52 protein-coding genes, 2 tRNA genes and 1 pseudogene (1 of these 55 cut by a window edge) are annotated in these 55,612 nt (G+C 70.4%); 36 read left to right on the top strand and 19 right to left on the bottom strand.

Going from position 1 to position 55,612, the window contains the following annotated elements:
• The 5 genes from Q0D75_RS09820 to Q0D75_RS09800 form a co-directional block, all read left to right on the top strand.
• A protein-coding gene (locus tag Q0D75_RS09820; protein ID WP_291052538.1) for a metal-dependent transcriptional regulator crosses the window boundary here: on the top strand, nucleotides 1-25 show its 3' end. 668 nt of this gene lie to the left of the window's left edge; the window shows 25 of its 693 coding nt (coding positions 669-693); the start codon falls outside the window, past its left edge; the stop codon is at nucleotides 23-25.
• A 447-nt stretch (nucleotides 26-472) separates the two neighbouring features.
• A complete protein-coding gene (locus Q0D75_RS09815) occupies nucleotides 473-1,231 on the top strand; it encodes an NlpC/P60 family protein (RefSeq protein WP_291052535.1) in 759 nt (252 codons plus the stop codon).
• Nucleotides 1,232-1,569: 338 nt separating this feature from the next.
• A complete protein-coding gene (locus Q0D75_RS09810) occupies nucleotides 1,570-2,070 on the top strand; it encodes an HNH endonuclease (RefSeq protein ID WP_291052531.1) in 501 nt (166 codons plus the stop codon).
• A 48-nt stretch (nucleotides 2,071-2,118) separates the two neighbouring features.
• A tRNA-Arg gene (locus Q0D75_RS09805) sits at nucleotides 2,119-2,190 on the top strand.
• Between the two features lie 330 nt (nucleotides 2,191-2,520).
• Nucleotides 2,521-2,757 (top strand): hypothetical protein, encoded by a 237-nt coding sequence (locus tag Q0D75_RS09800; RefSeq protein ID WP_291052528.1) that lies wholly within the window; start codon nucleotides 2,521-2,523, stop codon nucleotides 2,755-2,757.
• A 12-nt stretch (nucleotides 2,758-2,769) separates the two neighbouring features.
• Here the strand turns inward: Q0D75_RS09800 and Q0D75_RS09795 are convergent, their stop codons facing one another.
• On the bottom strand, nucleotides 2,770-3,978 hold the full coding sequence (locus Q0D75_RS09795; protein ID WP_291052525.1) for an FAD-dependent oxidoreductase: 1,209 nt from the start codon (nucleotides 3,976-3,978) through the stop codon (nucleotides 2,770-2,772).
• 182 nt (nucleotides 3,979-4,160) lie between these two features.
• On the opposite strand from Q0D75_RS09795, the gene Q0D75_RS09790 reads away from it, so the two are divergent.
• Entirely contained in the window at nucleotides 4,161-4,445 is a 285-nt protein-coding gene (locus Q0D75_RS09790) for a GNAT family N-acetyltransferase (protein ID WP_291052523.1), read from the top strand.
• A 96-nt stretch (nucleotides 4,446-4,541) separates the two neighbouring features.
• On the opposite strand, the gene Q0D75_RS09785 is transcribed toward Q0D75_RS09790, so the two are convergent.
• Both Q0D75_RS09785 and Q0D75_RS09780 read right to left on the bottom strand, forming a co-directional pair.
• Entirely contained in the window at nucleotides 4,542-4,985 is a 444-nt protein-coding gene (locus tag Q0D75_RS09785; RefSeq protein ID WP_291052520.1) for a nitroreductase/quinone reductase family protein, read from the bottom strand.
• 33 nt (nucleotides 4,986-5,018) lie between these two features.
• The gene (locus Q0D75_RS09780) at nucleotides 5,019-6,059 is read right to left on the bottom strand and encodes a right-handed parallel beta-helix repeat-containing protein (protein ID WP_291052517.1); all 1,041 of its coding nucleotides are present in this window, start codon (nucleotides 6,057-6,059) and stop codon (nucleotides 5,019-5,021) included.
• Nucleotides 6,060-6,243: 184 nt separating this feature from the next.
• Between Q0D75_RS09780 and Q0D75_RS09775 the strand changes: the two genes are divergently transcribed.
• The 3 genes from Q0D75_RS09775 to Q0D75_RS09765 all read left to right on the top strand — a co-directional run bounded on the left by Q0D75_RS09775 (nucleotide 6,244) and on the right by Q0D75_RS09765 (nucleotide 11,379).
• The gene (locus Q0D75_RS09775; protein ID WP_291052514.1) at nucleotides 6,244-7,566 is read left to right on the top strand and encodes a glycosyltransferase; all 1,323 of its coding nucleotides are present in this window, start codon (nucleotides 6,244-6,246) and stop codon (nucleotides 7,564-7,566) included.
• Nucleotides 7,566-9,944 (top strand): right-handed parallel beta-helix repeat-containing protein, encoded by a 2,379-nt coding sequence (locus tag Q0D75_RS09770; RefSeq protein WP_291052512.1) that lies wholly within the window; start codon nucleotides 7,566-7,568, stop codon nucleotides 9,942-9,944. The genes Q0D75_RS09775 and Q0D75_RS09770 overlap by 1 nt, the downstream gene beginning before the upstream one ends.
• 121 nt (nucleotides 9,945-10,065) lie before the next feature.
• The gene (locus Q0D75_RS09765) at nucleotides 10,066-11,379 is read left to right on the top strand and encodes a GNAT family N-acetyltransferase (protein ID WP_291052509.1); all 1,314 of its coding nucleotides are present in this window, start codon (nucleotides 10,066-10,068) and stop codon (nucleotides 11,377-11,379) included.
• A 27-nt stretch (nucleotides 11,380-11,406) separates the two neighbouring features.
• Here the strand turns inward: Q0D75_RS09765 and Q0D75_RS09760 are convergent, their stop codons facing one another.
• Nucleotides 11,407-11,997 (bottom strand): helix-turn-helix domain-containing protein, encoded by a 591-nt coding sequence (locus tag Q0D75_RS09760; RefSeq protein ID WP_291052507.1) that lies wholly within the window; start codon nucleotides 11,995-11,997, stop codon nucleotides 11,407-11,409.
• Nucleotides 11,998-12,106: 109 nt separating this feature from the next.
• Between Q0D75_RS09760 and Q0D75_RS09755 the strand changes: the two genes are divergently transcribed.
• Nucleotides 12,107-14,041: a cell wall-binding repeat-containing protein gene (locus Q0D75_RS09755; RefSeq protein WP_291052480.1), complete on the top strand. Its 1,935-nt coding sequence runs from the start codon at nucleotides 12,107-12,109 to the stop codon at nucleotides 14,039-14,041.
• A 228-nt stretch (nucleotides 14,042-14,269) separates the two neighbouring features.
• Here Q0D75_RS09755 and Q0D75_RS09750 read toward each other — a convergent pair whose 3' ends face one another.
• Nucleotides 14,270-15,370, bottom strand: coding sequence for an LLM class flavin-dependent oxidoreductase (locus Q0D75_RS09750; protein ID WP_291052477.1), 1,101 nt, complete (start codon nucleotides 15,368-15,370; stop codon nucleotides 14,270-14,272).
• 103 nt (nucleotides 15,371-15,473) lie between these two features.
• Between Q0D75_RS09750 and Q0D75_RS09745 the strand changes: the two genes are divergently transcribed.
• Together Q0D75_RS09745 and Q0D75_RS09740 are read left to right on the top strand one after the other, a co-directional pair.
• Complete coding sequence (locus Q0D75_RS09745) at nucleotides 15,474-19,241, top strand: AAA family ATPase (protein WP_291052474.1); 3,768 nt, start codon at nucleotides 15,474-15,476, stop codon at nucleotides 19,239-19,241.
• Nucleotides 19,242-19,272: 31 nt separating this feature from the next.
• A complete protein-coding gene (locus tag Q0D75_RS09740; protein ID WP_291052471.1) occupies nucleotides 19,273-19,476 on the top strand; it encodes a hypothetical protein in 204 nt (67 codons plus the stop codon).
• Here the strand turns inward: Q0D75_RS09740 and mscL are convergent, their stop codons facing one another.
• From mscL to Q0D75_RS09725, 3 genes are read right to left on the bottom strand one after another with little or no spacing between them, the layout of a single operon-like run.
• On the bottom strand, nucleotides 19,477-19,938 hold the full coding sequence (gene mscL / locus Q0D75_RS09735) for a large conductance mechanosensitive channel protein MscL (protein ID WP_291052468.1): 462 nt from the start codon (nucleotides 19,936-19,938) through the stop codon (nucleotides 19,477-19,479). It abuts the gene before it with no gap.
• Nucleotides 19,939-19,948: 10 nt separating this feature from the next.
• Nucleotides 19,949-20,272, bottom strand: a complete 324-nt coding sequence (locus tag Q0D75_RS09730) for an FmdB family zinc ribbon protein (protein ID WP_291052465.1) — start codon at nucleotides 20,270-20,272, stop codon at nucleotides 19,949-19,951.
• Between the two features lie 58 nt (nucleotides 20,273-20,330).
• Nucleotides 20,331-20,909 carry a 5-formyltetrahydrofolate cyclo-ligase gene (locus Q0D75_RS09725; protein ID WP_291052463.1) on the bottom strand — a complete coding sequence of 193 codons (579 nt, stop codon included), beginning with the start codon at nucleotides 20,907-20,909 and terminating at the stop codon, nucleotides 20,331-20,333.
• An 85-nt stretch (nucleotides 20,910-20,994) separates the two neighbouring features.
• Between Q0D75_RS09725 and galU the strand changes: the two genes are divergently transcribed.
• From galU to Q0D75_RS09670, 11 genes and pseudogenes are all read left to right on the top strand, one after another.
• A complete protein-coding gene (gene galU, locus Q0D75_RS09720; RefSeq protein ID WP_291052461.1) occupies nucleotides 20,995-21,885 on the top strand; it encodes a UTP--glucose-1-phosphate uridylyltransferase GalU in 891 nt (296 codons plus the stop codon).
• Nucleotides 21,886-21,971: 86 nt separating this feature from the next.
• Nucleotides 21,972-22,619: a GNAT family protein gene (locus Q0D75_RS09715; protein ID WP_291052458.1), complete on the top strand. Its 648-nt coding sequence runs from the start codon at nucleotides 21,972-21,974 to the stop codon at nucleotides 22,617-22,619.
• 54 nt (nucleotides 22,620-22,673) lie between these two features.
• Nucleotides 22,674-24,206, top strand: coding sequence for a cell wall-binding repeat-containing protein (locus Q0D75_RS09710; protein ID WP_291052454.1), 1,533 nt, complete (start codon nucleotides 22,674-22,676; stop codon nucleotides 24,204-24,206).
• A 108-nt stretch (nucleotides 24,207-24,314) separates the two neighbouring features.
• Nucleotides 24,315-25,331: a hypothetical protein gene (locus tag Q0D75_RS09705; RefSeq protein ID WP_291052452.1), complete on the top strand. Its 1,017-nt coding sequence runs from the start codon at nucleotides 24,315-24,317 to the stop codon at nucleotides 25,329-25,331.
• A 109-nt stretch (nucleotides 25,332-25,440) separates the two neighbouring features.
• Nucleotides 25,441-26,754 (top strand): acyltransferase, encoded by a 1,314-nt coding sequence (locus tag Q0D75_RS09700; protein ID WP_291052450.1) that lies wholly within the window; start codon nucleotides 25,441-25,443, stop codon nucleotides 26,752-26,754.
• 79 nt (nucleotides 26,755-26,833) lie between these two features.
• Complete coding sequence (locus Q0D75_RS09695; protein ID WP_291052448.1) at nucleotides 26,834-27,910, top strand: cell wall-binding repeat-containing protein; 1,077 nt, start codon at nucleotides 26,834-26,836, stop codon at nucleotides 27,908-27,910.
• A gap of 66 nt (nucleotides 27,911-27,976) precedes the next feature.
• Nucleotides 27,977-28,052 (top strand) — tRNA-Ala (locus Q0D75_RS09690).
• A gap of 155 nt (nucleotides 28,053-28,207) precedes the next feature.
• Nucleotides 28,208-28,546 (top strand): annotated as a pseudogene (gene rhuM, locus Q0D75_RS09685) (RhuM family protein); the annotation flags it as partial.
• A 121-nt stretch (nucleotides 28,547-28,667) separates the two neighbouring features.
• Nucleotides 28,668-29,093, top strand: coding sequence for a Fic family protein (locus Q0D75_RS09680; protein ID WP_291052445.1), 426 nt, complete (start codon nucleotides 28,668-28,670; stop codon nucleotides 29,091-29,093).
• Between the two features lie 133 nt (nucleotides 29,094-29,226).
• Nucleotides 29,227-30,957 (top strand): Ig-like domain-containing protein, encoded by a 1,731-nt coding sequence (locus Q0D75_RS09675; protein WP_291052443.1) that lies wholly within the window; start codon nucleotides 29,227-29,229, stop codon nucleotides 30,955-30,957.
• 11 nt (nucleotides 30,958-30,968) lie between these two features.
• Nucleotides 30,969-31,307: a hypothetical protein gene (locus Q0D75_RS09670; protein WP_291052440.1), complete on the top strand. Its 339-nt coding sequence runs from the start codon at nucleotides 30,969-30,971 to the stop codon at nucleotides 31,305-31,307.
• A 60-nt stretch (nucleotides 31,308-31,367) separates the two neighbouring features.
• Here Q0D75_RS09670 and Q0D75_RS09665 read toward each other — a convergent pair whose 3' ends face one another.
• The 3 genes from Q0D75_RS09665 to Q0D75_RS09655 all read right to left on the bottom strand — a co-directional run bounded on the left by Q0D75_RS09665 (nucleotide 31,368) and on the right by Q0D75_RS09655 (nucleotide 32,511).
• Nucleotides 31,368-31,712, bottom strand: a complete 345-nt coding sequence (locus tag Q0D75_RS09665) for a hypothetical protein (RefSeq protein WP_291052438.1) — start codon at nucleotides 31,710-31,712, stop codon at nucleotides 31,368-31,370.
• Between the two features lie 116 nt (nucleotides 31,713-31,828).
• A complete protein-coding gene (locus Q0D75_RS09660; protein WP_291052435.1) occupies nucleotides 31,829-32,131 on the bottom strand; it encodes a hypothetical protein in 303 nt (100 codons plus the stop codon).
• Between the two features lie 8 nt (nucleotides 32,132-32,139).
• On the bottom strand, nucleotides 32,140-32,511 hold the full coding sequence (locus tag Q0D75_RS09655; protein WP_291052434.1) for a hypothetical protein: 372 nt from the start codon (nucleotides 32,509-32,511) through the stop codon (nucleotides 32,140-32,142).
• Between the two features lie 166 nt (nucleotides 32,512-32,677).
• Between Q0D75_RS09655 and Q0D75_RS09650 the strand changes: the two genes are divergently transcribed.
• From Q0D75_RS09650 to Q0D75_RS09640, 3 genes are all read left to right on the top strand, one after another.
• Nucleotides 32,678-33,526 carry a hypothetical protein gene (locus tag Q0D75_RS09650; RefSeq protein ID WP_291052431.1) on the top strand — a complete coding sequence of 283 codons (849 nt, stop codon included), beginning with the start codon at nucleotides 32,678-32,680 and terminating at the stop codon, nucleotides 33,524-33,526.
• 120 nt (nucleotides 33,527-33,646) lie between these two features.
• A complete protein-coding gene (locus Q0D75_RS09645; protein WP_291052429.1) occupies nucleotides 33,647-34,432 on the top strand; it encodes a hypothetical protein in 786 nt (261 codons plus the stop codon).
• A gap of 24 nt (nucleotides 34,433-34,456) precedes the next feature.
• Nucleotides 34,457-35,509: a LacI family DNA-binding transcriptional regulator gene (locus Q0D75_RS09640; RefSeq protein WP_291052425.1), complete on the top strand. Its 1,053-nt coding sequence runs from the start codon at nucleotides 34,457-34,459 to the stop codon at nucleotides 35,507-35,509.
• On the opposite strand, the gene Q0D75_RS09635 is transcribed toward Q0D75_RS09640, so the two are convergent.
• Nucleotides 35,506-36,816, bottom strand: a complete 1,311-nt coding sequence (locus tag Q0D75_RS09635; protein WP_291052422.1) for an NtaA/DmoA family FMN-dependent monooxygenase — start codon at nucleotides 36,814-36,816, stop codon at nucleotides 35,506-35,508. The two genes, Q0D75_RS09640 and Q0D75_RS09635, sit on opposite strands and share 4 nt — an antisense overlap.
• A 217-nt stretch (nucleotides 36,817-37,033) precedes the next feature.
• On the opposite strand from Q0D75_RS09635, the gene Q0D75_RS09630 reads away from it, so the two are divergent.
• From Q0D75_RS09630 to pdxY, 7 genes are all read left to right on the top strand, one after another.
• Nucleotides 37,034-37,525 carry a RidA family protein gene (locus Q0D75_RS09630; RefSeq protein ID WP_291052420.1) on the top strand — a complete coding sequence of 164 codons (492 nt, stop codon included), beginning with the start codon at nucleotides 37,034-37,036 and terminating at the stop codon, nucleotides 37,523-37,525.
• 1 nt (nucleotide 37,526) lies between these two features.
• A complete protein-coding gene (locus Q0D75_RS09625) occupies nucleotides 37,527-38,696 on the top strand; it encodes an ABC transporter substrate-binding protein (RefSeq protein ID WP_291052417.1) in 1,170 nt (389 codons plus the stop codon).
• An 84-nt stretch (nucleotides 38,697-38,780) separates the two neighbouring features.
• Nucleotides 38,781-39,689 (top strand): branched-chain amino acid ABC transporter permease, encoded by a 909-nt coding sequence (locus Q0D75_RS09620; protein WP_291052414.1) that lies wholly within the window; start codon nucleotides 38,781-38,783, stop codon nucleotides 39,687-39,689.
• Nucleotides 39,690-39,691: 2 nt separating this feature from the next.
• Nucleotides 39,692-41,551, top strand: coding sequence for a branched-chain amino acid ABC transporter ATP-binding protein/permease (locus Q0D75_RS09615; RefSeq protein ID WP_291052411.1), 1,860 nt, complete (start codon nucleotides 39,692-39,694; stop codon nucleotides 41,549-41,551).
• Nucleotides 41,548-42,267, top strand: coding sequence for an ABC transporter ATP-binding protein (locus Q0D75_RS09610; RefSeq protein ID WP_291052407.1), 720 nt, complete (start codon nucleotides 41,548-41,550; stop codon nucleotides 42,265-42,267). The genes Q0D75_RS09615 and Q0D75_RS09610 overlap by 4 nt, the downstream gene beginning before the upstream one ends.
• A 94-nt stretch (nucleotides 42,268-42,361) precedes the next feature.
• Entirely contained in the window at nucleotides 42,362-44,035 is a 1,674-nt protein-coding gene (locus Q0D75_RS09605) for a gamma-glutamyltransferase (protein WP_291052405.1), read from the top strand.
• A gap of 61 nt (nucleotides 44,036-44,096) precedes the next feature.
• Entirely contained in the window at nucleotides 44,097-44,948 is an 852-nt protein-coding gene (pdxY, locus tag Q0D75_RS09600; protein ID WP_291052402.1) for a pyridoxal kinase PdxY, read from the top strand.
• Nucleotides 44,949-44,980: 32 nt separating this feature from the next.
• Here pdxY and Q0D75_RS09595 read toward each other — a convergent pair whose 3' ends face one another.
• The 6 genes from Q0D75_RS09595 to Q0D75_RS09570 form a co-directional block, all read right to left on the bottom strand.
• The gene (locus tag Q0D75_RS09595; protein WP_291052400.1) at nucleotides 44,981-45,928 is read right to left on the bottom strand and encodes a DNA-formamidopyrimidine glycosylase family protein; all 948 of its coding nucleotides are present in this window, start codon (nucleotides 45,926-45,928) and stop codon (nucleotides 44,981-44,983) included.
• Nucleotides 45,929-45,992: 64 nt separating this feature from the next.
• Entirely contained in the window at nucleotides 45,993-46,472 is a 480-nt protein-coding gene (locus tag Q0D75_RS09590; RefSeq protein WP_291052397.1) for a MarR family transcriptional regulator, read from the bottom strand.
• Nucleotides 46,473-46,557: 85 nt separating this feature from the next.
• Nucleotides 46,558-48,735 carry a glutamine synthetase III gene (locus tag Q0D75_RS09585; protein ID WP_291052394.1) on the bottom strand — a complete coding sequence of 726 codons (2,178 nt, stop codon included), beginning with the start codon at nucleotides 48,733-48,735 and terminating at the stop codon, nucleotides 46,558-46,560.
• Between the two features lie 268 nt (nucleotides 48,736-49,003).
• The gene (locus tag Q0D75_RS09580) at nucleotides 49,004-49,984 is read right to left on the bottom strand and encodes a sucrase ferredoxin (protein WP_291052392.1); all 981 of its coding nucleotides are present in this window, start codon (nucleotides 49,982-49,984) and stop codon (nucleotides 49,004-49,006) included.
• A gap of 193 nt (nucleotides 49,985-50,177) precedes the next feature.
• The gene (locus tag Q0D75_RS09575) at nucleotides 50,178-51,542 is read right to left on the bottom strand and encodes a cupin domain-containing protein (protein WP_291052389.1); all 1,365 of its coding nucleotides are present in this window, start codon (nucleotides 51,540-51,542) and stop codon (nucleotides 50,178-50,180) included.
• Entirely contained in the window at nucleotides 51,539-51,796 is a 258-nt protein-coding gene (locus tag Q0D75_RS09570) for a BatC protein (protein WP_066043706.1), read from the bottom strand. The genes Q0D75_RS09575 and Q0D75_RS09570 overlap by 4 nt, the downstream gene beginning before the upstream one ends.
• A gap of 121 nt (nucleotides 51,797-51,917) precedes the next feature.
• On the opposite strand from Q0D75_RS09570, the gene Q0D75_RS09565 reads away from it, so the two are divergent.
• From Q0D75_RS09565 to Q0D75_RS09555, 3 genes are all read left to right on the top strand, one after another.
• The gene (locus tag Q0D75_RS09565) at nucleotides 51,918-52,397 is read left to right on the top strand and encodes a DUF6153 family protein (RefSeq protein WP_291052383.1); all 480 of its coding nucleotides are present in this window, start codon (nucleotides 51,918-51,920) and stop codon (nucleotides 52,395-52,397) included.
• A gap of 108 nt (nucleotides 52,398-52,505) precedes the next feature.
• The gene (locus tag Q0D75_RS09560) at nucleotides 52,506-53,240 is read left to right on the top strand and encodes a thioredoxin domain-containing protein (protein ID WP_291052381.1); all 735 of its coding nucleotides are present in this window, start codon (nucleotides 52,506-52,508) and stop codon (nucleotides 53,238-53,240) included.
• Between the two features lie 115 nt (nucleotides 53,241-53,355).
• Nucleotides 53,356-55,296, top strand: coding sequence for a sodium:proton antiporter (locus Q0D75_RS09555; RefSeq protein WP_291052378.1), 1,941 nt, complete (start codon nucleotides 53,356-53,358; stop codon nucleotides 55,294-55,296).
• Nucleotides 55,297-55,392: 96 nt separating this feature from the next.
• Here the strand turns inward: Q0D75_RS09555 and Q0D75_RS09550 are convergent.
• A partial coding sequence (locus Q0D75_RS09550; protein ID WP_291052375.1) for a hypothetical protein occupies nucleotides 55,393-55,612 on the bottom strand: 220 nt, incomplete at its 5' end.

Below are 55,612 nucleotides of genomic sequence, written 5' to 3'. Positions count from 1 at the left end.
GAGCCACATATTCGTAGGGATCTGAGCCCTTCCCCTTCGCCTTGCGTTACCGAATTGTTAAAAAGGGTCGGTTTCGAGGTGACAAAGGCGAGGGCCTCACGTATCCTCGAACGAGTCCACCGCCCGCCTAACGGGGGTGGATCCGGGCCAAGACACCTCGTTTCCCGTCTCTTGGACACCGAAAACACACGCCCTTAACGTGTGGACGGGAGCAGTGCCCTAGCTGCGCGAGGTGCCGGAGGATTGCATTTTGGCCCCATATGGAGAGTCGCCCGAAGCCGGGCGAAACCCCGAAGACCCGAACACACCCGAGACACTTCCCACCGCAGCATCCGCTCAACCGGGCAGTCGTCGCGAGCGTCGTGAACTCGAATCGCGTGCTGCCGGCGCGGCTTCGGCGGCTGCCGGTTCCGCAATGGTGGTGCGCCCCGTGGTCGCGCCTCCCGCCGCGAAGCCGACGACGGCTGTCGCTGTGGCCGAGCCCCGCAAGGTGGGCCCGAGCATCCGCCTGCCTCGTTTGAAGAAGCCCACCAAGAAGGGCGCCGTCAGCGTTGTCGTGATGACCTTCGCCGCGGCCCTGATCGCCACCATGGCCCTCCCGGCCTACGCCTTCGGCGGCGGCGGCAACTTCGACAACGGTGTGGCGACGGATGCGGCGCTCAGCGGCAACCAGACCTTGGTGGTTCCGGATGCGTCGGCCGCGCTGGCCGTGAGCCGCGACAACTACGTGGCCCCCACGACCGAGCAGCTCGCCGCGACCCGTGAGGCCGCTGCCGCGGCCGTGCGCGCCACCGAGGCCGCTGCGGCGGCCGAGGCGGCTGCCGCCACCGCCAAGACCACCGGCGCCTCGAACAACGGCGCGTTCACGGTCAACCCTCCGTCGGGCTCCTACAGCGGAGCGGCGCTCGTCGCCTTCGCCGAGCAGTTCGTCGGCGTGGTGCCCTACGGCAGCGGTGCGAGCCCCGACACCAGCTTCGGTTGCGACGGCCTCACCCAGTACGTGTTCGGCGCCTTCGGCATCTACCTTCCGCGCACGGTGAGCAACCAGGCGGCCATGGGCATCCCGATCGCTCCGGAAGACGCGCAGGCCGGCGACCTCATGATCTACCCGATCGGCCACGTGGGCATCTACGCCGGCGACGGCACGATGATCGACTCGCCCGACTGGGGCCGCTTCGTCGAGCACCGCCCGGTGTGGGGGAGCTACTACTTCGTTCGGATCGTGGCGTAGCCACTCGAGGCGTGTAAACACTTCGTTACCGAGACGCGAAAAGGCGTGCCACAGATATGTGGTACGCCTTTTCTGTCGTACTCTGAAGCTCTGATCGTCCTCGAGATCTGGAGAGCCTGATGTCGCACGGTAGGAGCATCCGCCCCACGGGTCGTCTCCTGCTGCTCGTGCGCAGGCACACGAGTGGACTGAGTCAGGACCGCATATCGGTTCTGCTGAGCAAGGCGCTGTCATTGTGACGGCGCCTTTTTTGTTGTCCGCGCGTCTTCGCGTCCCGATGCCGGCTTGTGAAACATCGAACGCCTGGAAGCCGTCCAGGTCTGTCCGAAAGGGAGAGCATGCGAACACTGGTCCTCAACGCAGGATATGAACCGCTCGGAGTCGTCTCGTTCAAGCGGGCGCTCGTGCTGGTGATGAACGAGAAGGCGCGGGTGCTGGCCCGGGATGAAGAGCATCCTGTCTTCGGCACCACGGGCGACGCCTACGATCGCCCGGCGGTCATCCTGCTCACCCGGTACGTGCGGGTGCCGCTGAACCGGATGATGCCGGTGTCGCGCCGGGGCGTGCTGCGCCGCGACAACCAGCGCTGCGGCTACTGCGGCGGATCGGCGACGACGATCGACCACATCCAGCCGCGGTCGCGTGGCGGCCAGGACACCTGGGAGAACCTCGTGGCCTGCTGCCTGCGCTGCAACAACATCAAGAGCGATCGCACGCCCGCCGAGATGGGCTGGTCGCTGCGCACCTCGCCCCGGATGCCGCACCAGGCCGGCTGGAGCATCAAGGGCGCCGAGCGCGCCGAGCCGCAATGGGAGACCTTCCTCGAGGCGGCCGCGTAGCGCGCACCGCGCTGCGCTTGCGGCCGGCCCGCTAAACTGGGCGGGTCAGCCTCTGTAGCTCAATGGAAGAGCGACTCCGTCCTAAGGAGCAGGTTGGGGGTTCGAGTCCCTCCAGGGGCACCGAGGTGTTACCGCGCTCCCGGCGATCTCGTGCCATGATCGGCGCGAGTTCTGTGGGCCGGCGGTTCGGCGTACTGTCGGTGCGTATGGGGGATCAGGTCGGAGTCAACGTGCTGCGGCGCACGAACAAGGATCCCCGGTGAACCGGGGCTCGCGGGTCGCTCTGGGCTGGATCGCGGGGTTGGTGTTCGTTCTCGTGGCCGGGCTGGCTTTGGCGTCGAGGTGGCACCTCTGGGGGTGAGCTGTCTCTCCATCCGTCGTGCGGCTGACCAGGCGAGCTGGGCGGGGTCATGCCAGGACGAGTATGGTTGCTGCCGATTGGGGGATCGGATGGTTGTTCCGCGGGGTGGGTTGAGCTGGAAGGCAGTGGCCTCGATCTCGGTCGGCTTCTTCGTCATGGCGGGGATGAGCGCGGCTCTGATGCTCAGAGACCCGGACGAGGCGGGGTGGCGGTGGCTCCTGCCTTTCGGCTGGGTGTGTCTCGGCATCGCACAAGCGTGGGAGGCTCGGAAGAGGTACAAGGCGCAGAAGCGTGCCGCGGCTGAGGCACAGACCACCGACGAGTAGGGCGGAGGCGGGCTACAGGGGAACGCCTCGGAACTCGGGCTCGCGCAGGGACTGCACTCCCAGGAAGAAGTCGCGGGAGGCCTCGGGGTCTCGCTCGACCCGCTGGTAGAGCTCGAAGGCCTCGTCGATGTCGGCCTGCACGCCGCCGTAGACCAGGTTCTTGAAGCGGGTCGCGGTGGGTGAGGCGTTGTCGAGGAAGGCGGTGCGGCGACGGTCGGCGTAGTCGTCGAGGGCCGCATCGTCGGCCTCTCCGGCGATCACCGCGAGGAGGCGGTCGACCAGCAGTTCCACGTCGAAGACGCCGCTGGTGAGGCCCATCGCCCCGGTGGGGTTGGTGAGGTGCGCGGCATCGCCGGCCAGCAGCACCCGGCCCACGCGATAGCTCTCGGCCGACCGCTGGTGCATGTGGTACGGCGAGAACTGCACCAGTTCGTACTGCTTGTCGCCGGGCAGGAAGGCCTTCATGAAGGCATCGATGCGGTCGGGGATGGCGGCCTCGGGCAGGTCGTCGCTCTCGGCGAAGGTGACGCGCCAGAGGCCCTCCCGGTCGAGCAGGGCCACGATGCAGCCGAGGTCCGCATCCATCACCATGTTCGCCCGGCCGTAGCCGTAGGCCTCGAAATCGAAGCGGATGTTCGTGGCGACGAAGCGGTCGTCCCACGTCAGGCCAGGGAAATCGAGCCCGAGGGCCTTGCGCACGGCGCTGCGACCGCCGTCGGCGCCGATGAGCCAGTCGGCCGCCAGCGTGGCACCGGAATCGAGGGTGACGGTGACGCCGCCGGATGCCCCGTCCTCACCCGGGCCGCCGGCATCCTGACTCACGGCGGCGACGCCGTCGCCCCAGCGCACGGTCGCGTTCGGCAGGCGGGAGAGGTGGTCGAGACAGATCTGGCCGAGCCTGTCCTGCCCGAGGTTGAGGTTGTAGGGGTAGGGCACCACGCCCTCGATGGCGGTCTGGCTGATCTGCACGCTCTCGCCGGTGGAGAGCCGGTGGAAGGTGTTGCCGCGCACGATCACGCCCTCCGCCTCGGCGTCTTCGCGCACCCCGAACTTCTCCAGCACCTCCAGCACACACCAGTGATAGACGGCCGCCCGGGGGGAGTCGTTGAGGCGCGTGTCGCGCTCGAGCACGGTCACCTCGATGCCGTGGCGCGCGAGCGCCAGCGCCGACAGCAGACCGACGGGGCCGGCCCCCACCACGATCACGTGGGCTGAATTCATGTGAACCTCGCTGTTCGAGACATCGCGCCGACCATGCCGTACGGTGATCGGACTGTCTGACAATCAGCTTAGAACGCGCCGGGATCGCCCGCAATGAGGGGTGTGTCTTCTGCCCGGCCGGGGAGGTCGGTTCGCTGGCGCGACGAGGTGCTGGCGGGCTGACGCGGGCGTAGGGTCGGAGCATGGCACGCGAATTCACCCACGACGCGGATGCGCGTCGGTACAGCCTCCGGGTCGACGGCGCTCTCGTGAGTGCGGTCGACTACGTGCAGAACGAGAACGCCATCTCGTTCACGCACACCTTCACCGATCCCAGGCAGCGCGGGCACGGCTACGCGGGCGAGATCGTGGCCTTCGCCGTCGACGACGTGGAGAGCACGACGCCCTACCGGGTCGTGCCGATGTGCTGGTACGTCGGCAAGTGGTTCGACGATCATCCGGAGCGGGCCGGGCTGCTGACGCGCTGATTGGCGCACACGCGCGCGACTTGCTAGGATTCTGCGTGGGGAGGGCTTCGGCCCTCTCCACCAACGTTTAACGGGCGATTCCGTGTCGACGAGCCGTCAGCGGCGGATCAGCTGCACGACCGGGATGACCCGGGAGCCCGCGCGCTCCTGGTAGTCGGCGAAGCCGGGGGCCGCCGAGGTGAACTGCGCCCAGGCCGCATCGCGGGCCGAGCCCTGCAGCGAGACGGCGCGCACCGAGACGGTGTCGACGGCGCCTCCCGGCACGGGTCCGTCTACGGCGGTCGGCACCTCGACGTCGGTCTCCGGATGCGCGAGCAGGTTCGCGTACCAGGCCGGGTTGTCGGGGGCGCCGGCCTTCGACGCGGCGATCAGCCACGATCCGTCGTCTTGCGCCAGGGCCATCAGCGGGCTGATCCGGGCCTGGCCCGACTTGGCACCGATCGAGTGCACGAGGAGCAGGCGCGAGCCGAAGCCGTTCGCCTCGACGTAGCCGCCGTTCGCCCGGAACTGCTCGATGATCATGGTGTTGAAGTCGCTCATGCAGCCGAGGTTAGCGCGCGACGGGAGAGCCTGTCAGCCGGTGCAGCTGATGTTCGTCACGAACGCGGGCTCGGCTGCGCCGTCGACCGTGGCGACGTTGTCGCACGACACCACGTTGCCGGCCGTCCGGGCGTCGCCGGCGAGCTGCACGGCGTAGCCGTCGGCGGCGACCGCGAAGGTGTTGCCGGAGAAGACGTTGGCCGATCCGGAGCCCTCGACGATCACGTGCACCTGGGCGCCGTCGCCGGGCGAAGCCGTGCCGGTGGTGCCGGTGACCTGCCAGCCGGAGCCCTTGACGTCGATCAGCGAGTCGGCCGCCGTGATCGTGGAGCCGTCGAGGGTGTTGCCGGTGAGCTCGCCACCGGTCGTGCCCTCTTTCACGTCGATCGCTTCGGCGGTGGTCGCGGTGATCGTGGCGCCTACGACGCGGTTGCGGTCGCTGGCATCCGGAGCGCACGCGGTGAGATCGCACCAGTTGCCCTCGGCGCTGCCGATGTACACGCCCTCGCCGAAGTCGGGCATGCGGAGGCCGGTGTTCGAGACCGTCAGGCCCGCGAGCAGGTTGTCGCTGCTGCCCGTGCGCAGGTGGATGCCCTCGTCGCCGACCGCGGAGACGGCGAGCCCGGTCAGCTCATTGTGCGAGGAGGCGTCGAGCATCACGCCCTTCTGGCCGCCGGTGACCGAGAAGCCCTCGAGCCTCCAGTTCGACGCGCCGTCGAGGTGCAGGGTGTAGCCGCTGTCGACCGAGCCGCCGTCGAGCACGGCGGCAGCGCCACCGCAGAGGGTGATCGGCGCGTCGGAGGAGCCCTGGGAACGGATCGTGAAGGTGCCCTCGTAGCGTCCGTCGGACAGCACCAGCACGTCTCCCGCGGAGGCCGAGTCGAGGGCGCTCTGCAGGCCGTCGGAGGTGCTCACCGCGGCGCCGGCCGGGCACGAATCCGGCAGGGCCGAGGAGGAGGGGGACTCGAGCGACGGTGCCGAGCATCCGGAGACGGCGAACACCAGGGCGACGGATGCCGCGACGACAGCGAACAGCCTCGCCCCGGGGGCGGTCGATCGCCCGGGCGTCGTCATACCCCCAAGCCTACAAAGCTCCGGCCGCGCCCTGAACGGGGGGTGCGCGGATGCCCCACGGGAGGGGCGGCCGTCTCTATGCTGAAAACGGAATCAGGGCTCACCCGGCCCTGAGCGGTTCCCACCCGCTCCACCCTTCCGCACCGCCCCCGACTCCACTGCTCGAAAGGCAGGCGGCAACCCGATGCCCAGCGACCTTTCGTCGTTCCTCGACGACCTCGGCCGATCCCTCCTCTGGCTGCTGCCCTTCGGCGTGTTCGGGATCGTGTCGTGGAGCTTCTGGCTGGTACGCAAGGTGATCTCGGCATCCACCCGCCCGGTGGTGAACGACTACCGCACCACGACGACCGTGGTCGTGCCCTCCTACCGCGAAGATCCCGAGGTGCTGCTGCGGTGCCTGGAGACCTGGCGGCGGCAGGGCCCCTCGCGCATCGTGATCGTGCTCGACGTGGCCGACACCGAGGCCGAGCGGAAGATCGGCGAGCTGGGGCATCCGGATGTCGACGTGATCATGTTCAAGCACCGGGGGAAGCGCAGCGCACTGGGCGTGGGCATCCGCGCCGCCGACACAGAGCTGGTCATCCTGGTCGACTCCGACACCGCGTGGGAGGACGGGATGCACGACGCCATCCAGATGCCCTTCGTGGATGCCGCCGTGGGAGCCGTGAGCACGCGGCAGAACGTCTACCTGCCGAAGACCAGTGTGTGGCGGCGCGTGGCCGACTGGATCATCGACCAGCGCTACTACGACTACGCGCCGGCGATGGGGCGCTTCGGCGGTGTGATCTGCGCCTCGGGTCGCACGAGCGCGTACCGCCGCGAGATCATCCTGCCGAAGCTGCCCGACCTCGAGCACGAGATCTTCCTCGGCAAGGAGTGCGTGGCGGGCGACGACGGGCGGCTGACCTGGCTGGTGCTCTCGGAGGGGTACCGGGTGACGCACCAGGATTCAGCGCGGGCGCTGTCGATGTTCCCCGAGACGTTCCAGGCGTTCGTGAAGCAGCGGGTGCGCTGGAGCCGCAACTCGTACCGGTGCTATCTGACCGCGATCCGGCGGGGCTGGATCTTCCGGGTGCCGTTCATCTCGCAGATCACGGTGATGCAGATCCTGTTCACGCCGATCAGCATGTTCATCGCCATCGCGTACGTGTTCCACGCGCTGACCGCGCCTTTTCCGCTGCTGGCGTTCGGGGTGGCGCTGCTGTGGGTGCTGGTGGGGCGGGGCATCCGGGGCATCTCGCATCTGTGGCGGCGGCCCGAGGACATCGTGATCCTGCCGCTGGTGGCCGTGATCACCATGCTGGTGGCGCTGCCGATCAAGCTGTTCGCGCTGTTCACCATGAACACGCAGGGGTGGTTGACGCGCTCGGCCGACTCGATCGGCGGCGAGGGGCAGCGGGAGGCGAGCCTGCATGTGGCGTCGGCGTCGGCGTCATCGACGGACTCGGAATCTGACTCGGGCCCGGGCGCGGCGACGGATGCGACGCCCGTGGGGCAGGACGCCTGATGGGCGAGCAGGGCGAGCGGGCTGAACGGGCTGAACGGGCCGGCGGGCTGACGGCGGAGGAGCGCGGCGACACGGTCGGCGGTGGGCGGCGGTGGCTGATCCGTCTCGCGGTGGCCGTGGTGATCGTGGCCGGGCTCGGCGCGACCGTCGCCGTGTCGAACGGAGTGCCCGCGCGGGTGAGCGCGTTCCTCGGCGGGATCGGGTCGGGCATCGGCGGGCTGCTGCCCGACGGGCCCGAGGCCGCTCCGGCAGCCGCTCCGGTCGCGACGGGCGAAGCGGATGCCGTGGTGGCGGCGGGTGCGGATGTGGCGATCCCCACGGCGGCCGTCACGCCCATCTCGGGAGACGATGCCGCCATCCAGGCCGTGCACGCGGCCGAGGCGACGGCGCGGCCCGCCTCGACGCTCGCGCCGTATCCGGTCGACGACGACGAGCTGCACCAGAGCGAACTGGTGCAGGCCAACGACGACCGCTGGGCCCTGCTCGCCCGCGGCGGCGCGCTCGACGCCGGAACGGCCGGCACCGTCGTGGTTCTCGCCGCGAAGCCGGGCGCGTACACGCTCGCCGACCTCGTGTCGCTCGGCGCCGTGACCCGGGTCGACGACCGCACGCTGCTGCTGGGCAAGACCGTGTTCGTGGCCCGCGGAGCCGAACTCGACCTCGACGGTGCCGGCGTGACGCTCCGGATGGCCAGCGGGGCAGGCGGCTTCGCTCCGCTCGTGGTGTGGGGCGGCGTGCTGCACGTGACCGGGGCCGAGGGCGCCCCGATCACCCTCACCTCCTGGGACGAGGCGGCCGGCGCCGCCGACACCGACCTGAGCGACGGGCGCGCCTACATCCGCGTGCACGAGGGCACGGTGGCCACCGATCACGCCGACTTCGCCGACCTCGGTTTCTTCAGCGGGCGCACCGGCGGCTTCGCGCTCACCGGCAGCAGCGTCGTCTCGGCGACCGGCACGATCGCGCACTCCACCTTCTCCGGGCTGCACATCGGCGTCTACCTGGCCGCGGCTCAGGACGTCGCCGTGAGCGACTCCACGATCCGCAACGCGGGCCGGCAGGGCCTCGAGATCGGCGGCGGCACGGTCGGCACCTCGATCACCGGGAGCACGGTGATCGGATCGGGCTCCAGCGGCGTGAACGTGCGCCAGGGCGCGGGCGAGGTGAGCATCGAGGGCTCCACCCTCACCCGCAACAGCGCCTACGGACTGCGCTTCGACGGTTCGCCGCGGGCCGACGGCGAGAACTCCGCCGGGTACCCGGTCGAGAACTCGTGGGGGCTGAGCGTGAAGGACTGCATCCTCTCGGCCAACGCCTCGGGCGGGGCCTGGGTGTCGACGGTCGGCTCCGTGGTGTTCGCCGGCAACGAGATCAGCCAGAAGACGGTCGGCCTCTACCTGCGCGATTCGCAGAGCGAGGTGATCGGCAACACCATCGCGGTCGATCCGGGCGACGGGATCGTCTTCGAGGGGCCGCACACCTCGGCCCGGGCGGAAGGGAACACGCTCACCGGCGGCGGTCCCGCGGCGATCGCCCAGCGCGACGGCGCCGACGACGTGACCGAGGTGTCGAACAGCGACTCGGGCTGGACCGAGCGCTGGGAGGTATTGCTCTGGGTCGAGGCGCATCCGCTCGCCCTGCTCTGGGCGCTGCTGCTGATCATCCCGGTGGTGGGCATCGCGTTCGTGTTCTACCGGGCTCGGCGGCAGCGCCGCATCCGCGACCTGGTGGAGTCGGCCACGATCGCGCTGGCGCAGGCCGAGAAGCAGAATTACGAGCGCGCGCGGGTGGGGGCGGGCGAGGTGGCGAGCGCCGTCGCGGACGTGGACGTGGACGTGGATGCTGACGCGGCGGTGGACGCTGACGTGGCGGTGGATGAGGTCATGGCTGTGGTTCCGGATGCGGCGCCCTCCCGTGCAGCGAGGGTGGCGGCGGTGGAGTCTGCTCCGGCTCCCGCCGTGTCGTCGTCACCGAGGGTGGCGGCCGGTGTGCGGGGGAGACCGGCGTCACCGCCCGCTGCGTCGGCGACCCCATCGGCCCGCGGTTCCGGATCGGCGGCCGGTTCCCCCACTGCACCGCTCGGGCCGCCCCGCGGTGTTCCCCCGAAGCGCGCCCTTCCGGTGCCGGTGGCGCGGGCGGCGGCAGCGGGAGCGGGGGCCGGCACTGCCGCCGTCGATCCGCAGCCTTCCTCGAGCACGGCGTCGTACGGCCGCTTCTCGAGCGTCGAGGAGCTCGCGGTGGCCGCCGTTCTCGACGCGGGCAAGCCGATCGACCGGGTGGCGGGCGCCCTGCGCGTGCCCATCGGCTCGGTGGCGGGCTGGGTCTCGAAGGCGCGCCGCCAGCGCGAGCAGGACGCCCTCCGCGCGCGCGGCGACTGAGCTCCGCTCGGCCGCGCCGCGGACCGCCCCACTACCGCCGGCCCACTACAGATCGCGCCACCGCCCGCCCCGCTACCGGCCGTGCCCCTACCGGGTGCGCGACCTGAGTAGCGTGGGAGGCATGAGCACCACCGACGACTACGAGTTCCGCACCTTCGCCGCCGCCGCCCCGGACGGGGTGGCCGATGACGCCACCCGGGAGTGGTTCGAGGCCGAGAGCATGGGCTTTCTCGAGCCGCGTCCGCTCGGAAAGCGGGTCGACCTCGCCGCGGCCAACATGGCGGCGGACGGGCGGATGCTCACCGGCGTCTTCCGCCGGGATGCCGCCACCGGGGCATCCGGAACCGCATCGCTCGCCGCGCTGCCGGTCGCGACCTTCGCCTCGTTCGAACGAACCGTCAACGTCGGCGGGGACGAGCCGCTGAGGGCGCACCTCATCTCGTCGGTGACCGTGCGACCGACCGACCGCCGTCGCGGCATCCTGCGCGAGATGATGACGGCCGATCTGCACCGCGCCCACGCCGACGGCTACGCGCTGGCCGCGCTGACCGCGACCGAGGCCACCATCTACCGGCGCTTCGGGTTCGGGGTGGCCACCGCCGTGCACGCCGTCACGGTCGCCACCGATCAGCGCTTCCGGCTGCTGAGCGAGCCCGCAGGGAGCTGCGAACTGATCGCCGCGGCCGAGCTGCTGAGCATCGCGCCGGACGTGTTCGCCGAGTTCCACGCCCGGAACCCCGGATCCGTCGACCGCCAGACCCGCTACTGGCGCCTCGTCGCGGGTCTGGACAGCGAGGGCGACGATCCCGAGGAGGACCGCGCCGTGCGCGCGGCCGTCCACCGCGACGAAACCGGCCGCGTCGACGGCTACGTCTCGTACCGCTTCAAGGGCTGGGAGTCGACACCGCGCACCGTCGAGGTGGTCGACCTCGTGGCGCAGAACGACGACGCCTACCTGGGGCTCTGGCAACTCCTCGGTTCCATCGACCTGGTCGAGAAGGTCACGCACGCTTTCGCGCCGGTCGACGACCCGCTGCGCTGGGCGCTCGCCGACTGGCGGCTGCTGAAGACCACGAGCCTGGACGACTGGCTCTGGCTGCGTGTGCTCGACCTGCCGGCCGCGTTCCAGGCGCGCGGGTACCTGCCCGAGGTCGCCGGCGAGATCGTGCTCGGGGTGACGGATGCCCTCGGCTACGCCTCGGGGGTGCACCGGCTGCAGGTGGCGGACGGCCGCGGGGTGGTGACCGCCGACGCCGACGCCGATCCCGACGTCGAGCTGGACGCCTCGGCGCTCGCCTCGATCTATCTCGGCGGATTCGATCCCTCGATGCTGCGCGCCGCCGGACTGCTGCGCGAGCGCACCCCGGGCGCCCTCGCGCGCCTGCGGACCCTGCTCACGCCGACCGCCCCCGTGTACGGCATCACCCACTTCTGAGGCCCGCTCCCGGCGGCGAGGCGCGCGTCAGGCGGCGAAGAGGCGGCGCGCCGTCGCCACGAACGCGGGGCGGGCCACCGCCGGGCCGTCGAGGGAGCAGCCGACGAGGGCGGCGTCGCGCAACTGCACCAGGGCGTCGGCGGCGGTCGTCGCATCCGGAACCGATGCCGCCTCGAGCACCCGCATCACGGCCTCGCGGAACCAGGCCCGGTGGTCGCGCACGATCCGGCGCACCGCGCTGTCGGGGTCGGGGTATTCGGCGGCGGCGTTGATGAAGGCGCAGCCGCGGGGGTGCGTGCCGGCGAGGTCGTCGGCGATCCAGTGGATGAGCTGCTCGGCGGACTCCGGATGCCGGGCCGCGAAACCGGCCCGGGCCAGCGCGTCCTCGCGGTGCAGGTAGGCGGCCACGAGCGCTTCCTTGCCGCTGAAGTGGCGGTACATCGTGGCGCGGGTGACGCCGGCCTCGGCGAGCAGGCGGTCCATGCCCACGCGGTGGATGCCCTCGCGGTAGAAGAGTTCGGAGGCGACGCTCAGCAGCCGCTCGCGGGCCGGCGACGCTTTGACCGCGGGCTCGGCGGCGAGAGCGACGGATGCTGCGGCGGCGACGGTGGACGGCACGCTCCCACCGTAACGGAACAATCGTTCTCTCTGCCCGGACGCGAATTTCGTCGACATGTGTTCATCTGATTTCGATCGAATCTCCGGGCGGTGGAGGTAGCATCGCCGGATGGCTGAGTCGAAGACGATCGGGCGGACCGGGTTGATCCGCAGTGCAGCAGCGGTGGCGATGGCGGGTGCGCTCGCCGCGGGCCTGCTGTTCGGGGGAGCGGCGGGTGCCTCGGCGGCCACGCCGGAGCCGACGCCGCCGGCTACCTCGACCCCCGCGGAGGACGCGTCCACCTCGATTCCCGCGACTCCCGCGCCCGACCCGGCGACCTCGACCCCCGCGCCCGACCCGGCGACCTCGACCCCCGCGCCCGACCAGGAGCCTGCTCCACAGCCTGCTGAGCCCGCATCCGAGCTTCCCGACCCGCACTTCGACCTGGAGGGCGTTGTCGTCACGAGCTTCCGTCCGGGCGACATCATCACCGACGGCAACATGTACGACGGCGGCGCGATGACCGCCGCCCAGGTGCAGGCCTTCCTCACGGCGCAGGCGCCGCCGTCGGCGTGCACGAACGGCAACTGCATCGCCGGCAAGACCTTCGCCTCGACCGGGCAGCCGGCGAACGCGGAGTGCACCGCCTACGCCGGCACCGCATCCGAGTCGGCCGCCTCGATCATCGCGAAGGCCGGCAAGGCCTGCGGTGTGAGCCAGCGGGCACTGCTCGTGCTGATCCAGAAGGAGTCGCAGGTCATCGACGCGACGGCCCCCACGAACGGCGCCTACGACGCCGCGACGGGCTACAAGTGCCTCGACGACGGCAATCCCTGCGACCCCAAGTACAAGGGCTTCGCCAACCAGGTCTACAACGCGGCCCAGCAGCTGAGGTACTACCAGCTGAATCCGAAGTACACCATCGGAGCGACCACTCCCATCCATTACGCACCCGACACCGCCTGCGGAACGGGCGACGTCACCATCCAGAACAAGGCCACGGCCGCGCTCTACGCCTACACGCCCTACACGCCGAACGCCGACGCACTCGATCCGGACAAGGGCCCGGATGCCTGCACCAGCTACGGCAACCTCAACTTCTGGGTGATCTACACCGACTGGTTCGGCTACCCGCACATCGACGTCGACCGCCTGCAGGGCGCCGACCGCTTCGCCGTCTCGGCCGCGATCGCCGAGGAGGCGTACCCGTCCGGCACGAAGACGGTGTTCCTGGCGAACGGCGGCGGCTACGCCGACGCGCTCTCGGCCGGTCCCGCCGCGGTGACGCAGAGCGCCCCGCTGCTGCTGACCCAGGCCGGGTCGCTCCCGGATGTGGTGGCCGACTCGATCCAGAACCAGCTGAAGCCCACGAAAATCGTGATCGTCGGCGGGCCGAATTCGGTCTCCCCGGCGGTCGAGAAGCAGCTGAAAGCACTGCGCCCCGGCGTCACGATCGTGCGGCTCGGCGGTGCCGACCGCTACGAGGTGTCGCGGAACGTGGCCGCGTACGCCTTCCCGAAGTCCTCCGGCGGAGCATCCGGAGCCTACGTCGCGACCGGAACGAACTTCCCCGACGCCCTCAGCGCGAGCGGCGCCGGCGGGCACTCGGGCAAGCCGGTGGTGCTGGTGAACGGATCGGCCGGCTCGATCGACTCCGCCACCTCCGCGGCCCTGAAGGCACTCGGAGTGACGAAGGTCACCGTGGCGGGTGGCCCCAACTCGGTGTCGTCGGGAGTGCTGGCGTCGCTGCGATCGGTGCCGGGCGTCAGCTCGGTGACGCGCATCTCGGGCGCCGACCGTTTCGAGGCCTCGCTCAACATCAACCAGGCGGCGTACGACACGAGCTCGCGGGTGTTCTTCGCCACCGGATCGAACTTCCCCGACGCGCTGGCCGGCTCCGCCCTCGCCGGCTCGCTCGGCGCACCCCTGATCGTGGTGCACGGCGACTGCGTGCCGCAGGCGGTGCGACTCAGCCTGAACGACTTCAAGGCCGATCGGGTCACCCTGCTCGGCGGCCCTGCCTCGCTCGACGCGAACGTGCAGAGCCTGCGCAGCTGCGGCTGACCCATGCCCGCCCGTCCCGTCCTGTCCGTCGCAGGCGATGACGCCGCGAGTGCGGCCACTTGGCAGAAGTCGCCGCCTTTCGCGGTCACTTGCCACAACGTGTGGCAAGTCGCGGTCAGAGCGCGCGCGGAGCCTTCGGCGACTTGGCAGAAGTCGCCGCCTTAAGCGCCGACTTGCCACAACGTGTGGCAAGTCGCGGGTGGGCGGCGGGGATGCGCGGGGCTGGGGTCAGGCGGCGAGCTCCGGGAAGCGGGTGGCGAGCAGCTCGAGCGCGCGCTCGCGAGCGGGGGTGGAGTCGAGCGGGTCGGCGTCGAACGCGGCGCCCGCGGGGGACACCATCACCTCGTCGACCCCGTACTGCTCGGCGAGCGAGCGGATGCGCGCCTCCACCGTCTCGGCGGTGCCCATCAGCATGCGGCCGGACTGCTCCAGCACCGACTGCTGCTCGGCCTCGGTGAGCTCGACCGCCCGGGCCTGCTCCACCGTCATCTGCGGGGTGAGCGCGCCGCCGGTGCGCAACCGCGCCATCATGATCAGCTGCGGCAGCGCCAGCAGCTGCGCGAGGTCGTCGCTCTCGGCCACCGAGACGTTCACCGTGAGCAGCGTCTTCGGGGCGGCCAGCGCCACCGAGGGCTGGAAGCGGCTGCGGTAGAGGGCGAGCGCCTGGTCGATGCCCGACTGCCCGAAGTGGTTGGCGTACACGAACGGCATGCCGAGGGAGGCGGCCAGCGCAGCGCTGTAGTCGCTCGAGCCGAGCAGCCACATCTCCGGCGCGGTCGCCACGTTCGGCGTGGCCTTCAGCTCGTAGGCACGCCCGCGGATGTTCAGGGCTACCGCCGGCTGGTCGTCGCCGTAAGAGAAGGGCTCTTCGGTGGCGGCCCGGTCCGATCCGAGCAGGGCGGCGACCGTCTCGACATCGGTGGGGAAGCTGGCGGCCGGGTCGGCATCCGTCGTGTTGCGCTGGCCGCGCAGCATGTAGGCGGTCACCGGATCCGAACCGGGAGCACGCCCGAGCCCCAGGTCGATCCGGCCCGGGTGCATGGCCTCCAGCAGGGCGAACTGCTCGGCGACGGCCAGCGGCGCGTGGTTCGGCAGCATCACACCGCCCGACCCCAGACGGATGCGCTCGGTCTGCGCCGCGAAGTGCGCGATCAGCGTCGACGGTGAGGTGGAGGCGACGGCCGGCATGTTGTGGTGCTCGGCCACCCAGTAGCGGGTGAAGCCGAGACGCTCGGCGGTGCGCACCAGCGACAGGGCCGCGGCGATCGCCTGGCCCGAGTTCTGGCCGGAGCGGACGGGAATGAGGTCGAGAACCGAGAGAGCAGTCATGGCATGAGGTGTAGCGCGCGCCGGCCGTGCAGTATTCCGCTGAATACGCGAAACTCGCGCGGATTGCCGGGGAATTGCGGAGTTGCGCACGTACTGTGGCAGCGTGTGGCGCGCCGATAAGAAACGAGACGCGGACGAGACGTCGTTCGCAACGGACTCCGTCGAGGCCGCTTGGGGCCGCGGCGGTCAGTCCGGCAACAGCCCGATCGGGCAGGTCTACTCCACGGAGAGCCTGGTCGAACCGACCCGCGATCAGTGGCGAGACGAGATCGCCGCGCTCGGCGGCGAGTCCCCCCTTCTGCACTTCGACGATTCTCCGCGCTCGCGGATCGAGCTCAGCACCACCCATCCGGGAGGCCTGGCGCAGTTCATCACGGGCAACTCCACGCTGCTGTCCAGCCTCATCCGCGACGAGCTCGCGTTGCGCAACGCCCGCCTCGCGGCCGGCGCCATCACCGACAAGGGCGTCGAACTGCGCTCGGTGCGCGGCATCGACTCCGTGCAGCTCGCTATCGGCCTGGCCGAGTGGCGGCGCGACGACGAGGGCGTCACCACCACGTTCCGCGCCCCCGTGCTGCTGCGCCCCATCTCGGTGCGGCGCTACGGCCGCGACTTCGAGCTCAAGCTGCGCGGCGCCCCCTTCGTGAACCCCGAGCTCGTGCGTGCCCTGCAGGAGCAGTTCCACATCACCCTCGACCGCGACTGCCTCGTCGCGCTCGCCGCCTCGAACGGCGTCTTCAAGCCGCAGCCGGTCATCGACCGCCTGCGCAGCCTCACCTCGCACCTGGCCTGGTTCCAGGTGCAGCCGCGCCTGGTGGTCTCCTCGTTCGCCGACGTCGCCTCCGGCATGCTGGCCGACAGCACCGACCTCGCGCATCCGGTGCTCGACGCCCTCGCCGGCAACCTCACCTCCCGCCGCGCCGTGCAAGACGGCTACCACCCCGTCGACCCCTCGCCGCAAGACCACCGCGCCCCCGCCACCGACACGCTGCTGCTCGACGCCGACAGCGAGCAGGAGAACGTGATCGCGCAGATCTCCGGCGGCAACTCGCTCGTGGTGAAGACCCTACCGGGCACCGGCGGCACCCAGACCATCGTCAACGCCATCGGCGCCCTCGTCGGCCAGAACAAGCGCGTGCTCGTCGTGAGCCCCCGCCGGCTCAGCCTCGGCGGCATCAACCGCCGGCTCTCGGATGTGGGGCTGCCCGGCGTGGCCGTCTCCCCGCGCACCCTGCGTCGCGACCTCATCCAGTCGATCGGCCGCAACGAGAAGGCCGCTCAGCCCCGCGTGGCCGACGTCGACGAGGCGCTCGTGCGTCTGCGCAGCGTGCTGCTCGACTACCGCACCTCGATGTCGCGGGTCGACCCGGTGCTCAAGGTCTCGGTGCTCGATGCCCTGCGCGAGCTCGCCCGCCTGGCGCTCGTGCCGAATCCGCCGTCGACCACCGCCCGACTCGACCGCTCGGCGCTCGAGTCGCTCGCCTCGGGCCGCGCCAAAGCCGCCAAGGCGCTCAGCCGGGCCGCCGAGCTCGGTCAGTTCCGCTACGGACCCGACGACTCGCCCTGGTACGGCGCCCAGTTCTCCTCCAGCGACGACGCGCACCGCGCCCACCAGCTGGCCAAGCGCCTCGACAAGACCGACCTCCCGCGCCTGCTCACCGGCGCCTACGAGCTCATCGGCCAGACCCGGATGCGCCCGTTCACCTCGCTGAACGAGCTCGGCACCTACCTGCGCCTGCTCGCCGACCTGCGCGAGACGCTCGACAAGTTCCTGCCGGTCGTCTTCGACCGCTCGCTCACCGACCTGATCGCCGCCACCAGCCCGCGACGCGACGCCCCGCAGATGTCGTCGACCTCGCGCCGCCGCCTGAAGGCACTGGCCAAGGAGTACGTGCGCCCCGGCGTGCACATCGGCGACATCAACGAGGCGCTGCGCCGCATCCAGCAGCAGCGCACCCTCTGGTACCGCTTCGCCGCCGCCGGCATCCCGCCGGAGATCCCGGTCGGCATCAACGACGTGCAGATCGCCTTCCAGCGCGTCACCGAAGACCTCGCGCAGCTCGACCTGCCGCTCGGCAGCGTCGGCACGGCTCGCCAGCTCGCCGCCCTGCCGATCGATCAGCTGATCGGTCTCGTCGAGGGCCTCGCCGCCGACTCCGAGGTGCTCGCCAACCTGCAGGAGCGCACGGCCCTGCTCGACTCGCTGCACGAGCACTCGCTCGATCCGCTCCTCGTCGACCTCTCGCAGCGGCACGTGCCCGAGGCCGGCGTCGCCGACGAGCTCGAGCTCGCCTGGTGGCAGTCGGTGCTCGAGCTGATGCTCGCGAACGACCGCGCCCTGCTCGGTGCCAACACCGGCGTGCTCGACCGGCTCGAGGGCGACTTCCGCCTGGTCGACGAGGCGCACGCCTCGATGAACGGGCAGCTGCTGGCCTGGCAGCTGGCCGAGACCTGGAGCGTGGGGCTGCTCGACAACCCCATGGAGGCCGCCGCGCTCAAGGCGCTGCTGCGCTCCGACGCCGTCGACTCCTTCCGACTGCACGAGGCGGCGCCGCGCCTCGGCAAGGTGCTCGCGCCGGTGTGGCTGGCCTCGCCCTACGAGGTCGCCCAGATCACGGATGCGGTCACCTTCGACACGGTCATCCTGGTCGACGCCGGCGCCACCACGCTCGCGGAGAACGTGGGCGCCATCCGCCGTGCCCGCCAGGTGGTCGCGTTCGGCGACCCGGTGACGCAGACCCCCTCGCACTTCGAGATCGCCATCCGCCCCTTCGACGACTCGCGCACCCGCACGGCGATGGATGCGGCATCCGTCGACGAGCTGCACACCGACTCGGCGCTGGCACGCCTGGCCGACCTGGTGCCCACGCTCTCGCTCACGCGCAGCTACCGGGCCGGCGGCGAAGACCTCGCCGAGCTGGTGAACCACCGCTTCTACGGCGGCAAGATCGACTCCCTGCCCTGGGCCGGAACCTACCTCGGCCACGGCAGCCTCGCGCTGCACTACGTGGAGGGGCGCGGCGGCATGCCCGACTCCGAATCGGGGGCCGTGGAATCCGTCGACGCCGAGGTGGAGCGCGTGGTCTCGCTCGTGCTCGACCACGCCATCAACTACCCGCGCGAGTCGCTGATGGTGATCACGGCCTCGCCGAAGCACGCCGTGCGCGTGCAGCAGGCCGTGCTGGCCGCGTTCGCCAAGCGCAGCGACCTCGCCGACTTCGTGCTCAAGGAGCGTGCCGAGCCGTTCATGGTGGCCACCCTGGAGCAGTCGGTGGCGCAGAGCCGCGACCGCGTGATCTTCTCGGTCGGCTACGGCAAGACCGCCCACGGCCGGGTGCTGACCAACTTCGGCGGGCTCGCGAAGCCCGGCGGAGAGCGCCTGCTGGCGGTCGGGATGACCCGTGCCCGACGTTCGATGGACATCGTGAGCTGCTTCAACCCGGCCGACATCGACGAAGACCGGATGAACTTCGGCGTCGTCGCCCTGCGCCAGATCCTGCAGGAGGCCGAGAACGGGCCGACGCCCGACACCTTCTCCTCCCCTGGTGACGCGCTTCTGATCGACCTCGCCCGCCGCCTCGGCGCGCGCGGACTCGACGTGGCCTTCGAGCACCGCGGCAAGCTCACGCTTGTCGCCGCTCACGACGGCCGCGCGATCGCGATCGAGACGGATGCCGTGGTGCACTCCACCTCGCTGCGCGAGTCGCTGCGCCTGCGGCCCGACATGCTGCGCCGCCTCGGTTGGCACTACCTGCGGGTGCACTCGTTCGAGCTGTTCGCGAACCCGGAGGCCGTGGCCGCCCGAATCGCCAACGTGATCGGCGTGCGCGAGCTGTCGCTGGTCGAGACGCAGCCGATCGTGCGGGTCTGACGCCGGAGCATCCGGAGCTTAGGCTTTCTGCATGACCGTCAAGAAGACGGGCCCTCGTCGCGCCGCGACCGAACCCGTGCCCGGCAGCGACCCGACCCCGCAGGCGCTCCCCGCCCGCGACCCCGTGAAGGCGGCCGAAGACCGCGACGAGTCCTGGGGCGGCCGCCCGGCCCCGGAAGGATCTTCAGGCCCCAACGACGCCCGCCTGCGCCAGGACGTCCCGCCGCACTGGTAGTCAGTGCTTGGGGGTGTGCGGCTCGGCTGGGAGGGTCTCGCCTGCGGCTTCGGCTCGCTGCACGGCGAGCAGGTCGCGGATCTGGATGAGCAGCTCGGTCTCGGTGGGCGGCAGCTCTTCGTTCTGCTCCTCGAGCGACTCCGCCGGCGTCTTCTTGTTCGAGAAGGCGACCTTCTTCAGGTGGTTGATCGGCAGCACGAACACGAAGTAGACCACGACCGCAACCAGCAGGAACTGGATGAGCGCACCGAGCACCGCGCCGAAGCGGATCTCCGACCCGTTGAGGGTGACGACCGCCACGCCATCGAGGTCGCTGGCCGTGAAGATCGCGGCGATCAACGGGTTGAAGACGTTGGTGACGATCGCGGTGACGACACCGGTGAAGGCCGCTCCGATGACGACCGCCACGGCCAGGTCGATGACATTGCCGCGGAGGATGAACTCCTTGAATCCCTTGATCATGGGAACAAGCCTAAGCGGAGGCCGGCTTCGAGCTCGACGGTGCGGCGGCCGGCTTGGCGGGGGCGGGGGAGGAGGAACCGGACGAGTCCGACGATCCGGACGAGGACGAGGAGCCGGACGAGCTCGACGAGCCGGCGGAGTCGCTGGAGGAGCTCTTCGCCCGTGAATCGGTGCGGTAGAAGCCCGAGCCGTTGAACGTCACGCCCACGGGGCTGAACACCTTGCGCAGCTTGCCGCCGCAGACGGGGCATTCGGTGAGCGTGGAATCCGTGAACGCCTGCTGGATGTCGAAGGCGTTGTCGCACTCGGTGCAACGGTAGGAGTAGGTGGGCACTGGTCGTCTCTCGGTGAAGCGTAGGCGGTGGCGGTGAAGCAGCAGAAGCGGTGACGCGTCAGAAACGCAGGATGCGCGTGGGCGTGACGGCCCCGTCGATCGGGGCGTCGTGCACCTCGCGGGGCACCTCGTCAAGGATCTCATCATCGAACACCACCGCGTACACGGGCGGGCACTTCTCCATCGAACCGAGCGTGCGGTCGAAGTAGCCACGACCCCAGCCCATGCGGGTGCCGTGCTCGTCGACCGCCGAGGCGGGGATGAGGATGAGGTCGGCGTCGTTGATCGCGATCGGGCCCAGGATGCCGCCGACCGGCTCGGGCAGCCCGTACAGACCCTCGGTCTCGGTCTCGCCGTCGCCCTCGGCCCAGTCGAGCAGGCCGTCCTGCCGGGCGATGGGCAGCAGCACCCGTCGGCCGTCGGCGAGCGCCCAGTTGAGGAAGGGCCGAGTGTTCGGCTCGAACGAGGTGGAGAGGTAGGCGGAGATGGTGCGAGCATCCGTCTGCGTCGCCAGCGCGATCAGATTGGCCGTGAAGCCCTCGTTCGCCTTGTCGACCACATGGGCGGGGCGCGTGCGTCGCCGCTCGCGGAGCTCGGCGCGCAGCGCGCGCTTCTCGTTCGTCGCGTCGGTGGCCATGCGTGCAATTGTAGGCGCGCAAAGATGACGGCGGTGTTTCGCGCCGAGCCGTTGCGGGCGCCCGAACATGTATACGCTAAAGCGCATGGGTAACCCGTTGAGTAAAGCAGTGATTCCGGCGGCCGGGCTTGGGACTCGGTTCCTCCCGGCCACGAAGGCGATGCCGAAGGAGATGCTCCCGGTCGTCGACAAACCGGCCATCCAATACGTGGTCGAAGAGGCGGTGGATGCCGGTCTCAATGACGTGCTGGTGGTCACGGGCCGCAACAAGGCCGCGATCGAGAACCACTTCGACCGGGTCTACGAGCTCGAGTCGACGCTGGAGCGCAAGGGCAAGGGCGAGATGCTCAAGGTCGTCAACGAGTCGACCGCGCTCGCCGAGATGCACTACGTGCGCCAGGGCGACCCGCTGGGCCTCGGTCACGCCGTGCTGCGCTCGCGGATGCACGTCGGGCACGAGCCCTTCGCCGTGCTGCTCGGCGACGACATCATCGACGCCCGCGATCCGCTGCTGAAGCGGATGCTCGAGGTCGAGCAGGCGCGCACCGCCACGGTGATCGCCCTGATGGAGGTCGACCCGTCGATGACGCACCTCTACGGGGTCGCCTCGGTGGAGGCCACCGACGAGGCCGACGTGGTGAAGGTCACCGGCCTCGTGGAGAAGCCGGAGGAGGGCACCGCCCCCTCGAACCTGGCCGTGATCGGGCGCTACGTGCTGCAGCCCGAGGTGTTCGACATCCTCGAGAACACCCCGCCCGGCAAGGGCAACGAGATCCAGCTGACGGATGCGCTGCTCACGCTCGCGGCCGACGACTCGATCGCGAACGGCGTCTACGGCGTGGTGTTCGACGGCCGCCGCTACGACACCGGCGACAAGCTCGACTACATCAAGGCGATCGTGCAGCTCGCCAGCGACCGCTCCGACCTGGGCCCCGACCTGCGGCCGTGGCTGAAGGACTTCGTCGCGAAGCTGTGAGATCCGGGCGCTGAGATCGGAGGCTCCGGATGCCGCGCCCGACGCGTCTTTGAGCGTTTCCGCCGCAGAGCGGTAGTGTTCGAGAAATGTTCGTTCCGACTCTCTCCGATGGCCCGTTCACGGTGCGGCCCATCCGCGTGCGCGACGCGAAGCCGCTCGAGCGCGAGCTGATCGAGAACCGGCCGTGGCTGCGCAAGTGGGAGGCGACCAACCCGCAGGGGCCGATGTCGTTCGATACCCGCGCGAGCATCCGTTCTCTGCAGGCCAACGCGCGGGCCGGGCTCGGGCTGCCGTTCATCCTCGAGTACGACGGTGAGCTCGCGGGGCAGTTGAACGTGTCGTCGATCAGCTACGGGTCGGTGGCCTCGGCGTCGATCGGCTACTGGGTGTCGGAGCGCTTCGCCGGCAAGAACATCACGCCGACGGGGGTGGCGCTGGCCGCCGACTACTGCTTCTTCTCGGTGGGGCTGCACCGGATCGAGATCTGCATCCGGCCCGAGAACGCGCCGAGCCTGCGCGTGGTCGAGAAGCTCGGCTTCCGCTACGAAGGCCTGCGGCGCCGCTTCATCCACATCAACGGCGACTGGCGCGACCACTTCTGCTTCGCCCTCGTGCGCGAAGAGCTGCCCGTGGGCGTGCTGCGCCGCTGGCAAGAGGGCCGCGTGCCCGTAGGGCAGGGTGCTGTGCCCGAAGCGGAGCGCATCGCAGCCCAGCGGCCCATCGCTACGCCCTAGGCGATAGGGTCGCAGGGCGGCCCATCGGAGGGTCGCGGATCGCCGGGGGGCACGATGCGCATACTCAACCGTTCTCGAGCAGGGCGGGTCGCGATGATCGCGCTCGCCGCCACGCTGCTGACCGCGGGGTTCTCGGCGGTTCCGGATGGTCCGGCTGCCGTCGCGTCGGATGACGGCACCGAGGTGTCGACGCAGTCGACGCTGCCGGGCGTCACGGTGAACCGCATCGGCGGGGCGGACCGCTTCGAGGTGGCCGTGAACATCTCGAAGGCCGCGTATCCCGCGACAACGACGGACGTGGTGATCGCCACGGGTACGAACTACCCTGACGCCCTGAGTGCAGGGCCGCTGGCGGCGGCGAAGCGCGGGCCGTTGCTGCTGACCACGGCGGATCGGCTGCCTCCGGTGGTGGAGACCGAGCTCGAGCGGCTGGCGCCGAGCGCCGTCACGATCGTCGGCGGCCCGAATTCGGTGTCGAAGGCGGTGGAGACGGCGCTGGCCGCCCTGCCGAGTGCGCCCGCCGTGGTGCGGATCGCGGGCGCCGACCGCTTCGAGGTGTCGCGCAACGTCGCGCTGGCGCTTCCCGCCCCCGTCACCACAGCCTTCCTGGCAGCCGGCGCGAACTTCCCCGATGCGCTCTCCGCCGGCCCGGCGGCCGCGCTGCTCGGCGGAGCCGTCGTGCTGGTGGACGGACGCGCCTCCTTGGTGGGCACCGCCACGGAGTCGCTCCTGCGAGACACGCTCGGCGTGCGCGGGGTGAAGATCACCGGCGGGCCGAACTCGATCTCCAAGGGCATCGAGAACCAGGTCGCATCCTGGGGCCTGCCGACGGTGCGACTCGGGGGAGCGGACCGCTTCGAGGCCTCGGTGGCGATCACCGACGACTCGTTCGCCGCGGCCGACGAGGTGTTCCTCGCCACCGGCCTGAAATTCGCCGATGCGCTCGCGGGCGGAGCCTCGGCCGGCAAGGCCGGAGCGCCGCTCTACGTGGTGCCGAGCGATTGCGTACCGCAGCCGGTGCTCGACTCGATCGTGTCGCTGGGGGCGAGCACGGTCACCCTCCTCGGTGGGCAGGCCTCGCTGTCGTCGGCGGTTCGCTCTCTGACGCCCTGCCCCGGCTGGCTGATCGACTTCGGCGGGGTCGGGCCGGTGCGCATCGGAACCCCGACCGCATCGCTGGCGGATCTGAACCCCGCCCTCGAGATCGTCGACTTCACCGAGGGGTACTGCATCCAGGCCTATTTCCCGAACGCCATCGAGCCGTGGGCTTCGATCGACGTGCTCTCGGATTCGGGCGGACCGGGGTCGTCGTATCCGGTCGACGTCGTCGGTGTGGCCGGGGCGAGCGGGGCCTCCGCGCCGCACACGGCCGCGGGGATCGGGGTGGGCTCCACGCTGAGCAGCGTTCTCGCGGCGTACCCGGGTGCCTCCGTGACGAACCATCAGCACATCCCCGGTGGCAAGCACATCGACGTGGCCGGGCCCTCGGGAACCGCGATGCGGATCGACACAGGGGCGGACGCGCGCGTGCTGGCCATCTCGACGGGCCGCACGCCCCAGGTGCGGTACTCCGAGGGGTGCGCCTGAGCGGATACGGCGGGCGGGGCCCGGCGGAACCCGAAGGCTTCGCCTGAGCACGGGCTTCTTGCGGCGCGCCGCGGAGGCGGGCGCGCGCGTCGCCCCTACCGTTGACTCATGACTACGGAATGGCTCGGTGGAGGGTTCATGATCGCCCTCGCGGCGGTGCTGTGGCTCGTCTACCTCGTGCCGTCGTGGTCGAAGAGCCGGCAGTACCTCGCCACCGAGCGCAACGCCGTGCGCCTCCAGCAGACGCTGCGCATCCTGGCCGAGACCGCCGAGATGCCCGACGAGGTGCGGGTCGAGGCCAATGCCCGCAGCATCGCCGAGCAGGAGCGCATCCTGAAGCACCGCGCTGCCGAACGCGAACTGGAGGCGATCCCGTCGGCCGTGCGCACCGCCGACCGCCTGCGCCGCACCCGGGCCGTGATGGCCGGCGTGCTGGCACTCTCGCTCGCCGTCGCCGTGCTGGGCGGCATGCAGGCCGCGTACACCGGCGCCTGGATCATCCTAGTCGGTGGCGTGATCGCCTCCGGCGTGAGCCTTGCGGTGCTCGTGCGGCTCGCCCGCGCCGGGCGCCACCTGCGACTGCCGCGTCCCGAGGGCGTGCGCGTCGCACCGGTGTTCGTCGACCACGCGGTGGGGGAGCAGCATCCGGAAGCCGGGCTCGACGCCGGTCTGGCCGACGGTGAATCCGGGGAGTCGGACGAGGATCTCGAGAACGACGGATCGGCGGGGTCGGGCTGGGTGCCGGTCGTGGTGCCCCGGCCGCTGTACCTCGACCGTGCTTCGCACGCGCCGCTCGGGCTGCCTGACAGCGCGGTCGCGGTCGCTCAGGGGCAGGACGACGACGAATTCAGCGACGAGGATGCGGCCGACACGGCTGCCGCCGTCGCCGCAGCGCCGGCGGTGGCATCCGCCGAGCGCGAGGCCTTGTTGCGCGCCGCGGCCGCCGCCGAAGAGGCGCTGCGGATGCGGCTGAAGGCCGAGCACGAGACGGTCGCCGACCTGCTGGCCGCCCCGGTCGCCGCTCCCGCCGTGCCCTCGCGCTTCGCCCGGATGGGCATCGTGGAGGGCGACACGACCTCGCACCTCGACCTCGACGCCGTGCTCGCGCGGCGCCGAGCCGGCTGAGCGGAGCCGACGCGAGCGGCTCTGCGGTTCGTGCGGTGCCGGGCGGGTGTCGTCCGGCGCGTATGCCGTGGCCCGCATATGCTCGCGTCACTGACCCTAGGATGACTGCATGAGCGACGACGCGGGACTCCGGATCGCACCTTCGGCGAGCAAGGCCGCGCGGAGCAGCTCGTCGATCGATCTCTCCAAGCGCGACCTGACCCTCGATCTGGCCCGCGTCTTCTGCGTGCTGCTCGTGGTCGTCATCCACCTGCTGATGGTGGGCGTGGGCCTCGGGCCCGACGGCGGCGTGATCGTGTCGCGCCCGCTGGAGACGCAGTGGTGGTTCGCGCCCGTCACCTGGGTGGGTCAGATCATGCCGCTGTTCTTCGTGGTGGGCGGCTTCGCGTCGATCACCGCCTGGCGCAGCACCGTGCGTCGTGGCGGCACCGCCGCCGGGTACGTGCGCAACCGCGTGCTGCGACTCGCGCAGCCGGCCTTCCCGCTGTTCCTCTTCTACGCGATCGTGATCGGCGGTGCCCAGCTCATCGGGATCGACCCCGAACTCGTCCGTCTCGCGGTCGTGGGTGCCGCCTCGCCCCTCTGGTTCCTCGCGGCGTACATGCTCTGCCAGGCGCTCGTGCCCCTGATGGTGACCTGGCATCGGCGCGCCCCTCGCGCGACGCTGCTCGTTCTGCTCGCGGGAGCCGTCGCGGTCGACGCCCTCCGCTTCTCGACCGGCATCGACGCGATCGGCTTGGCCAACCTGTTCTTCGTCTGGCTGCTCGTGCAGCAGCTCGGCTTCTGGTACGCCGACGGATGGTTCGCCGCCCGCCGCTGGTGGACGCTCGTCGTGATCGCCGTCGTGGCCTACGCCACCCTCGTGCCGATGACCGCCGTCGGGCCGTACGCCGACGACATGCTCACCAATCTCAACCCGCCCACGCTGCCGCTGGTGGCGCTCGCGGTGGCCCAGGCCAGCATCCTGTGCCTGTTGCGCCCGGCGCTCGCGAAGCTGATGAACACGCACGCGGCGAGGGCCTTCGTGTTCCTGATGGGCACCCGGTTGATGACGATCTACCTGTGGCATCTGCCGGTGATCCTGCTGGTGTCGGGGGCGGCGCTGCTGATCCCCGGGGCGAGCCCGGAACCGGCCAGCCTCGCCTGGTGGTGGACCCGCCCGCTGATGTTCGTGATCGTGATGGCCGCGGTGTTCGGGCTGTCGTTCCTCGTGGGGCGCTGGGAGGCGCCGCGGGAAGTGGGGGCAACCCCGCCGACGCCGGTCGTGACGGTGGCGACCGTGCTGGCGTTCATCCCGCCGTTCGCGGTGATGGAGTTCTTCATGGACCTGCCGATCGCGATCGTCGGCAGCGTGCTGCTGGGGGTCGCCATCCTGATGCTGGGGCGCGGGCGGGTGGCATCCGGAGATCCGTCGATGCGATGAGCCCCGCGAGCATTGCGGTGAGCGGATGGCGGGCCTAAACTCGCACCGCTGCGCCGCCGCTCGTCGCCAGGGGGATTCCATGACTTTCGCCGTCCGTTCCACCCGCTCCATCGTTCTCGCCGCTCTGCTGGCCGCCGCCGTGAGCGTCGGAGGCTTCGCCGGTGCCGCCGTCGCAGCGCCTGCCGCGCCGGCCGCCGAAGCCGCCGATGCCGCTGGGCCCACGGTCGATCGCATCGCCGGAGCCGACCGCTACGAGGCGGCGGTGAACATCTCCAAGGCGTCCAAGCCCGGCGGATCGCCGGTGGTGTTCCTGGTGACCGGGCAGAACTATCCCGACGCGCTCAGCGCCGCCCCCGCCGCAGTGCATCTGGGTGCTCCCCTGCTGCTCACCACGAAGGACTCGCTGCCGGCGGTGGTGCTGGCTGAGATCGAACGACTCGCGCCACAGCTCGTGGTGATCGTCGGCGGCGTGAACTCGGTTTCGAAGGCCGTGGAGACCCAGATCGGGGCGATCATCAATCCCGACCAAACGCATCCGGCCATCAACCGGGTAGCGGGAGCCGACCGCTACGAGGCCTCCCGCAACATCATCACGTACGCCTTCGGCACGGCGGCGTCGAAGTTCTACATCGCGACGGGCGCGAACTTCCCCGACGCGCTCTCGGCCGGGTCCGCCGGCGGTGCGGCGGATACCCCGGTGCTGCTCGTGGACGGCGGCAAGCCGACGCTCGACGGAGCCACGCAGTCCTTCCTGACCACGCGCGACGCCAACGTCTCCGTGAAGATCGCCGGCGGCCCGAATTCGGTCTCGCCCGGCATCGAGGCCTATCTGCGGAGCATCACCGACGACGTGAAGCGCTTCGCCGGGGCGGACCGGTTCGAGGCCTCCCTCGCCATCAACCACGACGCGTTCACGGGCACGGCACCGGCTCGGGTTTTCCTGGCCACCGGCAGCAACTTCCCGGATGCCCTGGCCGGCGCCGCCTACGCGGGGGCTCTCAAGTCGCCGCTGTTCGTGGTGCACGGCGACTGCGTGCCGTCGGGCATCCTGGTCGAGATCGCCGAGCTGGGAGCGAAGAAGGTGACGCTGCTCGGCGGGCCGGCGTCGTTGTCGGCGGGCGTGGCCGCCCTGCAGTCCTGCGAGGGGCCTCAGTAGCGCAGCCGGTTCGCATTCGGACGTGGTTTCGTCGTAGACTTTCGGGGTTGTCGTTTCGACGTCAGCGGGGCTATGGCGCAGTTGGTAGCGCGTCTCGTTCGCAATGAGAAGGTCCGGGGTTCGAATCCCCGTAGCTCCACCACACAGGACCCCCGGTTCAGCCGACCCGGGGGTTTTGTCGTTCCCGCACCTGGCGAGACGGAGTGTCGGTGCCGGACTGTACGGTGAGACCGACCGGATCCACCGCGCCTTCTCGGGCTCCCTGCGCGACCGTCACCGGTGTGAAAGGTGTTTCCCATGACGGACGAACGCTCTGGAGAGGTGATTCTCTACCAGCGAGAGGACGGGTCTCCGGCGATCGAGGTGCGGCTCGACGCCGAGACCGTGTGGCTGAGTCAGCAGCAGATCGCAGAGCTGTTCCACAGCTCGCGCACCAATATCGTCGAACACATCCATCGTGTCTACGAAGAGGGCGAACTCGACGAGGCGGCAACCTGTCGGAGATCCCGACAGGTTCGCACCGAGGGGGCACGCCAAGTCACCCGCGAGATCCCGTTTTACAACCTCGACCTGATTATCTCGGTCGGCTACCGCGTCAAGAGCGCTGTAGCCACCCAGTTCCGCATCTGGGCCACGCAGCGTCTGCATGACTACTTGGTGCGTGGCTATGCCATCAACGAGCAGCGCCTGGAGCAACTCGGCTCGATCGTGCGAATCCTGTCCCGCTCCGGTGACGAGCTGGTCTCGGGAGTCGCCGATGTCCTGGCCGATTTCTTACCCGGTCTCACTCTGCTGCGCGACTACGACGAGCGCCACATCGACGCTGCTCCGGGGCAAATCCCCGGCTGGGAGCTCACGCCCGATGTGGCGCGGGCTGTCATCGCTGATCGGAGCCATCTATCAGGGCTTCGCCGGGCAGGATCTGTATCCCACCGTCGAGGAGAAGGCGGCGAACGTGCTCTACCTCGTCGTCAAGGATCATCCGCTTTCCGACGGCAACAAGCGCTCCGCTGCCGCCCTGTTCGTCACATTCCTGGCGCGAAACGGACTGCTGGAGACCACGGGCGGTTCACGAATCACGAACAACGCGCTGGCCGCGATAACCCTCATGGTCGCCATGAGCGATCCGAAGGAGAAAGATCTCATGGTCGCCCTGCTCATCCGGATGCTCACCGACAGCTGAAACCGGATCGCGATGGCCCACCGTAGTCGCGGTGGCGATTACCGTAGCGGGCACGGTGATGGTGGGTGCAGGGCCGCCCATACGCTCGCGTCGTGCCTCAGAACGAGGTGATGACGAAAGCGAAGAAGACCCCATGCCCTCCACCAGTAAGCCCTTCGACACCAGCTCCCTCCGTCTGCGCCTGACCGCCGCCACCGTGTTCGCGGCCGTGCTGGGCGGTGCGATCGCCGTCGGTGCGCCGAGCGCCGCATTCGCGGACCCCAAGGACGTCTACGAGGTTCCGGGCGGACCTGGCGCGCCCGTGTCGAACGGCTGCCCGGCCTGGGTGCCCACCCCGGGTGGAGTCGACGAGGTGCCTGTGCTCGCCGGGTCGGTGCCGAACACGCAGCCGATCGTCTGGGGCGACGCCGTCACGGTGGTGCAGAACCATCCGCGTACCATCAAGGTCACCGACTTCCTGTGCAACGACAAGGACGCCGAGCACGACCAGGTGTACCTCAACGAGATCACCATGCCCGTGCACGGCTACCGCACGGATTTCTCGACCCTCGCGGGCTCCGATCCGGCTCGCTCGTTCACCTATGTTCCGGATGATGGCTACACCGGCACGGATGCGCTGATGTACGACGACATCGACGAGCACGGCGCCGTGAGCCCCTACAAGGCGGCCATCATGATCACCGTGGTGGCGCAGAAGGCACCCGTGGCGGTGCCCGACACCTACACCACCACGGTCGGCTCGACGATGACCGTGTCGGGATCGGGCCTGACGAAGAACGACACCGACGCGGAGAAGGACAAGCTGACCGCATCCTCGATGCCGCTGTTCGGTCCCGCGCACGGCGTCGTCACGATGTCGGCGCAGCAGACCGGGGCGTTCGTCTACAAGGCCGACCCGAGCTACGTAGGCACCGACACCTTTTATTACCGCGTGAGCGACAACCACGGCGGGCTGTCGAAGCTGGCCCTGGTCACCATCACCGTGAATCCGAAGGTGCTCACGGCGACCCCGGCTCCGACCATCTCGGGCACGGCGAAGGTGGGCAAGACGCTCACCGCTAACCCGGGCGCCTGGGGCCCGGCACCCGTGACACTGAGCTATCAGTGGAAGCGCGGGGGTGTCTCGATCCCCGGCGCCACCAAGGCGAGCTACCTGGTCACCGGTGCGGATGCGGGCAGAACGCTGACGGTCGCCGTCACGGGAGCGAAGAAGACCTACACCACCGTCACGAAGGCCAGCGCGCCCACCGCCCTGGTGACGGGCGGCACCATGACCGGCGTGACGCCGACGATCAGCGGAACCACCACGGTGGGGCAGAAGCTCACCGCGAGCGTGGCCGGCTGGGCGCCCTCGAGCGCCACGTTCACCTACCAGTGGATGCGCAACGGGGCCGTGATCACCGGCTCCACCTCGGCGACGCGCCTGCTCACGGCGAACGATGCCGGAGCGAAGCTGACGGTGACCGTGACGGCCACGAAGGCGGGCTTCGCCACGCTCAGCAAGACCAGTGCGGCGACGGCGACGATCGTGAAGCCGCTGCCTCCCGTGCAGAACGCGGTGCCGTCGACGGCTCCCTCGTCGTCGGATTCGGCGAAGTCGGCGCACACGGATTCGACCGCTGCCGAGCCCACCGCGACGCCGACACCGTCGCCGACGCACATGCCGACTGCTATGACGCCGAGTCCGTCGCCCACGCCGTCAGTCGCGCCCAGCCCGGCGCCGGCGGCCAAGCCCACGGCCGAACCCATGCCGTCAGTCGAGCCCACCCCGGGAGCCGAGCCCGCCCCGGCAGCCAAGCCCACCCCGGCCGCCAAGCCCGCACCTTCATCCACCCCCACCCCGGCCACGCCGGCAGCGAAGTAGAGGCCACGATCATGTTCTCGAAGAAATGGCAGCCCGCCTCCGCCACCATCGTGCTCGTGCACATCGTGCGCATGAGCAGCGACGGTCTCACCCCCACCCGCGCCTGGGCCGCCGACGTTCGCGAGGCCGACGGCACCGTGCGCCGCGCCCGCATCGGCGAGCCGCGCTGGGTGATCGACTTCTGGCCGCCCGACGCCGGAGCGGTGGTGGCCGTGCTCGTGCATCGCCGCTCGCGTTCCGTGCGCTTCGACATGCGCGACCCGCAGCTGAGCGCCAAGGGTCAGAAGCGGCTCGCCGCCGAGGCTTTCGCGGCCGCGCTGCGCTCCGACGCGGGCCGCTCGTTCCGCTGAGCCCGGCCGGCCGGCGGATCAGCCAAGCTGCCGACGTTCAGCGTTCGAGAGGTCGCCCGGTCAGACCGGGTAGTCCTCGGGGTAGTAATCGGCGGCCTCGTCGTCGGGGATGACCACGGCCGTCGCAGTGGGGGTCTGCTTCTTCAGCAGGTCTTCGAGACGGGCGGCGTCGGCCGAGAAATCGGGCTCCTCGCCGTCCCAGTCCTGCGGCACCGACAGCACGTCGTTGCCGACCCCGATGACCAGTTCGGCGGTGCGCGGGCCCTCGCCGTTCTCGGGCACGATCGGGATCTCGACCGCTTTCGCCTTCCCCCTGTCGGCCAGGGCTGCGGTGAGGTCGATCAGGTGCTCGGCGACATCATCGGTGGTGAGAAGGGTGCCACCGGCATAAGTAATGCAACGCATTCATCCATCGTGCCCCGATGTGCGCTTCTCGGCACGGGCCGGTCGCAGCCTCTGGCCGAGGGGAGGGATGAGCGAGACGAACGCTGGTGTTGCGGGCCGCCCCGCCCAGGAATCGTCTAGTCGTGGCGAAAGCTCTCGAACAGTTCTACGAGGGTCTGAGGGGAACGATCGCTGAAGATCACGTCGAGATTGCGCGCGGACTCGGCCGCCGCCTCGGCCGAGCGGGGGAACAGCTCGGCCTCGTAGTCGGCAAGCGCGGCCTCTGTGTCTGCGGTCGTGGCGAGGCAGGCGGCGAGCACGCTTATCCGGCGGGGGACGAGCGGGCAATCCGAATCGCGTACCAGCCCTCGAATCGGTTCGCTCCATCCTTCGAGCAGGCTCAGCACCGCATGCCTCGCGGATGCGGCGTCGAAGAGCATGCTGTCTCCTACGAGTCCCGCCTGGGCAGGATGATCGGCTGATGTGGCGAAGAGGTCGGTCTCGATGAAAGAGATGCCCGTGCAGGCAGGGGATGCCGGCGACACCCGTGCGCGCACCTTCGACCACGCACCGTCGCGTCGGGCAGCGAGTCGAGGAGCATGTCCCGCAGCCGGCCCCGATCGACCTCGGGGCGGGCGAGCTCCCCGTCGTCGAAGTCTTCGTAGAGCAGAGATCCGTGGCGATCCACGATCCTGGTGGCCTCGCCGCCGCGGTGGATGAGCCTGCTGAACGGTTCCCAGAGGTCCGCCGCGCGGATCGCTCTCTGCCCGTTGTAGTCGTGGATGTCGTGCATCCATGGGGATTTCCAGTCGGTGAACATCCTGTAAAGAATTGCCTATTACCATTTATTGGACTTGATGTCCGAAATATGGCTCTGGGATGGTGTCGCTATGACGATTCTCCTTCGCACACCACCGTTGCGCTCTCGAGCGGGGCATATCTCCTCCCCGCGGCCGGAGCGCCGCTCGCGCATTCTGCACAGGCTGGTGGCGATCGCCACAGCGACCGCCGTGATTCTCGGGGCGAACGCGCTCGCCCCGGTGCAGTCGGCCTCCGCCACGCCGTCCGAGCTCGTGTACACCATGTCCACGACAGGATTCCCCTATGACAGCGGGAAAGCCCGCAAGCAGTTCACCGACCTCTATGGAAGCACCCGGGTCGAGGATTTCATCCGTTCGTACACCACCGCGAACCCCGCCCCGGGGGGCACCGTGCCCTTCACCGCCACGGGAGCTTCGTGGATCTCGCGGGTTGCCGACTCCGGCAGCACGGGGACCGTCACGTTCGAGCCCTACGCCATCACGGTCAGGGTCAAGACCGATTCGATCCGCGCGGCTTCGTGGGGCGAGGTGATGAAGACGGCGGGGATCGTCGCCGCGACCGCTGCCACCTCGGCGCTGGCGTTCTACGGATGCATCGCGGCGGCCGTCTCGCTGACGGGCGGGGTCGCCTCGATCACCTGCAAAGCGGTAGCGGGTGCGATGGCCGCACTCGTGGCCCGGGTTCTGCAGGCGCACTTCAACAATGAAGACATGAAGTCCGGCCAGTTCTGGGCTGAGACGTTCGTGGCGATGCTGATGGGCGCACTCGCCGGAGCGGCTCTGGACTGGGCGAGCACCTTCACGAAGAACAGTGTGCCCACCATGCTCATCCGTGTGGCCGACACCTGGGATCGCTTCGTCGCCTGGCTGGGATCGTGGGCGACTCCGTGGATCCGGGAATCGGTTCCGCGGTTCCGCATCCTGATGAGAGATGCCGGCGACAAGCTCGTCGGGGCCTGGGAGCGCGCGATGCGACCGCTCGCGTGCCCGGCGTGCGGTGCACCCAACGGCTGACGCCCGGAACGCGCCCGGACTCGGCGTCGCGGTGGTTCTCCGCCCGGCGCGTTCCCCGTGGAGCTCTGCCATGCGCGGCTCGCGGCATGGGCGGGCGGCGGCCTCTGGCAGGGTGGAGGGATGAGCGAGACGAGCGCTGCTGTTCCGCGGGCCGCTGTGACGGTGCTGCTCGTGCGGCGCGATCCACTGGCCGTGCTGATGGTGGAGCGCGGGTCGGTGGGGGCGTTTCCGGGGGCCCTGGTGTTTCCGGGCGGGGTGGTGGATGCGGAGGACTCCGACGAGGGGTGGCTCGAGTTCGTCGATGTGCCCGGGCGCATCGGCGTGCCCGATGGGGCGGGCGACGGGGGCGAGGCCGGCGGGCTCGACGTCGCGGAGCGCGCCCGGCGGGTGGCCGCCGCGCGTGAACTGTGGGAGGAGACGCACCTGCTGCTCGGTCACGGGTCGGAGGCCGCCGAGCGACTGGACGCCGCGGGTGTGAGCGCGGGCGACGGGCTGCTCGCGGTGCTTCGGGCCACGGGCTTGCGCATCGACCTCGGGCTGCTGCATCCGCTCTCCCGCTGGCTGACGCCCGAGGTGCAGCCCAAGCGATTCGACACCTGGTTCTACGCCGCCGAGGCTCCGGCTGCCGCGGGCGCGGTGAGCGAGGCCGTCGACGGTGTCGAGATCCTGGGCGCGCAATGGCTCGAGCCGCGCGAGGTGCTCGCCGGGCTCGCAGACGGGGGCCCGCACGTGATGCTGCCGACGCGGGCGCACCTCGCGCGTCTGGACGCCGCCGGAGGCGACTGGGTGGCCTGGTCGCACGCGTTCCTCGCCGACCCGCGCACGGTGACCCCCGCCGTACGCGGCGAAGGCGCGGCGGCGCGCCCCACCCTCGACCCCGCCGACGGCTACCCTCCGCGCGACTGAGCGGGCGGATGGTAGCGTCGCAGCGTGAATCGTCGACGCGCTGCGACCCTCGAAGACGTGGCGCGCGCGGCGGGGGTGTCGCGCGCGACGGTGTCGTTCGCGCTGTCGGGCACCGGACGCCTCTCCGACGAGACGCGTGTCCGCGTGCGGGCCGTGGCCGCCGAGCTCGACTACGCCGTGAACCTCGGCGCCCGCAACCTGCGCCGGGCGCGTGCCGGCGCGATCGGCCTCTACCTGCCCGAGAGCACCAACGGCCTGGCGTACTACATGGACTTCATCTTCGGCGTGGTGGAGGTGGCCTCGGCGAGCGGGCAGTCGGTGACGATCGTGGCCGGATCAGAGACCACCGGAACCGTGCAGGCCCACGTCGACGGCTTCATCCTGATCGACCCGCCGGATGACGACGCCGCCGTGCGCCGCATCCTCGAGGGCCGCCTGCCCGTGGTGTCGGGTGAGGTCGTGCCCGCCGCCCTGCCGGCACCGTGGGGCACGGTCTATTCCGACCATTCACTCGGCATGGCGCAGCTGATGGACCACCTGCACGAGCGCGGATCCCGCCGCCCCGCCCTGATCGCGCCGGCCACGAACACCACCTGGGGGCGCTCCCTGCTCGAGTCGTACCAGTCCTGGTGCGCCGCTCGCGGCATCCGCCCGCTCGTGCGCGAATCGAGCCGCCGTTTCATGCCCGACGACGTGCGCCGCGTGGCCACCGAGCTGCTGGTCTCCGACGACCGCCCCGACGCGATCGTCTCGGCCCCCGACGGATCGGCGGTCGGCGCCGTCTCGGCCGCCCGTGCCCTGGGTCTGAACGTGGGTGACGACGTGCTCGTCAGCGCCTACGCCGACAGTCTGGCCATGCAGATGTGCGACCCCCCGGTCACCGCCATCGACCTGCACGCCCGCGACTTCGGCATGCGCTGCGCCCGCCTGCTGCTGTCAGCCCTCACCCCCGCCCCGCTCGGCGAGCAGGCGCCGGATGCTGCGCCCGCGCCGCCCGCGACGGCTCCGGATGCGCCCCCCATCGTCGAGCCCTTCACGATCGATCTCCGCGTTCGAGCCTCGACCGCCGGCGCCTAGAACTCGCGGAGGTTGTCGCGCAGGGTGGCGCCCGTGTACGACGAGCGGGTGAGCCCACGCCGCTTCAGCGCGGGCACCAGGCCGTCGGTGATCTCGGCCAGGTTCTTGCGGTTGAGCGGGCCCGAGAGCAGGAATCCGTCGCCGCCGACCTCGTCGATGACCTCGCCCATCCTGCGGGCGACGGTGTCGGCGCTGCCGACGAGGTCGATCGTGGCCACCATGTTGTGCTCGATCACGAGCTCGCGCAGGGTCTTGCCCGCGGCATCCTTCTGGTAGCGCGCCATCGTGCTCTGCTGGGCGTTCACCTTGCCGTCGAGGTTCGGCATCGGCTGATCGAGGTCGAAGGCCGAGAAGTCGATGCCGCTGAAGTACGACATCACCGAGAGGTGCTCCTCGACGTACTCGTCGGTGGTCTTGGCGGCGGCCCGGGCGGCGGCGATGTCGCGCGCGATCTGGTCGGTCTCGCCGATGATGGGGTCGACCATGAACAGGATCTTGCACTCCTCGGGCGCCCGGCCGTACGCCTCCATCCGCTTGTGGATGTCAGCCCGGTAGGCCTTCATCGAGTCGAGTCCGTTGGGCACGCAGAAGATCACGTCGGCGAAACGCGCGCCGAACTCGCGGCCCGCGGGGGAGCCGCCGGCCTGCGAGATGACCGGGCGACCCTGCGGCCCGGGGGGCGTGTTGAGCGGCCCGCGCGAGGAGTAGTGCTCGCCCTCGAAGTGGATGGGGCGCACCTTCGTGTAGTCGGCGAAGACGCCCCGTGAGGTGTCCATGACGACGGCGCCGGGCTCCCACGAGTCCCAGAGCTGCGTCACGAGATCGGCCCACTCCTCGGCCATCACGTAGCGGAGGTCGTGGTCGTGATGGCCTTCGAGGCCGAAGTTCTGCGCCGCGCGGTCGCTCGCCGAGGTCACCAGGTTGCCGCCCGCGTGGCCGCCGGAGAGCTGGTCGAGCGTGGCGAGCATCCGTGCCGCCATGAAGGGCGGGTAGAAGGAGGTGGAGATGGTGGGGATGTAGCCGAGGTTCTTGGTGACCTGCGTGAGCACGGCCACCATCGCCGTGGGGTCGGAGCGAGGGATCTCCTGGGCGTACTTGAGGTCGGCCTGCATGTCGCCGCCGAAGATGTCGGGCACCATCAGGCCGTCTTGGAACACCATGAAGTCGAAGCAGGCGCGCTCGAGCGCCCGGGCGGCATCGGAGTACAGGCTCGGCGACCACCAGTCGTCGTTGTCGGTGCCGGCCCAGTCGCGCCGCCAGGACTGCACGCTGTAGCCGTTGCCGACGAACCAGCCGAGATGAAACATGGGTGTCTCCGAATCGCTCGAGATTGCTGAATGGGTCTGATCGTGCCGGAATCGAACATGATTCTGTCAATCGGCAACGGATTCCGTAGGTCGGCTCTGTTACGAGCACGTAAAACCTTCGTCTGTCGATGGAATTACTTTCAGTATGGTGTCACGATTTAGCAAGCAACAAGCACCAATCCGAAATTCCCCACCCGCACCAACCCGAGGAGCATCCGTGTCGTTCGAAACCCGCGCAGCCGAACTCGGCCTCGCCATTCCGGACTACGCGGCCGTGCCCTACCACGGCCTCTCCTACGGCTCGATGAAGGCCTTCCACCAGACCGGGAACCTGCTGTTCCTCTCCGGTCATGTGGAAGACGCACCCGGCCACGAGGGCGACCCGCAGCACGCGGGGCGCCTCGGCGCCGAGGTGAGCGTGGAGGAGGGGTACGAGGCCGCCCGCCTCACCGCCCTCAACTGCCTCGCCACCATCCGGCTCGCCCTGGGGAGCCTGGATCGGGTGAAGAGCCTCGTCGGTTCGCTGAACTACGTGGCCGTCGCTCCCGGGTTCACCGATGTCCACCTCATCTCCAGCGGTGCCACAGACCTGTTCCTCGAGCTCTTCGGGAACGAGGCCGGCCTCGGCGGGCGCGCCACCATCGGCGTCGCGGCCCTCGCCGGCAACCACTGCTTCGAGAACGTCCTCACTATAGAAACGGTTGATTGACATGATCCGACGCACCTCCGGCGCCCGCCCCGCGCGCCGCCTCCTCGTCGCCGGTGCCGCGGTCGCGGCGCTGTCGCTCTCGCTCGCCGCCTGTTCCAGCGACGCCGGCGCATCCGACGCCGGCTCGTCGTCGGGCGGCGACATCGCCCTCGGCTACACGGCCACCCTCACCGGCGACTTCGCCAGCTACGGTCTCGAGATGCGCGAGGGCGTCGACCTCGCCGTCGAGCAGATCAACGCGGCCGGCGGCATCGACGGCCGCCAGGTGACCATCGTCTCGGCCGACGACGAGGGCTCGCCCGCCAACGGCCCGGTCGTGGCGCAGCAGTTCTGCGACGACAGCTCCATCGCCGCCGTGCTCGGCTACAGCTTCTCGTCGGTCGCGCTCGCGGCCCTCCCGGTCTACGACCAGTGCGGCCTGCCGGTCGTCGCCTCGGCGGTCACCTCGCCCGAGCTCACCGGTGCCAGCAGCGTGTTCTTCCGCGACGTGTTCACGGATGCCTACCAGGGCGCTGCGATGGGAGAACACGTCTACGACGGCGGCACGAAGAAGGTCGCCGTGCTCTACCAGCAGGACGACTACGGCCAGGGCGTCTCCGAAGCCTTCAGCACCGCGTTCGAGGAGGCCGGCGGAACGGTCACCAGCTCGCAGGCCTACCAGCTGGGCACGGTCGACTTCGCGACCCTGATCAATACGGCGCTCGCCGACTCGCCCGACGGCGTGTTCATCGGCGGCTTCTACACCGAGGCCGCCAAGATCGCGACGCAGCTGCGGTCCAGCGGATCCGACCTGCCGATCTACGGTACCGACGGCGCGGTCAGCCCTGACCTCGTCTCGCTCGGTGGCGACTCCGTCGAGGGCATGACCGTCTACTCGGCGTTCTCCGCCGCTGCCGGAACCCCGGCCGCGACCGACTTCGTGGCCGCGTTCAACGAGAAGTTCGACAAGGACCCGTCCTCCTGGGCGGCCCTGGCCTACGACGCCACGAACGTGGTGGCCCAGGCCATCACGGATGCCGGCAGCACCGACCGCGCCGACGTCGCCACGGCGCTCGCCGCGATCGACGGCTTCGCCGGAGTGACCGGTGACATCAGCTTCGACGACGGCGGCGACCGCCTCGGTGAGCTGGTGTTCCTCAAGGTCGACGGCGGCGCGTTCGTCGCCGAGTGAGAACGCGGTGGCGGGGCGCGTCCCCCGCGGCGCCCCGCCACCGTCCTCGCCCCTTCCGCTCCTTCCGAACCAGAACCAGGGATCATGACCCAAACGCTCATCAACGGCCTCGCGGTCGGAGGGATCTACGGCCTGCTGGCCGTCTCCTTCAGCGTCGTCTACGGCGTGCTCGGCATGGTGAACTTCGCCTTCGGCGAGGTCTTCATGTTCGGTGCCTTCGGGGCGCTGGTCGCCTCGGCGGCGAACACCCAGATCGCCGGCGCCGACTTCGCCGGCCCCGCGCTGCCGCAGTGGGCGGCGATCGGCGTCGGCCTGCTGGTCGGCGCGCTGGTGGGCCTCCTGATCGAACGGATCGCCTACAAGCCGCTTCGCAACGCCCCCATCCTGTCGATGCTGATCACGGCCATCGCCGTCTCGATGCTGTTGAGGGCGGTGGGCACCTTCCTCTTCGGCGCCTCGCAGTCACCGGTGCCCGCGCCCGCTCTCGGTGACGCGATCAGCGTTCTCGGCGCTCGCGTACAGCCCATCGACATCGTGATCTTCGGGGTGGCCGTGCTCGCCACGGCCGCGTTCTGGGCCCTGGTGCGCTTCTCGCCGATCGGCCGGGCCATCCGCGCCACCGCGCAGGACAAGGACGCCGCCCGCCTGATGGGCATCGGCGTCGACAAGGTGATCTCGACCACCTTCGTGCTCGGCTCGATCATGGCGGCGCTGGCCGGCATCCTGTACTCCCAGAAATACGGCTTCGCGGCCGCCGGCATGGGCTTCCTGCCCGGGCTCAAGGCGCTGGTCGCGGCGGTGCTCGGCGGAATCGGCAGCATCCCCGGTGCTTTCGTGGGCGGGCTCGTGATCGGGCTCGTCGAGGAGTTCGCCGCCGGGTACGTGCCGCAGGGCTCCGCCTACCGTGACGTGATCGCCTTCGGCGTGCTCGTGCTGGTCTTGTGGCTGCGGCCGCAGGGGCTGCTCGGCCGCCGCGAAGTGCAGAAGGTGTGACTATGACGACGTCGACTTCCGCGACCTCCTCGCGACTGCTGCGGCTCATCCCGCCCGCCGTGCTCGCGATCGTCGCCCTGCTCGCCCCGGTGCTGCTTCCCGGCGACCGCTGGGTGCGGGTGGCGGCCCTCGCGCTGATCTACATCGCGCTCGCCTCGGGCCTGAACATCTTGGTGGGCCTCACGGGGCTGCTCGACCTCGGCTTCATCGCCTTCTTCATCGTGGGCGCCTACACGACGGCGATCCTCACGGTGCGGCTGTTCGTCGATCAGCTGGGCTTCGACCCGGATTCGCTCTGGTGGCTGTTCCCGGTGAGTCTCGTGGCAGCGCTGCTGCTGGCGGGGATCGCCGGGGCGATCATCGGCTATCCGACGCTTCGGGCCCGCGGCGACTACCTCGCCATCATGACGCTGGCGTTCGGCGAGATCGTGCGGATCGTGTCGATCAACTGGATCGACCTCACCGGGGGCTCGGTGGGCATCCGCAACATCCCGCCGTTCGGGGTGGGCTCGGTCGAGCTCGTCAGCCCCGCCGCGAACTACTACGTGGTGCTCGCGATGGTGGTGGTCATCCTGGTGGCGCTCGCCGGCGTCGTCGCCTCGCCGGTCGGCCGCGCCTGGGTCGCCATCCGCGAAGACGAGCTGGTGGCCTCCTCGATGGGCATCCGCACGCGCCGCTACAAGCTGCTCGCCTACGTGTGCGGCGCCTCGATCGCAGGCGTGACCGGGGTGTTCTTCGCGCACATGCAGCAGTTCATCAACCCCGACAGCTTCACGCTCGAAGACAACTTCATCGTGCTCTCGCTCGTCATCCTGGGTGGCGCGGGCACCTACTGGGGCCCGGTGGTGGGCGCGACGCTCTGGATCTTCTTCCAGGCGATCGCCCGCGACTGGACGATCGTGCAGGAGCATCCGGAGTTCCGCACCGGGTTCCTGGCGCTGATCGTGATCGTGCTGATGATCCTGCGACCCGGCGGCATCGTGTCGCGGCGGCTGAAGCTGACGCGCGGCTCGACGCCGGCCGAAACGAAGCCAGAAGGAGTGATCATGCCTCCGGTCGAGAACGTGATCACGCCGGCTGCTGATTCGGTAGCTCCCGGCACGCCCGTGCTCGTCGTCGACGGTGTCGGGCGCACCTTCGGTGGCCTCACCGCGCTCGGCTCGGTGAGCTTCGAGGTGCGGCGGGGCGAGATCCTGGGCCTGATGGGCCCGAACGGCGCCGGCAAGTCGACACTGCTGAATGTGCTCTCGGGCGTCACGAAGCCCTCGCGCGGCACCATCACGTTCCGCGGCGAGCGGATCGACGGCCTCGAGAGCGACCGGGTGAGCGTGCGCGGCATCGCCCGCACCTTCCAGACCGTGCGGCTGTTCTGGGACATGACCGTGCTCGAGAACATGCTGGTCGGCGCGCACGAGCGGCTGCGCGGCTGGGTTCCGGCGTTCGCGCTGCGGCTTCCGCGGCACCGCCACGACGAGTCGGCGGCGCTCGCCGAGGCCGGCATCCTGCTGGAGTTCGCGGGGGTGGGGGAGCGGCGCAACGACCGCGCCTCCTCGCTCAGCTACGACGCCCAGCGCCGCGTCGAGATCGCCCGGGCCCTGATGACCCGCCCGAGCATCCTGCTGCTGGACGAACCGGCCGCCGGCATGAACGAGAGCGAGACCCGCGAACTCGCGTCGCTGATCACCGCGATCCGCGACGCCGGCACCGACATCGTGCTGATCGAGCACGACATGGACCTGCTGATGAGCGTCTCCGACCGGATCGTGGTGCTCGATCACGGCGAGGTCATCGCATCCGGAACCCCCGACGAGGTGCGGCGCGAGCCCGCCGTGCTCGAGGCCTACCTGGGGAGCGACGCATGAGCCTGCTGAGTGTGGACGGACTCTCCGTGAAGTACGGCGCGGTGCGCGCGCTGAACGACGCCTCGCTGCACGTCGACGACGCCGAGCTGGTGGTGATCGTGGGCGCCAACGGGGCCGGCAAATCGAGCCTGCTGCGCGCGGTGTCGGGGCTGACCAAGGCCTCGGCCGGATCGGTCTCGTTCGCCGGCCGCACCATCACGGGCGCCTCCGCCGAGTCGCGGGTGCGCTCGGGACTCAGCCTCGTGCCCGAGGGCCGGCACATCTTCGGCCGGATGACGGTGCAGGAGAACCTGCAGATCGCCACCTGGGCGAGCAAGCGGCGCCTGAAGGACGAGATCGAGCGCATCCACACGCTCTTCCCCGTGCTGGCGGAGCGCGCGCACCAGGTGGCCGCCACCCTCTCCGGCGGCGAGCAGCAGATGCTCGCCATCTCGCGGGCGCTCGTGCGGCGGCCGAAACTGCTGATGCTCGACGAGCCCTCGATGGGGCTCGCACCGCTGATCGTGAAGCAGATGTTCGAGCTCATCGCCGACGTGAACGCGCAGGGCACGAGCGTGCTGCTGGTGGAGCAGAACGCGCGCATGGCGCTGTCGATCGCGCATCGCGGGTACCTGATGGAGACCGCGACGCTGAGCGGCGGAGGGAGTGCCTCCGCCATGGCCGACGACGAGAGCCTGCACGCGGCGTACTTCGGCCGATCGTCCCCGTCGCCCTGATCCTCCCGCCCCGCTCGTGCATCCCGTCGTTCCGGATGCGCCGGGCGCGTCCGTTCTTCTGCTCACCTCCTCTCGAACCTGGGAATGCCTCACCATGACACCGTCCTTCCGTGCGCCGTCCGGCGCTTCCGGCCATGCGGCCCCCTCCGGCCCTGCGGTCGCTCTCGCCGCGCCTCACCTCGACGCCGTACGGGCCGCCCGGGCGGTCGTCGCCGAGGGCGGCAACGCGGTCGATGCCGCCGTGTGCGCCGCCGCGGTGCTCACCGTCGTGTACCCGCACATGTGCAGTGTGGGCGGCGACCTGATCGCACTCGTGCGTTCGGCCGACGGCACCCAGACCTGCGTGAACGCCTCGGGGGCGTACGGGTCGGGGGCATCCGTCGACGAGCTGTTCGCGGGTGTGGCCACGATGCCCGTGTCGGGGCCGCTGACCGTGTCAGTGCCGGGAACGCCCTCGGGGTGGGCGACGCTGCTGGAGCGCTGGGGCTCGCTGCCGGCGGCACGCGTGCTCGCCCCGGCGATCGCCCTGGCGCGGGATGGGATGGTGGTGAGCCCGGGGCTGGCCGGCGCGATCCTCGACGACCGGGAGGCGCTGTTCGCCGATCCGGGGATGCGGGCGGTGTTCTTCGCCGACGGGGTTCCCGCCGCGGCCGGCACCGTCATCCGGCAGCCGGCCCTGGCCGCCACACTCGAGTCGCTGGCCGCCGACGGGCTGCCGTCGTTCTACACCGGTGCCGTCTCCGGTCGGCTGGCCGCGGGGTTCGCGGAGCTCGGGGTGCCCGTGACCGCCGGCGACCTGGCGGCGCACGAGCCGCGGCTCGAGCGGCCGCTCACCGCGGAATTCGCCGGGCTGCGGGTCTCGACCGCCGCCCCGAACTCGCAGGGGTACACGATGCTGCGCACGCTAGGAGCGTTGGAGGTGATCGCCGGCGCCGATCCGTCGCACCCGCCGGTGGCCGGAGCGCCTTCGGCGCCCTCATCGCGTCCGTCGCCGTCGGTGGTCGACGCGGCCGTGCTCGCCGAGCTGTTCCACAGCGGCGACGTGCTGCGCGACTCGGAACTGGCCGACCCGCTCGTGGTGCCGGTCGACGTGGCCGGCGTGCTGTCGCCGCCGGCGCTCGCCGATGCCGCATCCGCGGCGCTCGCTGGAGCGCGCACCGGGGCCCGTGCCGAATCGGTGGTCACCCCGCGGCCCGGCGGCGACACGATCGCCGTGACGGCCGTCGCCGCAGACGGAACCGCGGTCTCCCTCATCCAGTCGGTCTTCCACTCTTTCGGTTCTCTCCTGCTGGAGCCCTCGACCGGACTCGTGCTGCACAACCGGGCGGCGTTCTTCACCCTGCAGGAGGGGGCGCCGAACCGGGTCGCCGCGGGCAAGCGGCCCGCGCACACGCTGATGCCGGTGCTCGTCGAGACGGCCGCGGGGCAGGTGGCGGCGCACGGCACCATGGGGGGCAAGGCGCAGTCGCAGATCCACGCGCAGCTGCTGCTGCGGGTGCTCGAGGGCGCCTCGCCGCACGAGGCGGTGACGGCGCCGCGCTTCATCGTGGGTGGTCTGGACAAGGGCACCTCCAACGACTACATCGTGGTGGAGCCGACACTGCCGCCGCTCGTGCGCGAGCAGCTGGAGCGCGGCAGCCTGCGGCTGGTCGAGGGAACGCACCTCGACTCGGATGCCGGGCACGCGATGATCGCGCGGCTCGACCCGTCGGGCCTTCTCTCGGCGGGGGCGGATCCGCGCAGCGACGGGGGCGTGTTCGTGTCGTGATGTTGCTCCACGTCTCGCGTCGGATGACACGGGAGGGCTCGCGGTCTGCGAGAGTAAAGGGATGAAGATCCTCTCGATCCAGTCGGCGGTGGCGTACGGCCACGTCGGCAACTCGGCAGCCGTTTTCCCCCTCCAGCGCATCGGGGTGGAGGTGCTGCCGGTGTACACGGTCAACTTCTCCAACCACACGGGGTACGGGTCGTGGCGCGGGCCGCTGATCTCGCCCGACGACGTGCGCGAGGTCATCACCGGTATCGAGGAGCGGGGCGTGTTCCCCCAGATCGACGTCGTGCTCTCGGGCTACCAGGGCGGCGCAGGCATCGGCGACGTCATCATCGACGCCGTGCAGCGTGTGAAGGCGGCGAACCCCTCGGCCATCTACTCGTGCGACCCCGTGATGGGCAACGCGAAGTCGGGCTGCTTCGTGGCGCCGGAGATCCCCGTGCTGCTGCGTGAGCGGGTGGTTCCGGTGGCCGACATCATCACGCCGAACCAGTTCGAGCTCGGCTTCCTCACGGAGACCGAGCCGGGTGATCTCGACTCGACCCTCGCATCCGTCGACCTGGCCCGCGCGATGGGCCCCTCGACCGTGCTGGTGACCAGCGTCGAGCGCCCCGACCGCGAGCCCGACACCGTCGAGATGCTCGCCGTCGACTCGGCCGGCGCGTGGATCGTGCAGACTCCGCAGCTGCCGATCAAGGCCAACGGATCGGGCGACGTGACGGCCGGGCTGTTCACCGCCCACTACCGGGCCACGGGCTCGGCCTCGGTGGCGCTGGAGCGCACGGCCTCGAGCATCTTCGACCTCATCGACGCCACCCTCGCCTCGGGCGAGCGCGAGCTGCGCCTGGTGGAGTCGCAGGAGTTCTACGCGCACCCTCGCATGCAGTTCACCGCGCGCCGCGTGCGCTGACACGTGTGCCACGCCGTGGCGACGCGCCGTCGCTACTTGAGCAGACGGGAGAGCACGCGGTCGGCGAGAGGCTTGCCCCCGGTCTGGCAGGTGGGGCAGTACTGCAGACTGGAGTCGGCGTAGGTGACCTGGCGCACGGTATCGCCGCACACGGGGCAGGGCTCCCCGGTGCGGCCGTGCACCTGCAGGCCCGACTTCTTCTCGCGCTTGAGCTCGGAGGCGGCCAGTCCGTCGGCGCGCTCGATCGCGCCGCGCAGGGTCGACTGCATCGCACTGTAGAGAGCGGAGGTCTCCTCCGCGGTCATCGCGGCGGGCTTGAAGGGCGACATCCGCGCGCTGTGCAGGATCTCGTCGGAGTACGCGTTGCCGATCCCCGCGATCACCGACTGGTTGCGCAGCACGCCCTTGATCTGCGCGCGCCCGGAGCCCGCCAGGATGCCCGCGAACACCTCCTCGGTGAAGGCGGCGTCGAGCGGATCGGGCCCCAGCTGCGCGATCCCCGGCACCTCGGCCGCATCCCGCACCAGATACAGCGCGAGGCTCTTCTTGGTGCCGGCCTCGGTGATGTCGAGGCCTGATCCGGCCGGGCCGATCCCGTCGTCGGCCAGCACCAGCCGCGCGGCGAGCGGGCCCTTGCCCGGGCGCCCGCTCGGCGGCGGTGGCGGACCCTCGCGCCAACGAATCCACCCCGCCCGCGCGAGGTGCAGCACCAGGTGCACCTGACCATCGGATGCGCCGCCACCGGCCGACGCATGCGGTGTCGACCGCTCGGTCGCGGCATCCGGAGCACCCACCGTGAAGTCGAGGAACTTGCCGTGACGCGAGACGCTCTCGATCCGCTGCCCGGCCAGCGTCGACGGCGTCGGGTCGAAGGTCTTGAGCGCCGCGAACGACACCACCTCGAACCGCTCGATCGTGCGCCCACCGAGCCGCGCCCCGAGATCGCTCACGAGGGCGTGCACTTCGGGCAGCTCAGGCATGCCCCCATCTTCCCCCTCACCCCCGACACCCACCACCCACCCCCGTGGTGTGAAGTGCACCAGGTCAGGGGAGGACGCGGAGGGTGTTCTCGGGGTCGAGCTTCTGCAGCAGCGCGGCCATGATGTCGTCGAGCTGGGTGACCTGCTCCTCGGTGAGGAGGTCGATCACGTGCGAGCGCACGGTGTCGACGTGGCCGGGCGCCGTGGCCACGACCTTCTCCCAGCCGGCATCTGTGAGGTGCGCGTTCGTGGCGCGGCGATCACCCGGGCAGGGCAGCCGCTCGACGTAGCCACGAGCCTCGAGGCGGCTCACGACGTGCGAGAGGCGAGGCAACGTGGAGTTCGTGGTGGCGGCCAGTGCCGTCATCCGCAGCACCCGATCCGGGCTCTCAGAGAGCTTCGCGAGCACCAGGTACTCGAAGTGCGTCAGCGCCGCATCCCGCTGCAGCTGCGAGTCGAGCACGGCCGGCAGCAGCTCGACGACGGCCTCGAGCCGGATCCACGCCCGCAACTGTTCGGCGCTCAGCCAGCGGGGTGCATCCATGCCCCCAATCCTAAGCACTTGTCGGGACAACCATGCCCCCGCCGCCCCCCCTCAGAGAGAAGGGCGGCAGGGGGAGCGGTTGCTGCTAGAGCACGTAGAGCATCTCCTGGTAGGTGGGCAGGGGCCAGAGGTCGTCGGAGACGAGCTCTTCGAGGGCATCGGATGCGGCCCGCACGGCCGACATGGCCGGCAGCAGGGCGGCGCGCGCGTGCTCCGCCTCGGCCTGGGCCGAGTGGCCGACCTCCTCGGCCAGCGCGGAACGCAGCGAAGCCAGTGCGCTGCGGAGCGCACCGAGGGGCTCCGACACCTCGGTCAGCGGTGCCAGGTCGGCCTCGACCCCGGCCGCCTTCAGCGCGGCGATGTTCGTCGCCACCTCCGTCTGGTGCCGCACGGCCGCCGGCAGGATCTGCGTCGTGCCCATCTCGAGCGTCAGCCGCGCCTCCACACCGATCGTCAGCGCGTACTGCTCGAGCCCGATCTCGTACCGCGAGTGCATCTCGCGCTCGTTGAACACCTTGTACTTGGCGAAGAGCTCGAGGGCGGCCGGCGTGATGAGCTCGGGCAGAGCATCCAGCGTCGTCTTCAGGTTCGCCAGCCCGCGCTTCTCGGCCTCGACCGGCCAGGCGTCGGCGTACCCGTCGCCGTTGAACACCACGGCGCCGTGCTCGGTGATGATCTCGGTCAGGAGGGCCTGCACCGCGGAATCGAAGTCGGTGCCCTCGGCGACGGATGCCTCCAGCGCGGTCGCCACGTAGTCGAGGGAGTCGGCCATGATCGTGTTGATCGTGACCATCGGGCCCGAGACGGTCTGCATCGAGCCCGGAGCGCGGAACTCGAAGCGGTTGCCGGTGAAGGCGAACGGGCTTGTGCGGTTGCGGTCGCCCGGGTCGGTCGGAAGCACGGGCAGCGTGTCGACGCCGATCGTCATGTGCCCCTTGCCCTTCGACGAGGTGGCGGGACCCGACGCGATCTGCTCGAAGATGTCGGCGAGCTGGTCGCCGAGGAAGATCGAGATGATCGCCGGGGGAGCCTCGTTGGCGCCCAGCCGGTGGTCGTTGGTGGCCGAGGCGACGGATGCCCGCAGCAGCCCCGCGTACTTGTGCACGGCCCGGATGACGGCCGCGCAGAACACTAGGAACTGCGCGTTGTCGTGCGGGTTGTCGCCCGGCACGAGGAGCGAGCCGAGCTCGGAGTTGCCAAGCGAGAAGTTCACGTGCTTGCCCGATCCGTTGACCCCGGCGAAGGGCTTCTCGTGGAACAGGATCTCCATGCCGTGCTTCTTGGCGATGGTCTTGAACGTCGTCATCAAGAGCTGCTGGTGGTCGGCCGCGATGTTGCCGCGCTCGAACATCGGCGCGATCTCGAACTGACCGGGGGCCACTTCGTTGTGCCGCGTCTTCGCGGGGATGCCGAGCTTGAACAGCTCGCGCTCGGTGTCCATCATGAAGCCGAGCACGCGCTCGGGGATCGCGCCGAAGTAGTGGTCGTCGAACTCCTGGCCCTTGGGCGGCTTCGCCCCGAAGAGCGTGCGACCCGAGTTCATCAGGTCGGGGCGGGCGAGGAAGAAGTGGCGGTCGACCAGGAAGTACTCCTGCTCGGGCCCGCAGAACGAGACGACCTTCTTGGTGTCGGTGTGGCCGAACAGCTTCAGGATGCGCTCGGCGTGCTCGCCCATCGCCTGCTGCGAGCGCAGCAGCGGCGTCTTGTGGTCGAGCGCCTCGCCGGTCATCGACACGAAGACGGTGGGGATGCAGAGGGTGTTGCCGTTCGGGTTCTCGAGCACGTAGGCGGGGCTCGTGACGTCCCAGCCGGTGTAGCCGCGGGCCTCGAAGGTGTTGCGGAGGCCGCCGTTGGGAAAGCTGGAGGCGTCGGGCTCGCCCTGCACGAGGGTCTTGCCGGCGAACTCGGCGAGAGCGGATCCGTCGCCCGTGGGCTCGAAGAAGCTGTCGTGCTTCTCGGCGGTGAGACCGGTCAGCGGGTAGAATACGTGGGCGTAGTGGGTGGCGCCCTTCTCCAGGGCCCAGTCCTTCATGGCGCTGGCCACGGCATCCGCCACCAGCGGGTCGAGCGTGGCGCCGTGCTCGATGGTGGACATCACCGACTTGTACACCGACTTCGGCAGTCGCTTCTGCATCACGGCCTGGTTGAACACGTTCGTGCCGAACACGGATCCGGGTGCTTCGGACTCGTCGAAGCTGTGGGCCGGGGGCACGTAGGCCTCCACGTCGCGCATCGCCTGCAGTCGGGCCTTGTTTCCACTCATGGGTCTTCTCCCTCGCCGCGGCGCTGGGTGACCGTCGCTTACGACGGACGCCGCTCAGGGCTCACCCTAGGGATGCGGTGTCTCGGCGATGTTTCGGGGGTGTGACGGTCAGAATCCGCAGATGCATCGCGGCGGGCCGCCTCGGGCGGCGGGCGGGGCGGTGGTGATGGTCGCAGCGACGGAGCGAACGGGCAACGACGGACTCACGATCCGTCGTTACCCGCGAAGGGCCGATATCTCCGTCGATACCGGGCACGGACTGGGGGCGTCAGCGGGAGAGGGTGACGAGGTTCCACTGGCGCACGCGGCCGGGGCGGGTGGCGGCGCAGGTGGAGAGCAGGGGGTCGGAGTGGGCCTCGGCGAGCTCGACGGTGATGGTGCGGGCGGGGCGGGCGGTCTCGCCGGGATCGGCCGGAGCGGCCGGATCCGCCAGGTCGGCCGGATCGGCCAGGTCGGCCAGGGTCACCGTCCAGCGGGCGTGGCCGTCGCCGCCGTCGTGCCACTCCTCGCCGAGCGGGGCGTAGGCCTCGACGCGGTCGTCGCCGAACTCGAGGCGCGCGTAGTGCTGTGCTGCCTGCACCGGATGCGTGAGCGAGCTGCGCCCGCGGTAGAAGCGTTCCTCGACGCGCCCGGCCCGGTAGCTCGCGGCGATGCGGGCGGCATCGTCGTCGTCGACCCGCCCGTAGTAGAGCCCGTGCGGGAAGAGGATCATCGTGCCGGCGAAGCGATCGCCGCCGAGGTGCGAGCACTCCCAGGTCTCCTCGGGAAAGGCCTCGGCCAGGCGCGCCACGACCTGTCGCCCGCGAACGGCGCAGCACTGATCGTGCCGGGCGTGGGCGCAGACGGCGAAGACGGGCCGATCGGATGCGACGCCCGCCGAGCCGTCCAGCGGAACGTCGAGCAGCTGGTGCGGCTCGTCGACCTCGCCCCAGCGCACGGTCTCGTGCCCGGGCCGGCTGTCGACGAAGGCCCAGCGCCACCGCTGCGGTGTGCTGCGGTCGATGCGCTCCGGATGGCGGCCTGTGCGGCGGATGGCGAGCGGGCGCATGCCGGCGCTCTCGATGCGGGTCACCAGGGCTCGCCCCAGCTCCACATCGAAGGGCGGGTCGAGAAAGGCGCGCGTTCCCCACGCGCCCTCGTTCTCGACCAGGAACCACTGCAACCCGCGCCCTCCGGTGGCGGCCAGCGGATCGTCGCGCTCGCGCGACCGGTCGCTGCACGGCCGCCACTCCAACCGTGCGTCGCTCATGCGGGCCTGCCGCCATCCAAAGCGACGGATTTTCTACTCACCGCGCTGCAGCGGAGCCACTGTGCGGCGGCGTGTCGGGCAAGAACTCCGTCGTTTTGGATGCACACCGGGTTGAGGTGAGAGTACGAGTGCGGGTTGAGGTGGGCGTGCGGGTGTGCGTGCGGGTGCGGGTTGCGGTGGGGGTGCCGGTGCATCAGGCGGGGACCAGGATGCCCTCGCGGAGGAGGCGGCGGGTGACGACGAGTGCACTGGCCGCGTCGAGCTCCGGGAGCTCCGCGACCGAGAGAGCACCGCCGGCGTGCAGCCGGCGCACGGCGGCTTCGGCCTCGGCCGGCAGCGACACGGTCTTCGACGAGGTACGGATGCGCACGGTCTCGCCCTCGGGGAAGAGATCGACGGCGGCATGCAGCGAGCCGCGCCAGCGCACCCGCGAGCCTGCGTCGAGCGCTGCGATGAGGTCGACGGTGGCGAGGGGCGACACCGGCTCGGGGCGGGTGGCGGAAGCGAAGCGCGAGGCGAGACGCTTCGAGACGGTGAGGGCCGCATCTGAGGCGGGTGCCGCGTCTGAAGCGGGTGCCGCAGCTGAAGCGGGTGCCGCAGCTGAGGCAGGTGCCGCACCCGGAGCCGGCGCAGCATCCGGAGCGCTCGGCGAAGGAGTGGCACTCGCCATGGCGGCGAAGGCCTGCTGCAGCGCGGCGAGCGTCTCGTCGACCACGGGGCGCAGCGCCTCGGGGTCGGAGAAGTCGAGGCCGGCCGGCAACGACGAGCGCAGCGCGGCGACGTCGCCGAGCGAGCCGATCAGCGCCTGCACCACGTCGGCGCGCGTGTAAGCGGCCACGCCGATGGTGAGGTGCACGCTGGTGCCGCCGAGCGCTTCGGCCGAGTGGATCCACCCGCGTGGCAGATACAGCGCGTCACCGGGCCGGAAGACCGCGTCGATCACGGGCTCGTGCCTGGCGGCCTCGGCCACGGCGGCGCGGTGGTCGCTCCAGGGCTGGTCGCGGAGCGGATCCGGGTGCACCGGCGCGTGGATGCGCCAGTGCTTCTCGCCCGCGATCTGCAGCACGAACACGTCGTGCACGTCGTAGTGCGGATCGAAACCGCGCGAGGACGCGGGGGTGATGTACGCGTTCACCTGGATCGGGTGCCCGAGGTCGTCGACCAGATGCCGGGTGAAGTCGATCAGCGGCGGCCAGGTGCGATGCAGCCCCTGCAGCACGATCGTGGCCCCGCCGGCGAACTCGGCGAGCACCTTCTCGGAGCTGACCTGGTCGCCCACCTCGGCCCCGAACCCGCCCGGCGCGGTGTACGAGGCGGGGGAGAGCACCGACCCTTCGTGGGCCATCCGGATGAACGGGGTGCGCAGTCCGCGCTCGCTCACGAGCTCGTCGACCGCCTCCTCGGTGAGCAGGTCGCGGAACCCCTCCGGAAGCGTCTCCGCCCGGGACAGCAGGGGCGCCCGCCCCCAGAACGCACGGTCGAACTCCTCCGGAGCGACCGAGATGCAGCGGGAGAGCGCGGGCCGGTCATCCGACCCGCGCTCGAGACCGTTCGTCACGCCGAGCCGTCGGCCCCGCCGTCGTGGCCGCCGGGGTTCGCGCCGCCGTCAGCGGTGCCCTCTCCCTCGTCGGCCGAGCCGTCGGCGCCGCCGTCGTGCCCGTCGGGGTTCGCACCACCGTCGGCCGGGCCTTCGCCGCCCGCCGCCGAGCCGTCGGCCCCGCCGTCGTGGCCGCCCGGGTTCGCTCCGCCGTCGGCGGTTCCCTCGCCGCCCGCAGCTGCGTCGGTCGTGATGTCGTCGTCGTCGATTGCCATCCTGATCTCCTCTCACCGGCGGCCTGATGCCGTCGCTCGAAGCGTACGCCCGACCGCCGACGCCGCGCATCCACCTGCCGCAACCCGTAACCGGACAGACCGCGCTGGGTATCATCGATCCGTGGACCCGCATCCCGCTCGTCGCGCTCGACCGCACGCCAGACTGCTGGCCTGCCTGGTCGCTCTGCTCGCCGTGCTGGCCGGACTGGCGTCGATGCACGCTCTCGAGCGCACCGTCGGACCTGCCGGGCAACCCACGATCGTGATCGCGGGGATGACGGCGGACGGTCCTGACGAGGGCGGATCGCTCGCCGCCGACCTGGCCACCGGCCTGACCACCGACGCGGCCACCTCCGCCACGACACCGGTCGCCGCATCCGGCGATGAGGCGGCCGAACTGGCCGGACTGCTCGGATGCGCCTCAGCCGGCCTGCTCTGCGCACTCGGTGTCGTCGCACTGATCAGACGAGCGGTGACGGGACGTCGTCCCTCGTCACAGGCGCCGTCCACAGCACCGCCTCGGGGTGCGCCGCTTGCAGCGACCCAGGTCGTGCAGCGCGCCGCCCCCTCCGTTCTCGCGCTCTCCGTTCTGCGCACCTAGGCCGATTCGGCGGACGCTGCGGCGTCCCTTCCCCCGACGGCCCCCGCCTCGGCGCCTCGTCGCGCCCGAGGGCGATTCCCGCATCTCACCCGAACGGAACCCCCCCCCATGTCTCAGAAGAACCCGAGCGCCTCCGCTCGAACCGAAACCGCGCGCTCGAGCGCCTCCCGGCTCGCGGCCGCACGAAAGTCACCGGGCAGGCTCGCGATCCTCGCCCTGGTCGCCGTCTTCACCGTCATCGTGGCGGCGGTCGCCATCCTCGCCGTCAGCGTCACCCAGGGCCTGGAGCGCGGCACGGCCGCGGCCGACGGCGCGTCCGTGGTGCGGGAGAACAGCCACGTGCTCGGCGAAGCATCCGACGGCACGGTCACCCTCGTCGAGTTCCTCGACTTCGAATGCGAGGCGTGCGGCGCGTTCTACCCCTACGTCGAGCAGTTCCGCGCGGAGTACCAGGGCCGGATCACGTTCGTGGCCCGGTACTTCCCGATTCCCGCCCACCACAACTCCCGGAACGCCGCGGTCGCGGTCGAGGCCGCCGCGGCGCAGGGGAAGTTCGAGGAGATGTACCGGATGATGTTCGAGACCCAGGGCGCCTGGGGGGAGAGCCAGCAGGACCGCTCACCGCTGTTCCGCACGTACGCCGAGCAGCTCGGGCTCGACCTGGCCGCCTACGACGCCGCCGTCGCCGCTCCCGAGACGCTGGCCCGCGTGCTGCAGGACTACGACGAAGGAGTGGCACTCGGCGTGGACAGCACTCCGACGTTCTTCCTCGACGGCGAGAAGATGACCATCGAGAGCCTCGACGGGTTCCGCGCCCAGCTCGACGCGGCACTGGCCGAATGACGGTCGCATACCGACGGATGCCGCACCGAGCACCGCATCCCTGACCGATAGCCGGTGCGGGCCCCGCCACCACGATGTCGCCAGCCGGGCCGCGGGCCCTCGGTACCCTTGGGGCATGGAGAGCACAGAGCTGATCACGCTCGTGGTGGTGGGCGTCGTCTTGGTGATCGGGGCCGTGTCGTTCTTCGCGGGCCGCATCGGGGTCGCCGCACCGCTCGCACTGACCGTCGTGGGCGTGATCGTGGGCGCCATCCCGGGCATCCCGCACTTCGAGGTCGAACCGTCGCTCGTGCTCACCGTCATCCTGCCGCCGCTGCTGTACGCGGCCGCCCGGCAGGTGCCGTTCGTCGACTTCCGCCGGAACCTGCGGGTGATCGGCTTTCTCGCGATCGTGCTCGTGGTGGTGTCGGCGGTGCTGGTGGGTGCACTCGTGCATCTGCTCTGGGCGACCGTGCCGATCGCGCTGGCCATCGCCCTCGGGGCCGTGGTGGCGCCCCCGGATGCCGTCGCCGCCACGAGCCTCGGCAAACGCCTCGGCCTGCCGCCCCGCATCGTCACCATCCTCGAGGGCGAGGGGCTGGTCAACGACGCCACCGCTCTGGTGCTGCTGTCGACCATGCTCGCGATCGTCACCACCTCGGCGGAGTCGCCGAACGGCTGGATGATCGCGCTCACCTTCCTCTGGGCCGTCGTCGGCGCGGCGGTGATCGGGGGCCTCCTCGGGGTGGCGGCCGTCGCGCTCCGGCGGCGCATCACCGATCCGGTTCTGGATGCGGCGGTGTCGCTGGTCATCCCGTTCCTCGCGTTCCTGGCGGGTGAGACCGTGCACGCCTCCGGGGTGGTGGCCGTGGTGGTGGCCGGCATCGTCGTGGGCAACCAGGGCGCGTACCGCATCCGGGCCTCGTTCCGTCTCGCCGAGGCGAACACCTGGCGCACGGTGACGCTGCTGGTGGAGAACGCGGTGTTCCTGTTCATGGGGTTCCAGCTGTGGCCGGTGGTCACCGAGGTGCTCGCCCAGAATCAGCTGCTGGGAACCCTGGGGGTCGCCGGGCTCGTCATCCTGCTGCTGGTCGGCATCCGGTTCGCCGCGATGCCGCCCCTGCTCTGGACGATCCGTCGCCGCTATCGCCAGCGGGCCGCGCGGGCCGACAAGACGCAGGAGCGGTTCAGTGCAGTCACCGAGGAGGACTTCCAGCAGCGTGCCGCGAACATGCGCCGGCTCGGCATCCGGCAGTCGCCCCTGAAATCGATCACGCGGGGCCTGCGGGCGCGGTTCGGCATCGTGACGAAGAAGGACAAGGCCGCGCGCGACGACATCCTGGCGCGGCTGGCCGAGCTGGAGCGGAATCCGCCGCCGGAACCCGTGGAGATCGACCCGACCATGCGGGCGCGGTTCTCGAAGATGTTCGAGAACTTCCGCAAGCGTCTCGACCAGCAGAACAACGACCTCACCGCCGAGCGCGACCAGGCGCTGGGGTGGCGGGACGGGGTGATCCTCGGCCTGTCGGGCATGCGCGGCGTGGTCACCGTCGCCGCCGTGCAGACCATTCCCGAGGGCCAGCCGATGCGCGAGTCGCTCGTGCTGATCGCGTTCGCCGTGGCGATCGTGACGCTGGTCGTGCAGGGACTGCTGCTGCCGCCCGTGGTGCGCCGGCTGCGCCCGGCCGGCGACGACCCGGGGAGCGAGCGCACCGAGCTGTACGAACTCCGCAAACTGCTGAAGGACGCGGGCGACACCGCGGTGGCCGCGGCGGCCACGAAGGCCGAATCCGCGGGGTCGCCGCTCGAGCCGAAGGCGCTCGCCGATGTGCAGGCCGAGAGCGACCGCTGGGTGAACCACCTCGAGGTCTGGGCGAACGCCGACCTCGCCGACCCCGACAACCACGTGGCCCAGTACCAGCACCTGCGCCGGGTGCAGCTGGTCGCTGAACGCGACGCCCTGCGCGACGTGTACGAGCGCGGCGCGTTCTCGTCCGAAGCGATCGACGCGATGCGCGTCGCGCTCGACGCGGAGGAGACCTCCCTCGATACCCTCGACGGCCGCTCCGCCGAGTGACGGACCGGCCGGATGGCAGAACCCTCGGTGCGCAGGCAGGATCAGAACCGGGGAGGGGACGGGCCAGACCGGGCTCCATCCGTCAGTGAGTAGAGATCAGGTTTCCTCGCGAGCGTTGACGAACGCCGCCGCGAACGCCGTACCGGCGGCGAGCAGGGCGAGTGCGGCCGGGGCGGCGCTGCCGACCGGGGAGTCGTGCGTTCCGGTGAACGGATTCAGTAGAACGTAGTCGGCGAGGGGGAAGGCCAGCACGGCGGCCCCCGCCACGAGGATCCAGCCGGCGGCCGCCGCAGCGCGCCCGCGGCCTCGCCCGCGC

This window comes from Herbiconiux sp., assembly GCF_023264855.1.
Classification (GTDB): domain Bacteria; phylum Actinomycetota; class Actinomycetes; order Actinomycetales; family Microbacteriaceae; genus Herbiconiux.
This window is presented reverse-complemented; position numbering and strand designations above follow the sequence as displayed.

Coding starts and splice junctions, on each gene's coding strand:
- Q0D75_RS09675 (WP_291052443.1), top strand. CDS start 29,227: ATGCCCTCCACCAGTAAGCCCTTCGACACCAGCTCCCTCCGTCTGCGC.
- Q0D75_RS09585 (WP_291052394.1), bottom strand. CDS start 48,735: ATGAGTGGAAACAAGGCCCGACTGCAGGCGATGCGCGACGTGGAGGCC.
- Q0D75_RS09715 (WP_291052458.1), top strand. CDS start 21,972: ATGTTCGTTCCGACTCTCTCCGATGGCCCGTTCACGGTGCGGCCCATC.
- Q0D75_RS09755 (WP_291052480.1), top strand. CDS start 12,107: ATGGCTGAGTCGAAGACGATCGGGCGGACCGGGTTGATCCGCAGTGCA.
- Q0D75_RS09740 (WP_291052471.1), top strand. CDS start 19,273: ATGACCGTCAAGAAGACGGGCCCTCGTCGCGCCGCGACCGAACCCGTG.
- Q0D75_RS09725 (WP_291052463.1), bottom strand. CDS start 20,909: ATGGCCACCGACGCGACGAACGAGAAGCGCGCGCTGCGCGCCGAGCTC.
- Q0D75_RS09655 (WP_291052434.1), bottom strand. CDS start 32,511: ATGTTCACCGACTGGAAATCCCCATGGATGCACGACATCCACGACTAC.
- Q0D75_RS09790 (WP_291052523.1), top strand. CDS start 4,161: ATGGCACGCGAATTCACCCACGACGCGGATGCGCGTCGGTACAGCCTC.
- Q0D75_RS09660 (WP_291052435.1), bottom strand. CDS start 32,131: ATGCTCTTCGACGCCGCATCCGCGAGGCATGCGGTGCTGAGCCTGCTC.
- Q0D75_RS09750 (WP_291052477.1), bottom strand. CDS start 15,370: ATGACTGCTCTCTCGGTTCTCGACCTCATTCCCGTCCGCTCCGGCCAG.
- pdxY (WP_291052402.1), top strand. CDS start 44,097: ATGAAGATCCTCTCGATCCAGTCGGCGGTGGCGTACGGCCACGTCGGC.
- Q0D75_RS09700 (WP_291052450.1), top strand. CDS start 25,441: ATGAGCGACGACGCGGGACTCCGGATCGCACCTTCGGCGAGCAAGGCC.
- Q0D75_RS09710 (WP_291052454.1), top strand. CDS start 22,674: ATGCGCATACTCAACCGTTCTCGAGCAGGGCGGGTCGCGATGATCGCG.
- Q0D75_RS09795 (WP_291052525.1), bottom strand. CDS start 3,978: ATGAATTCAGCCCACGTGATCGTGGTGGGGGCCGGCCCCGTCGGTCTG.
- Q0D75_RS09615 (WP_291052411.1), top strand. CDS start 39,692: ATGACGACGTCGACTTCCGCGACCTCCTCGCGACTGCTGCGGCTCATC.
- Q0D75_RS09580 (WP_291052392.1), bottom strand. CDS start 49,984: ATGAGCGACGCACGGTTGGAGTGGCGGCCGTGCAGCGACCGGTCGCGC.
- Q0D75_RS09705 (WP_291052452.1), top strand. CDS start 24,315: ATGACTACGGAATGGCTCGGTGGAGGGTTCATGATCGCCCTCGCGGCG.
- Q0D75_RS09590 (WP_291052397.1), bottom strand. CDS start 46,472: ATGGATGCACCCCGCTGGCTGAGCGCCGAACAGTTGCGGGCGTGGATC.
- Q0D75_RS09610 (WP_291052407.1), top strand. CDS start 41,548: ATGAGCCTGCTGAGTGTGGACGGACTCTCCGTGAAGTACGGCGCGGTG.
- Q0D75_RS09635 (WP_291052422.1), bottom strand. CDS start 36,816: ATGTTTCATCTCGGCTGGTTCGTCGGCAACGGCTACAGCGTGCAGTCC.
- galU (WP_291052461.1), top strand. CDS start 20,995: ATGGGTAACCCGTTGAGTAAAGCAGTGATTCCGGCGGCCGGGCTTGGG.
- Q0D75_RS09670 (WP_291052440.1), top strand. CDS start 30,969: ATGTTCTCGAAGAAATGGCAGCCCGCCTCCGCCACCATCGTGCTCGTG.
- Q0D75_RS09780 (WP_291052517.1), bottom strand. CDS start 6,059: ATGACGACGCCCGGGCGATCGACCGCCCCCGGGGCGAGGCTGTTCGCT.
- Q0D75_RS09770 (WP_291052512.1), top strand. CDS start 7,566: ATGGGCGAGCAGGGCGAGCGGGCTGAACGGGCTGAACGGGCCGGCGGG.
- Q0D75_RS09765 (WP_291052509.1), top strand. CDS start 10,066: ATGAGCACCACCGACGACTACGAGTTCCGCACCTTCGCCGCCGCCGCC.
- Q0D75_RS09810 (WP_291052531.1), top strand. CDS start 1,570: ATGCGAACACTGGTCCTCAACGCAGGATATGAACCGCTCGGAGTCGTC.
- Q0D75_RS09570 (WP_066043706.1), bottom strand. CDS start 51,796: ATGGCAATCGACGACGACGACATCACGACCGACGCAGCTGCGGGCGGC.
- Q0D75_RS09560 (WP_291052381.1), top strand. CDS start 52,506: ATGTCTCAGAAGAACCCGAGCGCCTCCGCTCGAACCGAAACCGCGCGC.
- Q0D75_RS09555 (WP_291052378.1), top strand. CDS start 53,356: ATGGAGAGCACAGAGCTGATCACGCTCGTGGTGGTGGGCGTCGTCTTG.
- Q0D75_RS09785 (WP_291052520.1), bottom strand. CDS start 4,985: ATGAGCGACTTCAACACCATGATCATCGAGCAGTTCCGGGCGAACGGC.
- Q0D75_RS09680 (WP_291052445.1), top strand. CDS start 28,668: ATGTCCTGGCCGATTTCTTACCCGGTCTCACTCTGCTGCGCGACTACG.
- Q0D75_RS09595 (WP_291052400.1), bottom strand. CDS start 45,928: ATGCCTGAGCTGCCCGAAGTGCACGCCCTCGTGAGCGATCTCGGGGCG.
- Q0D75_RS09620 (WP_291052414.1), top strand. CDS start 38,781: ATGACCCAAACGCTCATCAACGGCCTCGCGGTCGGAGGGATCTACGGC.
- Q0D75_RS09695 (WP_291052448.1), top strand. CDS start 26,834: ATGACTTTCGCCGTCCGTTCCACCCGCTCCATCGTTCTCGCCGCTCTG.
- Q0D75_RS09625 (WP_291052417.1), top strand. CDS start 37,527: ATGATCCGACGCACCTCCGGCGCCCGCCCCGCGCGCCGCCTCCTCGTC.
- Q0D75_RS09800 (WP_291052528.1), top strand. CDS start 2,521: ATGGTTGTTCCGCGGGGTGGGTTGAGCTGGAAGGCAGTGGCCTCGATC.
- Q0D75_RS09605 (WP_291052405.1), top strand. CDS start 42,362: ATGACACCGTCCTTCCGTGCGCCGTCCGGCGCTTCCGGCCATGCGGCC.
- Q0D75_RS09775 (WP_291052514.1), top strand. CDS start 6,244: ATGCCCAGCGACCTTTCGTCGTTCCTCGACGACCTCGGCCGATCCCTC.
- Q0D75_RS09665 (WP_291052438.1), bottom strand. CDS start 31,712: ATGCGTTGCATTACTTATGCCGGTGGCACCCTTCTCACCACCGATGAT.
- Q0D75_RS09645 (WP_291052429.1), top strand. CDS start 33,647: ATGAGCGAGACGAGCGCTGCTGTTCCGCGGGCCGCTGTGACGGTGCTG.
- mscL (WP_291052468.1), bottom strand. CDS start 19,938: ATGATCAAGGGATTCAAGGAGTTCATCCTCCGCGGCAATGTCATCGAC.